Below are 57,671 nucleotides of genomic sequence, written 5' to 3' on the forward strand. Positions count from 1 at the left end.
ATTTAGGTTATAAACTGCTGACCCTGTTGACTTCCAAGACTCTTTTTTCATACCATTATGGTAATACCAATATAAAGGAATTGTCAATCTATAAAAAATGCGAGGGGATCCGTGTATCCCCTCAATAAATTGAGGGGGATTACAGCCCCCTCGCGCTCCCCCATTTTTCTAAATATGAGACTGTTGACATAGTGGTTTCGCCATTCGATTTCGGGAAGCGGATCCGAAGTCCCGTTGAGCGACTTCTCGCTGTTGATATGGAGTGGAGACGGGAAATCGAAGCCCCGCGAACTTTGTCAACACCGCGAACATGGGGATGTATCCGGTAAACCATTAGGCGACAACCCTTTCACAGGCTTCTGACCGATGTTCGAGACAAAAAAACAAAAGCCGCTGACCTCAAACGGTCAACGGCTTTTGATCTGCGGGAGACGATTACATCATCCCGTCCATGCCGCCCATGCCCGAGTTGTTGTTGTTGCCTTTTTCCTCTTCCGGTTTGTCGGCCACAACAGCTTCGGTGGTGAGTACCATCATGGCCACGGAAGCGGCATTTTGCAGCGCGGACCGGGTCACTTTGGCCGGGTCCACAACACCAGCTTTGATCATGTCGACCCACTCGCCGGTCAGGGCGTTGAATCCGATGCCTACGTCTTCTTTTTTCAGGCGCTCCACGATGATGGAACCTTCCAGACCAGCGTTGAAAGCGATTTGACGCACCGGCTCTTCCAGCGCACGTTTGATGATGTTGACGCCGGTTTTTTCGTCGCCGGACGCTTCCACCGCTTCCACAGCGCGGATGGCGTTGACCAACGCGGTACCGCCACCAGCCACGATACCTTCTTCCACCGCGGCGCGAGTAGCGTTGAGCGCGTCTTCGATGCGCAGTTTTTTCTCTTTCATTTCGGTTTCGGTCGCAGCACCCACTTTGATGACCGCTACGCCGCCAGCCAGTTTGGCCAGACGCTCTTGCAGTTTTTCTTTGTCGAATTCAGACGTGGTTTCTTCGATTTGTTGACGGATTTGTTTGATGCGGGATTCGATTTCGGCTTTGTCACCATAACCATCCACAATGATGGTTTCTTCTTTGGAGACGCGGACTTGACGCGCGCGACCCAGATAGCTGATGTTGGCGGTTTTGAGATCCAGACCCAGCTCTTCGGTGATGACTTGACCACCGGTGAGCGTGGCGATGTCTCCCAACATCGCTTTACGGCGATCGCCGAAGCCAGGCGCTTTCACAGCCACAGCGGTGAAGGTGCCGCGCAATTTGTTGACTACCAGGGTCGCCAAGGCTTCACCTTCCACATCTTCGGCGATGATGAGGAGCTGCTTGCCTTGTTGCACCACTTTTTCAAGCAGCGGCAGAATGTCTTGGATGTTGGAGATTTTTTTGTCGGTAATCAGGATGTACGGCTCTTCCAGCACGGCTTCCATCTTGTCCGTGTCTGTAATCATGTACGGAGAGATGTAGCCGCGGTCGAATTGCATCCCTTCCACCACTTCCAGTTCAGTGGTGAAGCCTTTGGATTCTTCGACCGTGATCACGCCGTCTTTGCCCACTTTTTCCATCGCTTCTGCGATCAGTTGGCCCACTTCTTCATCGTTCGCGGAGATCGCGGCCACTTGCGCGATGGAGTCTCTGCCTTCGATCGGTTTCGCGATCTTTTTGATTTCTTCCACAGCAGCGGCCACAGCTTTTTCGATCCCTTTGCGCAGGATCATCGGGTTGGCGCCAGCCGCCACGTTTTTCAGACCTTCACGGATGATGGCTTGGGCCAACACGGTAGCGGTGGTCGTACCGTCACCAGCCACATCGTTGGTTTTGGTCGCCACTTCTTTTACCAGTTGGGCGCCCATATTTTCAAACGGATCTTCCAGCTCAATTTCTTTCGCGATGGTCACACCATCGTTGGTGATGAGCGGAGAACCGAATTTTTTCTCCAGTACCACGTTACGTCCTTTCGGACCCAAGGTCACTTTCACAGCGTTCGCCAGCGCGTCCACACCGCGCAACATCGCACGACGCGCATCTTCACTGAATTTGATTTCTTTCGCCATGATTCGCTTCCCCCTCCTATATGTAGGGTGGTTTTATTTCAGAAGGATGTGTTCAAGCCGGATTACTCTTCCACAATCGCCAGGATATCGTTTTCGCGCAGGATGAGATATTCTTTATCTCCCACTTTCACTTCGGTGCCCGCGTATTTGGAGAAGATGACGCGGTCGCCTTCTTTTACTTCCAGCGCGATTCTTTCGCCGTTTTCATAACGACCGGTACCCACAGCGATAACCTTACCTTCTTGCGGCTTTTCTTTCGCCGTTTCCGGCAAAACGATGCCGCTGGCCGTTTTTTCTTCTTTTTCGATCGCTTCGATCACCACGCGATCGCCCAAGGGTTTGATCATGGGAAACACCCTCCTTCACGAGCGCATTTTGTCGGGGTTTGTTAGCACTCAACCAAACTGAGTGCTAACACCAATTATAATGATATGCATATGGAACTTGTTTTGCAAGACCTCAATTGTAAAAAAATTGATGTTGGACGGGAGTGGAAGCTGCTGTGAATATCCCGATTCCGAGCACAAAAAAACGGGGTGCCGGCGTGTACTTTTGCCACGCACCCGCTGTGAGCAGACCTGGTCCATTTCTTCATACAAGAAGCGTGAAAAGTCGTCTCCCGCCCCCCACCATATCCCCGCGTGATCGGGCGGGCCGCAATCAATCGGTCGTACATTGATGGTTATGCCGACGACTCGCTGTCATCATTCTTTTCCGTTTCCATTTCCGCCTCCCGCTGCATCCGACGGTACATCCATATGCAGATGACCACACTGATCTCATACAGCACAATCATCGGCAAGGCAATTAAAATGTTGGTGACAATATCGGGCGGCGAAATCAAAGTGGAGAACACCACCAGCACCAAATAGGCAAACCGGCGGGCCTTCTGCAAAAATGCAGGTGTGATGATGGAGAGCCGCGTCAAAAACATGACCAAAATCGGCAGCTCAAAGAAAAACGCGATCGGAAAGATGATGTTGAACATAAATCGGAAATAATCATACAACCCGTATGTCTCCTGGGCCCCCAACTCTCGCGTCAAATTGGCTGAGAACCCGATCACATATGGAAAAATCACCTTGTAGGCAAAAATCAGCCCGCCGAAAAACAAAAGGATCGCAAGTGGAATATAGCTGAGTGTCACTTGGCGTTCGCGCGGACGCAAACCAGGTTCGACAAATCTCCAAATGTGATACAGCGCAACGGGCACCGTAAAGATCACCGCGATGAGAAACGCCGATCCCATGTAGATGCGGAACGCCTCACCAGGTGAAAAGATATGAAATGAGATGTTGGCGGGCACATCCTTTTTCACCCACTCGATAATCGACCCCGCGTATAGAAACCCCACAACAAGAAAGATGAAAAAGAATATCAACACCCATATGATCCGTTTGCGCAATTCGGCCAAGTGCTCCGTCAACGGCTGAGTCTGATCATCCATCGTTGGTCAAACCTTCCCTCACTGTTTTCAACCGTATGTCCACCCTGTTCTCCCACATCACAGGTGGTCTACGGATGGGGTTTCGCGATTTTCTTCTGGCGGAAACTTTTTCAGGAAATAGATCAAAGTCTGTAATTCCGTGGTCAAATCGATGTGGTGGATCCGTACATTGGGTGGCGCGGTCAGCCGAGCAGGCGTAAAGTTCAAGATCCCCCGAATGCCCGCAGCTACGATGCGGTCTGTGACTTGCTGGGCGACATTGGCCGGCACCGTCAGGATCGCTACCTCAACGTTGTGCAGTTCCTTCACTTCCGCAAAACGATCGATCGAAAAAATCGGGATGCCGTCAATCTCTTTCCCCACTTTGTTGGAATCGATATCAAATCCCGCTACGATCTTGGTATTGTGACTGCGGTAGAAATTGTACCGCAACAACGCCGTGCCCAGATTACCGACACCGATCAGGACCACGTTGGTCACTTCGTCCTGCTTGAGGAAATCCCGCAAAAACTGAAGCAGATAATTGACGTTGTACCCGTATCCCTTCTTCCCCAACTCTCCCAAATACGAAAAATCACGTCGAATGGTTGCCGGGTCGATCTGCAAGGCTTCGCTCAGCTGGGCAGAAGAAACGCGTTGCTTCCCGATGGCGTGCAACTTCTCCAAATACCGATAATACAAGGGTAACCGCTTCGCGGTGACTTGGGGAATCTTCTGATCAGCCATTTTTGCCTCCATACCCGAACGGTCTGTTGAGACCGTGTGTTTTCTTATTTGCCGATCGTGCAAATTTCACAAAGTGTTGCTATCAACATCATACAACGGAGCCATTTCGCCTGCAAGGTCAACACGCATGTAGGCCGCCGTGCCCCAATGTGATGATATCCTCCCGCGTGATTTTCTCACCTGCCAGGATACGTGGCAAAAAGACGTCAAACGAAGTGAACGGATCGTGCAACACGCATCCGGGAAGCCCCATCAGCGGAATCCCTCGGTAGTAAGCGATCAACAACATCGACCCAGGCAACATCGGGGTGCCGTAACTGACAATGTCGGCTCCCAGATCCGCGATGGCACCCGGTGTGCGATCGTCCGGGTCTACCGACATACCGCCGGTGACGAGAATTAAGTCAGCCCCCTGATCGACAAATGCCTTAATTTGTTGGGCGATCATCTCCTTGTTGTCATCGGCAAACGTCTGACCGATCACTTTGGAACCGTACCGTTCCACCTTTTCCCTTACGACCGGCCCGAAGCGATCCTGAATCCGACCGTGATACACCTCGCTTCCGGTCGTCACCACACCGACCCGGTGCGGACGGAAGGGCAACACCTCCAGCACGGGGTGTTCCTGCCGACCGGCAATCGTCTCCACTTGCTTGATTCGGCTTTCCGGCACCACCAACGGGATCACGCGGGCTGCGGCCACCTGTTGTCCCTTCCGGACCGGCGTGTGCGTTTTCAACGTGGACAGAACCACGTGTTCTACACGGTTGATCGCTGTCAACGTCGGGACATCCACCCGAAGCAATCCGTCAACCCGCGAAACGATGTCTACTTTCCCCTCCTTCGGACAAGTCAGCTCCAGCACCTCATTCGAGCGCATCGCAGCACGAGCGATCCGATGCGCCGCATCATCTTCGTGCAGTTCCCCTTCGGCCAGTTCCAATACGTATACGTGCTCTTTACCGATGTTCAGCAATTTTTCGATATCCTCTTCACGAATGGTATGTCCTTTGCGAAACAGCGGTCCCTTGAACTTACCGGGAACGACCGCCGTCAGATCATGTGCCAACACCAACCCGACCGCTTCTTGGGTCCGTACTTCTTTTAGCTTGCTCTTCATCTTCCTTCCCCTCCTGTCTATTTTAACGGTAGATCTCTCCGGGAAGTCACAGATCAGTTACATCGGCACAATACCATACCCGCTCCGCCGTGATGATGACATGCATCCGTTGATCGTGCGCTTCGGGGAACACCGTTTCCACCATTTGAAACGGATAAGCCACACCAATCCGGATCATGCCAGCTCCCGCACCTAAGAAGAACCGGTCATAATAGCCGCCCCCATAACCGAGGCGGTATCCCTGTTCATCAAATCCGACCCCCGGCACCACGGCCAAGTCCACAGCGGCGGGGATCACGCGACTGTCGGGCTTCGCTGGCGGTTCCAAGATCCCGTATGCCCCCTCGATCAACGGTGTATCAGGTTGGATCGCATACAATTCCATCGTTTTCGCTTTTGTGTCCGCTTTAGGCACCACCACGCGCTTGCCCGCTTGCCATGCAACCCGGATCGCATCCCACGTATCCACCTCTTTCCGAAAGGGGAGGTAAAAAAAGACGGTACTGGCACGTCGAAACGATTCTAGGTCCACCAAGGTTTCCGTGATGGCCCGCGACCACCGCCGCGCTTTCTCTGCGTCCAACTCCTGCCGTAATTCGAGCAATCGCGTTCGCAACCGTTTCTTTTCTTCTTTTTGATCCACGGCGTAGTGCCCCCTGTCTTTCCAACAGCATTCTTCTTGATCCATTTTTCATTATTGTATCGAAAAGAGACGTATCATGCCCTCAAAACAAAAATAGCCATTCCATTGTTCTCTGTTGGAACGACTCTTTCGATCTTCACCCTATGTGGTTGATGACGGACCAAAACAGTTCCTGAAATCAGGAGATCACTCAAGTTTGTCTGGTGAATACTATCCACATTACTTTCCCTGCTCGTTCCACATCCGCCCTTCGCCGGATTTCTTGCATGATGAGAGGTATGATTGTGCTTCGCTTTTTCACAAAAAACCTCTCAGACAGATAAGGTATGAATCTGCCTAAGAGGGTAACAAAATATCACTATGGCGCTCAGCCTCTCGACGCCAAACTACCCGATGAAGCCGACGCCCGAGCACGCACCGCACTCAGCGCCGTTTGCGACTCCTTCACCGACTCATCAGAAGCGATGCCGTGATACACCGGATCAAGACCTTGCTCCTCTTCCTCGGCGGACACCCGGATCCCCATCAGTTTATTGACTAACAAGCCCACAGCAATGGCGGATACAAACCCCCACACCGAAGCCGCTGCTGCTCCCGCCAGTTGCGCGGTTAACAGGTGGGTCTGACCGGTGGTCAGGAGCCCTTCCTTCAGGTCAAACAAGCCAACGGCGATGGTACCAAACACTCCGTTAAATCCATGAACGGCCACGGCACCCACGGGATCGTCCACCTTCAACTTATCCACCCATTCGGTGGCCAACAACACGAGCACACCGGCCATCAACCCGATCACGATGGCAGCCGTCGCGGAGACGAATGCACATCCCGCCGTAATCGCCACCAAACCGGACAGGAACCCGTTGATGGCCATTCCCGGATCGGCCGTCTTCAGGCGTATGACGCTAAACAAGGTTGCCGACGCCCCTCCGGCGGCCGCAGCGAGGAACGTATTCAGCGCAATGTCCGCCAGCCGTCCATCCATCGCGTTCAAGGTGCTGCCCGCATTAAACCCGAACCACCCGAACCACAGAATAAACCCTCCGGCAGCCGCCAACGGGATGTTGCTTGGGGAGAACCCACCTTTCTGGTCATAACGGTTGGCCCGCTGCCCCAAGATCATGGCCAACGCAAGGGCGGCAAACCCTCCCATCGCATGAATAGCCGCTGATCCGGCAAAATCTTTCATCCCCATTTTGGCCAGCCACCCGTCGGCCGACCAAATCCAGTGACCGGATATGGGATACATCAAACCACAAACGGCAACTACGATCACTATGTATGAGGAAAATTTGACCCGCTCCGCCACAGCACCGGATATGATGGATGCAACGGCGATGGCAAATCCGATTTGGAACAACACGTAGGCTTCCATCGGCAGTCCTTGGGGACCGGTCGCACGACCGAAACCGACGACACCGAAGGCATCTTTTCCGAACATCAGATGAATTCCGATCACATAAAAGGCCAGTGCGCCAAACGTCAGATCTACAATGATCTTCATCGTGGCGTTGACTGCGTTTTTATTGCGAACAAACCCTGCTTCCAGTAAACTGAAGCCGCCCTCCATGAAAATCACCATGGCGGCCGAAATAATCACCCATACCGTATTCAGTCCCGCAGTCATACTCACTTTCATTTCCCCCGAGTCACATATTTGTTTAATTGAAGTATAAATCATCATGTCACTTTTATCAACCATATCTGTAAGATTAATTTACATATTGTTATATGGAATAATGACACGCGTCTTTGACTTCCCCTGATCTTGGACGGACATCTGTTCCCACACCTGACGGATTGCCCTTTGACCATCGCTCGGCTACACTGGTGATACGCGGGAAAGGTTGGGATTCAGTCATGGTGTTATTGCAAGCCAAAGGTATCGAAAAATCGTTCGGCGCCACGACCGTTCTCAGATGTGCTGACCTGATGATTCGCGAAAAAGAACGGATCGGCTTGATCGGTGTCAATGGCGCCGGCAAATCGACGCTGGTCAAGATCCTCATCGGCCAAATCCCGCCGGACTCCGGCGAATTACACCTGGCCAAAAATGCCCGGATCGGGTATCTCGCCCAAGACGCGGGACTTGTAAGCGAACGGACCATGTGGGATGAAATGCTCTCCGTGTTTGAACACGTAAGAGATATGGAGAGGGAATTACGCCGGATGGAGAAAGAGATGGGAAGTGCCGAGGTGTTGTCCAACCCGGCGCGGTACCAACAGATCATGGACCAATACGCCGCCCTGCAGAGCCGCTTCGAAGAAGCGGGGGGTTACGGCTATGAAGCGCGGATTCGTGGCGCACTTCACGGTTTGGGATTGGCTGATTTGCCCTGGATGGAAACGCGTTGCTCCGCTTTGAGCGGCGGCCAGAAAACAAGGTTGGCACTGGCCAAACTGCTTTTGGAAGAACCGGATCTACTCATCCTGGATGAGCCGACCAACTATCTCGACATGAACGCCCTGGCTTGGTTGGAGCAAACGCTGGCCAATTATCCCGGTGCCCTGTTGGTGATTTCCCACGACCGGTATTTTCTCGACCGGTTCGCCCAGACCATTTACGAGATTGAACAAGGCCGGACCATGAAATATGTGGGCAATTATACCGATTATGTCCGGCAGAAAGAAGCGATGTTGGCTCAGTTGGAAAAGGCCTACGAACAGCAACAAGAAGAGATCCGAAAGATGGAGGAGTTCATCCGGCGTAACATCGCCCGCGCTTCCACGAGTAAACGGGCGCAAAGCCGACAGAAGGCATTGGAGAAAATGGAGCGGATCGAGAAACCGTTCCGGTCGGATGCTGCAGCCGCGATCCGGTTTGAAGCATCCGTCACCAGCGGTCGACAAGTGTTGCAGGTGGAAAACCTGTGCATCGGCTATGACTCAGCGACGCCGTTGGCCCGAAATCTCACCTTTCAGCTGGAGCGAGGCGAACGCGTAGCATTGATTGGTCCGAACGGGACGGGGAAAACCACCCTGCTCAAAACTATCGCGGGCATGATTGCACCACTGGACGGAAATATACGCATGGGTACCAGCATCATAATGGACTTTTACGACCAGGAGCAAGAAGAGCTCGATCTGGCATCCACCGTACTGGATGAACTGTGGAATGCCCACCCCGAGCTGAACCTGACCCAGATACGCACAGCGTTGGGACAATTCCTCTTTCAGGGCGATGACGTGTACAAACAGGTCAAAGAGTTGAGCGGCGGGGAAAAGGCTCGGTTGTCCCTGGCCAAACGAATGCTCAACCGCGCCAACTTTCTTCTGATGGACGAACCGACCAACCATTTGGACATGCGGAGCAAAGAGCGGTTAGAAGAGGCGTTGTCAGGATATACCGGGACTTTGCTGTTCGTCTCCCATGACCGGTACTTTATCAACCGGCTGGCTACCCGCATTTTGGAACTATCACCGGACGGTGTGCGATCCTATCCCGGTAACTATGACGATTATCTGGCGAAACGGATCGAAGAGACGGCTGAATCGGTGCAAAACGATGCCAAACCGGCGGAAGCGCATCGGGAAGAAAACCGCAAAAAACGACAAGAGGAACGCCGTCGTCAACAGATGATTGCCCGATTGGAGCAAGAAATAGAGGAACTGGAACAACAACGTGCTAAGATTCACGAACAACTGTGTCAACCCGATGTCTATACCGATCCGGAAGAGAGCCGGCGCTTACAGGAAGAGTTGGAACGGGTAGAAACGGCATTGAATGAGAAAACGGAAGAATGGGCAGATTTGGCGGAGTGAAAAATGCGGCAGGTTGCCGATCCGTTGTTAGCGGATGGCAACCTTTTTTCTTGATCCGGTGATCGCACCTTCACTTTCAGTGATCATGTTTTGTGATCGATCCAATCAATATCATTCATTTCAAAAATATAAAGAATATATTATCATCTATATCAGGTTCGTTTCTCCTCAACCGATCAGCAGTTATGGAGATCTTGAAAATACATGATCGTTCTTCTCCTTATACACTGAGACAGGTAGGAGGATCATCAAAAAATGCAGCTCCATTCACCCATGCGACATGAACAATCCGAAGCCCAAGCGTCCTATTCATATCGCTGGCTGATTTTGGCGGTGGCCACTTGGGCACAAGCGACGGCCACCTTGGTAACCTACGGAGTGGGTCCCCTTGCGGCGATTTGGCAAAAACAATGGGGATTGACCGCTGCACAAGCCGGACTGTTGGTATCTGCCGTTCAAGTCGGACCACTGCTCTCGATGCTCTTGATTGGCCACGCATTGGACCGTTATGGGGAACGGTGGCTGGTCAGCCTGGGGGCTTGTATGTTGGGGATGACGTTTTTCCTTGTCTCCTATACGACTGACTACCTCCTACTGTTGTTGTTGCTTGGCATCGTCGGGATCTGGTACGGTACGGCCCAACCCGGGGGAAGCAAGGTGATTCTGCGTTGGTTTCCGAAAAAGGAAAGAGGACTGGCGATGGGCATACGACAAGCAGGCATCCCGATCGGGGGAGCCATCGGCGGCACATTGCTGCCATACCTATCCCTCCACTTCGGTTGGCCTTCCGCCGTGTATGCTCAATCCGTCCTTGCTGTGGCCGGCGGCCTGCTGTTTCTGGCGTTGTATCGGGAACCGCAGGTTCTTCCTGACCTTCAACAGCAAACAAACAGCTGTTTCTCGCAAAAGATAAAGGAAATCACCCGCAATCGAAAAGCGGTGCCCATTTTATGCACCGGTGTGATCATGGTGACACTTCAGATGGTGCTGGTGGGTCATTTGATGCTCTTTTTTGGCAATGAAAAGAAAACAGGACTGGTGATTGCGGGACAGCTGTTGTCCACTGCGTTGATCTCTGGTATGGTGGGGAGAATTGTCCTCGCTCACATCAGCGACCGGTGGTGGGGAGGAAACAGGGAATCTGCGCTTCATCTGTCGATATGGGCATCCGTGTTCGGCGTAACCGCACTGATTTTTCTCCCCGACGTCCCGCCCGTCTGGTTGCTCTTTGTACTGTCTGTGTGGCTAGGCTTTTTCGGCATCGGCTGGTTCAGTTCCTTTCTTTTGGCCGTCGCGGAACAGGCCCCTCCGCAATCGGAAGGACTGATGGTAAGCTACGCATTGACGCTGAACCAGATTGCCATCATCCTGGCGCCGGCAGTTTTCGGGTGGATCGCCGATCTGCGCTCCTATTCCTTTGCCTGGTCACTGTTGGCCCTGTTGTTGATCGGAAACGGACTGTTGCTTGCGAAAAAGAGAAAGGAGGACATGGGATGAGACTCTTCTGCGAATCCGCTGATGTGAAAGACTATTTGTGTGAGCTGGAAGAAGTGGATTTTTCCCATCCCCTGATCCAGGAAAAAGTGCGGGAGATCCAAGCGGCACACCATTCACCGCTGGAACGCGTGAGAATCGCATATGAGTTTGTGCGAGACAAAATCCATCACTCCTGGGACATCCAGAGTACGAGAGTGACCTGCAAAGCATCGGAAGTCTTGCGATACGGGGAAGGAATTTGTTATGCCAAATCCCATCTACTGGCCGCCCTGCTGAGGGCTCAGGGAATTCTGACGGGATTTTGCTATCAGCGATTGACGTTGGGTGACACTCCAGACACAGGTTATGCAGTTCATGCGTTGAACGCCTTTTACCTGGATACTGTAGGCAAATGGGTACGTCTCGATGCCAGGGGCAACAAACTGGGCGTGCAGGCCGAATTCTCCATCGACGAAGAGAAACTGGCTTTCCCTGTTCGACCGGAAATGGATGAAATCGACTATCCCGTCATCTATGCGAGACCGCAAACATCCTATGTGTTGAAGAAGCACACCAATGCGCTTGAGATGTATCAATACCATCTGCCGACGAGACTTTAGGGCATGCCTGATCCGTATTTCCGCATCGCTTTCCCAGCTCGCTCTACTGTGTTCTGCAAGAAAGGAAATTATGGCAACTCTAAGCGGGAGTACCGGGACGAGGTCAAAGAACGCTTCGCTTAGAGAAAATGGCCCGCGATTTGATCCTTGCACTTTCGTTTCCCCGGTGGGGCTGGATGGCGGACTTTGATCGGGACTAGAAGACGGAGTTACCGGTGTTGGAGTTCAAGGCCCCCGCAGTCTTTTTGGTTGCCTTCTTCTGGGTGGTTATTGTCGCTACCCCTGTTATTGCCTTTGTGTCTTTACAATAAAGAACGGCCAAACCCTAAAGATTCGGCCGTTCTTCTATCTACTATCATCATTTTAGTTGGATGGATTGCGACCGGTGAAACCCCTTATTCACAAAGTAGGCGAAGGTTAGTAGTACCAACCATCCGATCCCGGTATAAATAGCAAAGCTCCACGCCGGATCAAGCAGCATGCTGAACAAAACCAACACTAACACTACCGCACCGCTCCACGCGAGAGAAAAACCTTTCTTCTGGTAACGGGAGTAGGTGAGAAAGATGATGATCCAAGTGAAAATCCCGCCGAAAATCGAAATGCCAAACAGCGTATTGTAAGCTTTTGGATCGGATAGATTGAGTAGAACCGCGATACCCAAACCAAAGGAAGAAACGAGTAAGGCAACAAGCGGAATCCCTTGACGATTCACCTTTCCTAAAACGGCGGGAGCATAGCCGCTTTTGGACAGCGAAAAAATCATGCGAGTGCATGCATACAAATTGGCGTTCATTGTCGAGAGCGCAGCGGTGAGTATGATAAAATTCATCACGCCCGCGGCGTAGGGGATATTTAGTAATTGCAGCACTTTCACAAATGGGCTTTCCTCAATCCGTTCGCCCCCGATTTGATTCCATGGGATGATCAACACCATAACCAACATGGATAAAAGATAAAAAATCACGAGGCGAATCATCATCCACTTCATCGCTTTGGAAAGCGCCTGCTTTGGTTTTTTTGCTTCGCCTGCCGTGATTGCGATAATCTCGGTTCCCATAAAACTAAACATCGCCATGGCACTGCCCATCCACACACCTGACCATCCATGTGGAAGCATGCCGCCATGGTCAAGCAAATTGTGAGTGCTTTGCGGAAGATGTCCAAAAATGAGAGCGGTACCCAGCAGGATAAAACCGACGATGGAGACGACCTTTAAAGTGGAGAACCAGTACTCAAACCAGCCGAAACTCCGCACCGAAATTGCGTTAATTCCAATAATCAACAAGGAGAAGACAAAGATCCAGATCCAAGAAGGGAGGTCTGGAAACCAATATTTCATATAAACTCCAATCGCCGTCGCTTCTCCGCCGATCGTAATCGCGTTGGCCGCCCAATACGTAAAACGCACGACAAAGCCAAACCAGGGTCCCAAATATTTTTCTGCATGGATGCCGAATGAACCCGCTGTCGGATGAGCAACCGACAACTTGGATAAGCAAAATACCATTGCCAGCACAATCATGGAGCTGAGAAGATAACTGAACAAAACTCCCGGTCCGGCATAATGGATCGTCAAACTGGAACCCATAAATAAACCGGTTCCGATCGCACTCCCCAATCCGATCATGATCAACTGCCGTTCAGACAAGTCTCGCTTAAGAACATCTTCTCGTTTCTCAAACTCATCTCTGCTAAAACTCAACTCAACCACCCTCAGCATTATTTGATTGTAATCGGAATATATCGCTCTGCTCTATTTTACGGGAAATGCCCAGGAATTGCATAACAAATTTTTGGTTGAAGAGCATAGGAACAAAAAGGATGCCTTTTCAGGAATCCGGTCAACTCCTCACCCCTGCCATCAGCAAACGCAACAATTGTTCCCTCTCCACCGCCAACCGCTGTGCTTCTTCTACACTTACCGCGTGAAAGGCAATGGTGCCACCGGCAAGCGTTTGGGCCACCAAGGGCAAATCCACGGAGATGACGGTGGCGATCCGGGCATATCCGCCCGTCGTTTGCCGATCTGCCATCAAAATGATCGGTTGACCATCGGCAGGCACCTGTACCGTACCCATCACCGTTGCATCGGAGAGAATATCAGCCCCGTGGCGGTGTGTGATGCGCGGACCCTGCAAGCGATATCCCATCCGATCGGCTTGCGCCGTCACGGTATACCGGTGATGCAAAAATGTGTGGACACCCTCTTGGGTAAATGACTCATGATCCGGTCCCAACACCACTCGTACCGTGGGATTACGAGCGTAGCGGGGGAGGTGTCGCCGCGACAAACAGATTTTCCCCTCTTTCGAAAGGTTCCCTGGTGCCGTTCCAACTACCAACGCATCTCCCTTTTTCAGCGCTCGGCCAGCCAAACCACCGATCCGTCCGCGGAGATACGTCGATTTGCTTCCCATCACCACGGGCACATCGATCCCGCCGGCAATCGCCAGATAGGCACGAACGCCGCACACCGGTCCTTGGAAGCGCAACACCTGTCCTTTTTTCACAGTAAACCCGCACCACATGGGAACAGGCTCTCCGTCCACCGTCGCCCCCAAATCCGCACCGGCAATCGCGATGAGGCAATCCCGGTGAAATCCGAATGCCGCACGTCCCATGGTAATTTCCAGCCCCGCTTCGTTACGGTCGTTTCCTACCAAAACATTGGCCGCCTGCAAAGCGAAGGGGTCCATCGGTCCGGAGACTACCATGCCATACTGTTGATACCCCCAGCGACCGCCGTCCTGAACCGTGGTCAACAGACCCGGCTCCAGCACTTCCAGTGACGGCTTCACAGCTCTCCCACCCTTTTTACTTGAATGCCGTTCGCTTCAAATGCTTGCCGCAACTGGCGAACAAACGCCACCGCCTCCGGCTGATCGCCATGGACGCACACCGTATCCGCCCGGATAGCCAGATCGGAGCCGTCAGCAGCTGTCACTTTCCCTTCGCGAATCATGCGGATCACTCGTGCCACGGCACGGTCCGGATCATGAATAACCGCATCCGGGCGTGTTCGCGGCGTCAGTGTGCCATCGGGCTCATATTGACGATCCGCAAACACTTCTTCGGCCACGCGCAGCCCCAGTTGACTCCCTGCCCGAACCAACTCGCTTCCGGCCAACCCGAACAGGATCAAGCGTTCATCCACCCGGGCCACCGCTTCCGCCACTGCCCGGGCGATTTCGCCGTTGACGGCGGCAACGTTAAACAACGCTCCATGCGGCTTTACGTGTTGGAGCTCTCCCCCGCAAACCCGGACAAAAGCCGATAAGGCCCCCACCTGATACACCACCAAATCGAACACTTCCTCCGGTGTCAGCTCCATCCACCTTCTGCCGAACCATTGCCGATCGGGCAAACCGGGATGCGCCCCAATCGCCACCCCTTTTTCCAGTGCCAACTGCACGGTTCGATGCATCACATGGGGATCACCCGCATGAAAACCGCATGCGATGTTGGCTGACGTAATCCAATCCATTACATCTGTGTCACGCCCAATCCGATAGATCCCGAAACTTTCACCCAGATCACAGTTGAGATCGATCCGGTCAGCCATGCTTCCACCTCTTTCTCCGGAGATCCTTCTTCATGATTCCGATCATGCCTTCTCCGTTAGCCACTCTCTCACATTCCAAACATCTTCACCGTTTTTCACCGAATCCGCGATTTTGAGATACTCCGTCCGATCAATGGGGCGGAATCGCAAACGATCCCCTGCCTTTAGAAGTACCGGCGGATTGCGGGTCGGATCGTAGAGTGGAATTGGTGTTCGTCCGATGAGCCGCCAACCACCTGGTGTGGCAATCGGATAGACACCTGTCTGTTCACCGGCGATTCCCACCGAACCGGCCGGCACTGATGACCTCGGCGTTGCCAGTCGGGGTGCGGCAATCTCTCTGGGCAGTCCGCCGAGATAGGGAAATCCGGGGGAAAACCCCATCATGTAGACCACATATTCCGCCGAGGAGTGAATACGAATGACTTCTTCCGGTGTTTTGCCACACAGTTCGGCCAACGCTTCCAGATCGGGCCCGTATTCGCCACCATAGCAAACAGGCAAGGAAATTATACGGGGCTGTGGCAGTGGTTCTTCATCCAGCTGCTCCGCCAGTCTTTCAAGCGATAGAACCAACTGCCGATATGTAACTTCGGCAGGGCGATACAACACCGTCACAGCCGTATACGATGGGACCCACTCGATCACACCCGGTATGGCTTGCCTCTCCAGCGCTCTGCACCATCGGCGGACCCTGTCATGAACAGATGGTTCAATTCGGTCCCCCAGCCGAATGCACACCGCCTGATCTCCGATCGGTTGAAAGGAAAGCATTCCGATCCTCCTCATGGAACACATATATTCCCACTCGCTACCGTTCCACATTGGTTCCCAAGACATTCCATCGTGTTGAAACGGGTAAACCTTTTTCTTGCTACCGGTAAAATCCCCCTGGGTTGGGGAAGGACCTGACCATAATCGCCCCCTTTTTCTATAGGAATTTTAGCATAATTTTGGAGGGCTCTGCTTCCTTCCATAGCTACACGTCATGTTCCCTGATATTTGTAAAAGATACAAATCAAATCAAAACTAATCAATTGACAACATTATAATAATTCTTTTATATTAGGCTTGAGTAAACGTTTACGTAACGAATTGGACCGAGGATGGGTTGTCGATGAGACCAACGATCAAGGACGTTGCCAAAAAAGCCAATGTATCGGTGGCAACCGTCTCCCGTGTCTTGCACAACCAGCCTGGCTACTCGGAAAAAACTCGGCAAAAAGTACTCAAGGTGATCGAGGAGATGGGGTATCATCCGAATGCCATCGCCAGGGGACTGATCAACAAGCGAACCCAGACAATCGGCGTCCTTTTTCCCAATGTGTCCAGCATGTTCTCTTCCAAAGTGCTGCGCGGGATCGAGCATGCCACCCACCATCGGGATTACAGCGTCGTCGTTTGTAACACGGACAAAGACGGAAGGCGCACGATGAAGTATCTCAATGTGTTGTGGGAAAAGCAGGTGGACGGGATCATCTTCGTCAGTGAAAGGTTGAAGGAGGAATACTATGCCACCTTGACCGCCATGAACATTCCGGTAGTACTACTTTCTACTTTTTCGCCGGAATACCCGTTTCCTTACATAAAGGTGGACGATCAGCAAGCCGCCTATGACGCCACCGAATACCTGATCAAACAGGGGCACCGACGGATCGCATTGATCGGCGGTACCAAATCGGACCCGCTCGCAGGTATCCCCAGAGTTGAGGGATACCGGCAAGCATTACAGAATTATGGTATCCCGTTTCGGGAGGAACTCATCACTTACGGGGATTTCGGGTATCACAGCGGACGCCGCGCCATGGAAAAACTGCTTCGTACTGCCCCCGGCTTTACGGCGGTATTTGCGGCCAGCGATGAAATGGCAGCCGGAGCATTGTCCGCCGCATACCATAATGGAATCAAAGTACCGGACGAACTGTCCGTAATCGGATACGACGACTTGCAGATCGCGGAAATGGCCATCCCTCCTTTGACTACGGTGGGCCAACCTCTTTTCGAGATGGGGAAATGGGCGGCTGAAATGTTGATGAACATGATCAAAACCGGCCAAGCACAAAGTAAAATCGTTCCCCACACCATCGTGGAACGGGAGTCCGTAAGGCCGCCGAAAACGCATTGATTTATCAAAAGTTGATCTCGTGGAAAGAGAGAGTAACTCTTTCCCGCGAGGATTGACACTTGGAACCATAGACTTCACGAAACTTCGTCATTTATTTATCAAATCATCAAATTTTTCAGAGGGAGGGATTGCTTGTGAAGAAAGCGCTTTCAGTTGTGGCAGTAGTGTTGTTGTTGGTATCGTTGACGGTTGGATGCGCTAGTTCGGCAGATGATGGCAAAGTGCGAATCGAATTCTTCCAAAACAAACCCGAAGCAAAAACCACTTTCGAACAGCTTGCAAAAAAGTTTGAGAAAGAGAATCCCGGTATCGACGTAGTCGTGACGACACCGCCCGATGCTGAAACCGTGCTGAAAACTCGGGTGGCGAAAAATGACGTCCCCGATGTAATCGGTATAGGCCTGAACGCCACTTTCGTCGATTTGGCGCAAAACGGGATTTTTGCCGACTTTCTGAACGATCCACAGTTGAAAAATATCCAACCGGCCTATGTAGATATGGTCCGAAAGTTAACCGGACTGAAAGAAGTGTCCGGCATTCCCTACACGGCCAACGCCAACGGTGTGCTTTACAACAAGGCGTTATTCCGGCAACTCGGGCTGACCGTGCCGAAGACCTGGGATGAATTTATCGCCACCGCGGAAAAAATCAAAGCCGCGGGAAAAATCCCGTTTTACCATACTTATAAAGATTCTTGGACAACGTTGATCCCCTTCAACGCACTAGCCTCCAACCTGCCTGGGGATACGTTTTTCCAAGACCTCAAGAAAGGAAAGACCACCTTTCAACAAGCTTTCAAGGAAGTTGCCCAAAAACAGTTGAAGTTGTTGGAATACGGGCACCGGGATAACTTCGGAAAAGGATACAACGACGGTAACGCTGCTTTTGCCAAAGGAGAATCCGTGATGTATCTACAAGGGACATGGGCCATCCCCGAAATCAAAAAAGCTAATCCCAACATCGAAATCGACTCGTTCCCGCTTCCTGTCAGTAATGATGTATCCAAGAACAGACTGGTGTCGGGCGTAGACACCTTGCTTACCATGTCGGCGAACACCCCGCATCCGGAAGAAGCAAAGAAGTGGATCGCATTTCTATTGAAACCGGAAAATGCAAAATTCTACATCGACCAGCAAAAACAGTTCTCCTGTATCAAAGGCGTGGTGCAAAACGATCCCAGCGTGGCCGGTCTGAAAGAAAGCTTCCGAAAGGGAGCGGTCGTCGACTTTGCGGATCACTACATCCCCCCGGCCATGCAAGTGGACAAAATCATCCAAGACTTTCTTCTGCATAAAAACATCTCCGCATACCTGAAAACACTGGACACCGAGTGGGAGAAAGCACAAGCACGACAGTGAAAGAACCATAGAGCGTCTAACTGTACCGAAACTACTGTCGGTCAAGAGCGAAAGCCGTCTCCCGAGATTGAGTACAGGAGCAGGGGCAGGAGACGGCTTTTCACAACATGATGCCAATCATCCCGAATCAATGGGCTTAACTGCACGGAACGGTTTTTTTACATTGGAGGGACCTCACATGAGAAGACGCAGAATGGCCTTTTACATCATGACCGTCCCTGCTTTTCTCCTCTTTTTCGCGTTTCACACATTTCCGGCTCTGCAAGGGATATATTACTCTCTTACGGACTGGAACGGCTACCGACCCACCTATCATTTCATCGGTCTCAAAAATTACTGGCTGTTATTGAATGACGAGGACGTTCTGCATTCCTACCTTTTCACTTTCAAGTATGCGATCGTGGCTACCATTATCGTCAATGTGCTTAGTCTGCTGATCGCTTTGGGACTGAACGCGAAAATTCCGTTTCGCAACTTTTTCCGGGCGGTTTATTTTCTCCCCAATATCCTCAGCATCCTGATTGTTGGTTTCATCTTCAATTACCTTTTCGGTCAAGTAATTCCGGAGCTGGGGCAAAAATGGGGAATAAGCTTTCTCTCCTCCAATATTCTCGGGAACGAAAAATGGGCTTGGGTTGGTATCGTGATCGTGGGGGTATGGCAATCGATCGCGTTCAACACCATTTTGTATCTGGCCGGCCTACAGACGATCCCCGACGAGTTGTATGAGGCAGCGAGCTTGGACGGAGCAGGTAAATGGCGTCAGTTCCGGTTCATCACCTTTCCGCTGATCGCCCCGTTTTTCACCATCAATATGGTACTGGCGATGAAGAACAACCTCAACGTGTTCGATCACGTGATCGCCATGACCGGCGGAGGGCCGGGAAGGGCGACGGAATCGATCGCCGTGTTGATCTACCAGGGGGGATTCACGGGCGGGGAATTCTCATATCAATCGGCCAACGCGGTGATCTTTTTGCTGGTGATCGTGACGCTCACGTTCATTCAGTTAAAATTCCTGCAAAAACGGGAGATGGAGATGTAGCATGAAGAACCGAATCAACTGGACCGCTACTATTCTGATCGCACTCGGATCGTTGTTGATCTTGTTCCCGCTCTATATGGCTGTGGTGGTGGCGTTGAAAAATCCGGTGGAAATGGCCAGATCCATCCTCAGTCCACCCATCCACTGGCACTTGGAAAACTTCACAAGAGCCATCGCCATGACGGATTTCTTTCAGGCATTGGCCAACAGTGCGATGATCACAGTAATCGCCGTCACCTTTACGCTCCTGACCAACTCGATGGTGGCTTATGCGATCGCCCGAAATCTGAACCGGCGCTTTTTCAAATTTCTCTACTACTACTTTATTAGTGCCATGTTCATCCCGTTTCCGCTGATCATGCTACCCATCGTTAAAGAAACATCCGCCTTGGAGATGAATCATCCGTTGGGGCTCTCCCTTTTGTATATCGTTTATGGACTCTCTCTCAACATTTTTATCTACGTCGGATACATCCGCTCCATCCCGCGTGAGCTGGAAGAGGCGGCCATTATGGACGGCGCATCAACCTGGAGCGTGTTTTGGAAGGTAATTTTCCCCCTTTTGGCGCCGATCAATGCGACCGTGGGCATCCTGACCTGTTTGTGGACATGGAACGATTTCATGTTGCCGCTGATCGTGTTGAATGAGCCGGAAATGGCCACATTGCCGTTGAAGCAGTACATTTTCCAAGGCCAGTTTAGCACCGATTATAATACGGCATTCGCTTCCTATCTGCTGGCTCTGTCCCCACTGGTGCTCATCTACCTGTTTGCCCAAAGATGGATTATCAACGGAGTGACCAAAGGAGCATTGAAATGAGAGGTTAGCACTAGAAATGGTCGCGGGTCAATAGCCGTGGTGAGGAGCAGAAACTCCCCTTGCCAAAGGCTCTGGGAGTCCTTGAGAGGCTTTTTTCCAACGAGCGACCAGCAAACATGAGACAAGGCTAAGCTTTGTACATAGATTCTCAAGCCGGTTCATCCGGCTTTTTTCATTGCAGCCGAAACAAAAAAGCTACTCTAGATATAAACTCCCCTTTTCCGATCACGCCGAAAGGAGGGCGGTCGGGATACAAAAGCAATCGATCCGCCTGCATACGTCGACAGCGATCTTTGTTTGCACGGTTGTGATTGCGTCCCTCACCGTCACAGGGATGCTTATCACCGAGGAAATTGCCCACCAAACGCAGAACCACCTTGCCGCTAAAGCGATGAACATCGCGCTGATAGTGGCCCGTTTGGAGATGGTGATCGAAGCGTTGGAAGGAAAACGGGACGAAGCGGGGATCCAACAGAAAAAACCCAGTATAAAGCTAGGTAAACATCCACAATATGGTGTCCAATCCATTACCATTGTAACTCACATAAAGGAAACGAACGCCATCAGGGGAAGCAAAACAAATTGATTGCGAAGGAAGATGAAGCAGAAGGGACTAGGTTTTTTGAAAAGAGGGATCCGGTATTCACGGCAGGTGAAAACCGCCGCAAGCTCATAGCTTGTCGGACAGTTTTCCGTACATCATAGTCCTTACAGTTCCACCGCCAGTTGCTGACCAGTCAAGGTTGTCATCCCCCCAAATAATGACCTGAAAGCCGGTTGATCTACTTCAACCAGCCCCGGCATCAAATTTCCGAACCGTCCGTCCCGCTACGGACGAACTACACCCACGAGACGGTGATGCACGATAGCTTTCAAAATGCTACTTCTCGGCTATTTGTACGGATGTTCGGAAGGTATTTTTCCATATATATCGAATTATTTTAATTAATAATTTATTCATTCACTCCAATACTCAGTCTGTAGTCTAATTTCTACTTCAATAACCAGACCTCTTTTGTAAGCGCTAACAAAAAACAGGGAGGGAAGAAAGATGTGGCATCAAATTTATAACCCGTTGGCTGGAAGTGTTTGGATGTCAACATTAGCAGCAGGTTTACCGATTCTTTACTTTTTTTGGGCGCTCGCATTCCGGCGAACCAAAGGGCATATCGCTGGCCTGATTACCGTTGTCTTGGCTCTTCTCATATCGGTGTTGGTTTACAAAATGCCTGTAAAAATGTCGGTGCTTTCTTTTGTTTATGGTGGAGCGGTTGGATTATTTCCCATCGGATGGATAATTGTTACCGCTGTTTTTTTATATAAAATAACGGTCAAAACAGGGAAATTTGACATTATTCGCGCATCGGTCACCAACCTGACCGATGACCATCGCCTGCAAGCCCTCTTGATCGCCTTTTGTTTTGGCGCTTTTTTGGAAGGTTGCGCTGGGTTTGGCACACCTGTTGTAATTACGGCCGCTCTTTTGGCCGGGTTAGGGTTCCGTCCCTTATATGCCGCTGGAATATGCCTCATAGCCAATACAGCGCCTGTCGCATTCGGAGCCATCGGGATTCCGATTACCGTGGCTGGCACTATCTCCGGTTTGGACCCGTTTAAAATCAGCCAAATGGTCGGGCGCCAATTGCCGCTTTTGTCGATATTTGTTCCGTTCTGGCTCGTGTTCGTCATGTGCGGGTGGAAAAAGACGCGGGAGGTTATGCCGGCCATTTTCGTGACTGGTGGTACATTTGCCATCGTCCAATTTCTCTCTTCCAACTTTCTCGGCCCTGAACTGCCGGATATCCTCTCTTCTTTGATCTGCCTGCTCGTTTTGTCTTTCTTTTTGCGCATATGGAAGCCAAAACAAACATTCCGCTTTGATTCCATAACGAATCAAACAAAAGCCACTGCAACGGAAGTAGCCGCTGCAACGGAAGTATATTCAACCGGACAAATTTTACTCGCTTGGTCCCCTTTTATTTTACTGACCGGATTTATCGTGTTGTGGAGCATTCCCGCGGTGAAGAACTTCCTTAATCAATGGACATTCAAATGGAGCGTACCCGTCCTTCATCAAATGGTGCTAAAAATGCCCCCGATCGTAACCAAACCGACCCCGTATGATGCCGTATTTACCTTTGATTGGTTGGCTGCTGTCGGGACTGCCATCTTAATCGCTTCCTTTTTCAGCATGTTTCTGGTCGGTATGCGGTTTAAGACATGGCTTTATACTTTTGGGGAAACCTTGGTCGAACTGCGTTATCCTCTTCTTACGATTTTCTCTGTGCTGGGATTGGCTTATATCTTTAATTACTCGGGGATGAGCGCTACCCTGGGGCTCGCTCTGGCCAAAACCGGTGTCTTATTTCCCTTTTTCGCACCCGTCCTCGGGTGGCTGGGTGTTTTTCTCAGCGGAAGCGACACCTCTTCCAATGCCTTGTTCGGAAACTTACAAAAGATCACCGCAAATCAGATTGGGATCAATCCGGTACTCACAGTTGCCGCTAACTCCTCCGGCGGTGTGACCGGGAAAATGATCTCCCCCCAGTCAATCGCCGTTGCGACCGCCTCGACCGGTTTGGTCGGAAAAGAGAGCGATTTATTCCGGTTTACGATCAAACACAGCCTCTTTCTCGTGTTGATCATCTGTGCGATCACTCTTCTACAAGCCTATGTTTTGAAATGGATGATCCCTTAAATAGAAAATCAGGCCAATCTATTTGTGGGCAGGCTGTTGACAAAGAAGGTCAACAGCCTTTTTTGTTGAACAAGGGTAAAAACATATTGGAGGAATAATTCAAAAATACAACCCCCAGCTCCTTTTCTAGGAAAAGGGTGGAGGTTTGTTATCAATCTCCCCACTCTTTTGATCGAGTGAGTTTCTTTGCTTCATAAAGAAAAATTAAACGCATTTTCATTTGCAAGGCTTCTTTTATTCATTTCTTTTTGTGTGTTGCGACGATCCCGCTGGGCTACTCCCGATCGATACGCGGCTTCGATCACAGCTTCTCTTACCTTTTCTACCACACGACTGTTAAATACACTTGGAATAATATACTGTTCGCTCAGTTCCTCATCCGAAACGACGGAAGCAATCGCTTGGGCGGCGGCCAATTTCATTTCTTCCGTGATTTTTGAAGCGCGGCAATCGAGCGCTCCGCGAAAAATTCCGGGGAAACACAACACATTATTAATCTGGTTGGGGTAATCAGATCGCCCTGTTGCCATCACGCGAACATACGGTTCTGCTTGATCAGGAGCAATTTCCGGAACCGGATTGGCCATTGCAAAGACAATTGGATCAGGAGCCATATTTTGAATGTCTTCTACTTTCAATACACCGGGCCCGGAAACCCCGATAAAAATATCCGCTCCCTTAATCACTTGAGATAGAGAACCTTCTAACTGATTTGGATTGGTGTTGGCCGCATACCAATTCCAAAAAGGATTTTCGTATGCTCGCTTCGCCACAATGGCCCCTTCCCGATCCACACCGATCACGTCCCGAACACCGGCTGCCAATAACATCTTGGTACAGGCAATCCCCGCCGCACCGATGCCACAAACCACCACTTTGCAATCTGCCAAGTTTTTTCCGACCAATTTTACAGCATTAATTATCCCGGCTAAAGCAACGACCGCCGTTCCGTGTTGATCATCATGAAAAACGGGGATGTCGAGTTCTTGTGCAAGCCGCTCTTCGATTTCAAAACATTTTGGGGAAGAGATGTCCTCCAGATTAATCCCGCCAAACGTCGGGGCAATCGCCTTAACAATCTTGATGATTTCTTCTGCATCCTGCGTTGCCAGACAAATCGGGAATGCGTCCACCCCGGCCAGCTGTTTAAACAGCATCGCCTTACCTTCCATTACCGGCATGGCCGCTTCCGGTCCGATGTTTCCCAATCCCAAAACTGCAGAACCATCGGAGACAACCGCAACCGTATTTCGTTTGATCGTGAGAGAATGAGCCCGCGAAGGTTTTTCTTGAATCGCTTTGCAGACCCGTGCTACTTCAGGGGTATATACACGGGACAAATCATCGCGGTTTTTAATCGGCATTTTAGGCGCCGTCTCAATTTTCCCGCCCAAGTGCATCAAAAAGGTGCGATCCGAGACGTTGACTACGTGAACGCCAGAAATCCCCTTCACCATTGCCACCAATCGCTCACCCAAACCGTAGTCTGTAATATTTACGGTAATATCGCGAATCGTAGACGTTTTTCCCTCTTGAATCACGTCGATGGCAATGATATCCCCGCCTGCATCACTGATGATTGAGGCGATTTTCCCGAACGATACTAATTCCTTATCCAGTTTTAACCGCATAATGATACTCATATTGGCTCCCATGGAAATGCTCATCTTCAACGCCTCTTTTCGCTTTATCACTATGCCCTTGAAAGGGATTGACCCTATGTGAGTCCATTCCACACAGGGCCAAAAAACATGGATTATTTTTAAGACTTCTATACGATGCGATCATATCCCGGCAAGGTGAGAAAATCGATAAAACGGTCGCTTTTGATTAAGTCAATCAACAATTCACGCGCTTCGGCATATTTTGAATCGGCGAAGCGACTTTCGCCGAGGCGTCCCTTGATTTTCGATAGCTCTTCTTCCAAGACTTGTTCAAATAGCGAAAAGGTGATTTTACGCCCGTCCTCGAGTATTCCTTTGGGATGACGAATCCATTGCCAAACCTGGGCCCTCGAAATTTCTGCCGTCGCTGCATCCTCCATCAAGTTGTCAATCGCCACTGCTCCGTTTCCGCGCAGCCACTCTTCAATATATTGCAACCCTACGCGGATATTTGTTCTCAGCCCCGCTTCGGTAATGGTTCCTTCCGGTACGCGCAATAAATCCTCCGCCGTAACCTCAACATCATCCCGCAACCGATCCAATTGGTTGGGAGTTGGCATCTTTTCGTCAAATACGGCTTTGGCCACCGGAACCAACCCAGGATGCGCGACCCATGTCCCGTCATGTCCGTCCAGCACTTCCCGCTCTTTATCCTCTTTTACCTTGCTCAAGGCCTCTCTGTTTGCCTCCGGATCATTTTTGATCGGGATTTGTGCCGCCATCCCACCGATAGCATGGACACCGCGTTTATGGCAGGTTTTGATCGTCAACAAGGTGTAAGCCCTCATCATCGGCACGGTCATGGTCACCTGTTGCCGGTCCGGGAGGATCACATCAGGCTGATTGCGCAACACTTTCAAATAACTGAAAATATAATCCCAGCGGCCGCAGTTTAAGCCGGCAGAGTGATTCCGAAGTTCGTACAGGATTTCTTCCATTTCAAACGCCGCTAGAATTGTTTCGATCAATACTGTCGCTTTGATCGTTCCTTGTGGAATCCCCAAGGCATCTTGGGCATAAACAAATACGTCATTCCACAGTCGCGCTTCCAAGTGACTTTCTAATTTCGGAAGGTAAAAATAAGGCCCCGATCCATTCTCCAGCAAGGTACGGGCATTGTGGAAAAAGTACAAACCGAAATCGAACAGCCCACCCGGAACCGGTTTTCCGTCTACCCTGAAGTGTTTTTCATCCAAATGCCAACCGCGCGGACGAACGACAAGAGTGGCGATTTTCTCATTCAAAGCATACTTTTTCCCTTCCGGGGAAGTAAAATCGATCTCCCGCCTGATCGCTTTTTTTAAGTTTACTTGTCCACCCACCGTATTCTCCCATGTCGGGGAATTGGCATCCTCAAAATCGGCCATAAACACACATGCTCCCGAGTTAAGAGCATTGATCACCATTTTGCGGTTGCCGGCAGGCCCGGTAATTTCCACCCGCCGATCTTGCAAATCTTCAGGAACGGGGGCGATTTTCCAGTCAGCCTGCCGAATGGAAGCCGTTTCGGGCAGGAAATCCGGCAATTTCCCCGAATCGATGGCTTTCTGCCGCTCTACGCGCTTTTGCAATAAAGCGTCACGGGAAGCGGAGAATTTACGGGCCAAGCCCGCAATGAAATCAAGTGCCTCATTCGTCAAAATCTCTTCAAACTCCGGATAAATCGGCGCAGTCACTTCGACTCCCTTTAGATTTATTCTCGTATCCATCTCCATTCCATCTCCTCTCCCATTTCTGTTCAATAAAGAGCATCCAAAGCTTTTTCGGTATCGATTCCTTTAGGCTGCCTCTTCATCTCGGCACAACGGGCTGGGGAAGGGAATATTTTGCCTGGATTACATAGATTTCTCGGATTAAATACCTCCCGTATCGCTGTTTGGACGGCAATCTCCTTCTCAGAAAACAAATACCGCATTTCCTCTCTCTTTTCCAAACCAACACCATGTTCTCCGGTGATACTGCCACCAACCTCGGCACACACTTGCAAAATCTCTGATCCCGCTTGTACGGCTCGTTCTTCTTCCCCGGGGATTCGTGCATCAAACATAATCAGGGGATGCAGGTTTCCATCGCCGGCGTGAAACACATTGGCAATTCGCACTCCTTTTTCGTGGCTGATTTTTTCGATCCGGGACAGAACTTCCGGCAAGCGGCTGCGGGGAATCACGCCATCTTGCACGAGATAATCCGGCGAGATGGTTCCGACCGCGCCAAAAGCGGTTTTGCGGTTATTCCACCAACTTTTTCTTTCTTCCTCCGAGGAGGCAGCTCGCACTTCTCGCACCCCGTGTTTACGGCACACTTCTACAATGCGTTCAATCTGTTCATCCAATCCCTCGGTTATACCGTCCACCTCAATCAATAAAACAGCGCCCAGATCACGCGGATACCCTACCGGGAACGTTCCTTTTTCAACTGCTTCAATCGCCAGATTGTCCATCATCTCCAAAGCCGCCGGTAAAATCCCCGCTGCGATAATGTCGGAAACCGCTTCACTCGCCTCGCTCACTTCATCAAACATTGCGAGAACAGTGCGAACCCCTTCCGGTTTTTTTTCAAGGCGGACCGTGATTTCCGTAACAATGCCCATAGTCCCTTCCGATCCGACCACCAATCCGACCAAATCATAGCCGGGCTCATCCGGAAGTCCACCGAGTTGAACGATTTGCCCGTCGGGTAAAACCATCGTCAAACCGAGTACATGGTTTGTGGTAACACCATATTTGAGACAATGGGCTCCACCGGCATTTTCACCGACATTTCCCCCGATCGTACATGCCTGTTGACTCGACGGATCCGGTGCATAATAGTAACCGCGGTCGGCGACGGCCTCAGTTAAATGCAGATTGATATACCCCGGTTGCACCACAGCCCGCCTATTCAGAAGGTCGACCTGCAAAAGGCGATTCATCCTCGCCAAACTGATGATCACTTCCCCTCCCGTCGGAGTAGCTCCGCCGCTCAAGCCGGTTCCGGCCCCGCGCGGGATAAAAGGAATTCCCCGTTTCGAGAGCAAGCGAACAACCTCAGCTGTCTCTTCTGTACTCCTGGGAAAAACGACCGCACGCGGAACCACCTTTTTCAGCGTATAGGCGTCACATTCATAGGCCAGTAAATCTTCATGGCGGTAAAGGACCGCGTCGTTCCCGACACAGCGCTTGAGAGCAGCAATCAGTTCTTGATTTTGGTCGTCATCTTTTGTGCCATCCGTCTTCGGCTCGCTCTCCTCCCCGCGCCGGTAAGCCTCGTCCAACAATTCAATCGTATGCACGACCCGTTCCCGTCCGCCACGCTGATGAACTCCCATCGCGATCTGCAGCATGCAACCAGGATTTCCCATCACGATCCTATCCACTTCTTGCGGAACGTCATCCATTTTTCGCTTGAGCAGACGGCCCGCCATATCCGGATAAGTCAGGTTATAAATCCCGGCACTCCCGCAGCAGCGATCCGCGTGGGGCATTTCGACCAAAGTAAGCCCGGGGATTTGTTTAAGCAGTTCACGCGGCTGGTTTCTCACTTTTTGTCCGTGAACCAAATGACACGCTTCGTGATAGGTGACTGTTTCTTGAACCCTTCCCGTTGGCGGTTTAAAGCCGATTTCACATAAGAAAGCGGATACGTCTTGAACCTTCCTGACAAATTCCTTTGCCTTATCTTTGTAATCCGGATCGTACCTAAGAAGTTCTTCGTATTCCTTCATCGCTGACCCGCATCCGGCCGCATTAACAATGATTCGATCAACATCCGCTTGCAAAAACGCGTCAATATTTTGTTTGGCTAATTTCTTCGCTGTCTCCCGGTCCCCGGCATGCACTTGCAGGGCACCGCAACAAACCTGTCCCCGCGGCACCACCACCTCAGATCCGTTACGGCTTAGCACCCGCACCGTCGCCTCATTAATCCCGGCGTATAAAACATCCATCACACACCCTGTCAAGATGGCAACACGATAACGCTTTTCCCCAAGCGCGGGGGTTACTTCAGCCAGAGTCTGCCGGGAAAATTTAGCCGGGATCTGCGGCAGGACGGCCTCCATATCCCGAATGTGCGCAGGGAATAGACGAAGAATCCCAATTTTTCGAGCCAAAACCTGAAGACCTGATCGTTGGTAAAATCTCAGCAATCGGCCCAACCAATGCAGGCGTGCGGGATGGGGAAACAAATGCCTTAAAAAGAATCGGTTGATCATTCCCCTAAGTCCTTTGGGAGGCATTACCTGAAAAAGTTGGCCGCGCGCTTCTTCAATCAAGGCTCCGACCTCTACCCCTGATGGACAAGCGGTTTCGCACGCACGGCAATCCAAACACTGAAAAACCGGGTCATATAAACCTTCGTTTAACTTTAGCCGCCCTTCACCCACCGCTTTGATCAAATGAACGCGGCCGCGTGGGGAATGAGCTTCCAATTTCTCTTCCTGATAGGTGGGGCACGCGTCCAAACACATTCCGCAATGAATGCATTTCGACCACTTATCCGGGTCAGGCGGATCGGCAAACGGATATCCCGTTAATGGTTTCGTTTCCTTTATCGTTTCAGGCATATCTTATATCCCTCCTACCCATCGTCCCGGATTAAATCGCCCTTCCGGATCTAATTGCGCTTTGATCTTCCGCATGAGAAACAGTCCGGCTGGTGTTTTTCCCCAAACAGGAATGAGCTCTTTAAAAAAGGAAGGTGCATGTAGGATGACCACATAACCAAGCTGCTCTTCTATTCGTTGCCTGACTTTTTCGATAAGTTCTTTTGCGATTGCCCATTGATCCCGTTTCGGCTGCAATACGGCGAACGTAATTCCCGTGCCCGTTCCCCCGTGAATCATAGCATCAATCCCCATTTCTTCCGCCAGATAGTGAATCATTTGAACAGCAGCGGCCGCTTGATCGGGAAGGGTACTTACCTTGACAGCGATTTTCGCAGCTGAACTTTCCGAATCTTTGGCGTGGGGCATAAGTTCACCAAAGGATCGCCATAACGCTGCAGACCATTCGTTTCGAAGAGTCTCCCGGATCCTTATTCCTTCTTCCTTTGCCCATTTCACAACTTGATCTTGTTCTTTATCCACGGCTTTGGTTTCGTCTTCGAAACCAATCATCAATCCAAACGTCGCATGCTCACCGGGCAAAAGGACTGACAACAACGAGGAATTAACAATCTCTATCGCCGACGGTTCCAATGAAGAATCCAATATGCACCGGCTGAGCCGTAACAGGGCGTTCACATCCGAATGTTCCAAAATGATTACCGTTTCCTCAGGAGGAAGGGGACGCAATTTAAATGTGCACTCCGTAATGACCCCCAAGGTCCCGAACGATCCGACGAACAACTTATTCATATCGTATCCGGCGACATTTTTGACGACTTTGCCGCCGGTACGAATTACCTGGCCATCGGCCAAAATCACCCTGAGACCGATAACCCAATCGCGCGGAGTTCCGTACTTTAACCGTTTTGGTCCTGTCAGGGCCGCAGCCACGATCCCACCTGCCGTTCTCATCTCCGGCCAACCCGGATCAAGCGGCAGCATCTGTCCTTTTTCCTTCAATACCGCTTGTAAATGACTTAGTAGCGTGCCCGCTTGCACCGTAACCGTCAAGTCGCCAACCGAATGTTCTGTAACCTGATTATATTTGGCCAAAGATAAGGTGACCGCCTCTTTTCGGACAGGATTGCCGTATCCTGCGAGTGCCCCCTGGCCTTCGGGCAAAATTGAAACTTGCGATTCTCCGGCCCAGCGGATCACCTTAGCCGCCTCTTGCTCCGATTCGGCAAAGACGACCCAATCACTCGATGAACCGTATTCGGAACCCTTCGCTGGAAATGGTTGCACTTTGTCCGTCCCCAATTGTTCGATTAACCGGCTTATGTCCGTTTTGGTTAAATCACTTTTACTCACGGTAACAGACCTCTCTCCCGTAAATAAACAAGATAATGGCGCGAGTGTGTTATTTTTCACCTTGATACAATTCAATAAAGGATTGTTTCTGTTTATTTAAATGTTGTTCCATTTCTAGCTCCGCCGTTCCGTTTTGGAGTCCTTCTATAATTCTCTGATGTTCACAAACAACTTCTTCGCGTCTTGACGCTCGGTGTAAAACCCGCATGCCAATTCGGCGAATCAGGTCTGACGTTTGTTTAAAAACGGAGATCAACCGCTCGTTATCCGTAAGTTCAAACAGCACTTTGTGAAAATCTTTGTCCAATAACATGAAATCAACATCGCTCATTTGCGACGGATCTGTATTCATTGCTGCCGTGATCGCTTGCAATTGGTCCAAGTTTTTCCGGTTGATCTTTTGCTGAATTTTACGAACGACGCCGATTTCCAACATAAAACGCAATTCAAAAACATCGTGGATATCCTTGATCGTAATCGGCGAGATAAAGGTCCCTTTATAAGGGATGTTATAGACCCATCCTTCCGCTTCAAGCGTTTGAACAGCTTCACGGAAGGGAGTGCGGCTGATACCGAACCTCTCTAACGCCACCCGCTCCGTAATCATCTCATTATCCTTCAATATCCCGCGTATAATCGCTTCTTTTAAAATTGTATACGCTTGCACTTTGAGCGGCTTCGGATTTGATAAAAATAGCTCCACATCGTCCCCCCTTCCAGTAATGCTCTGATCATATATCGTACATCATATATTATACATAATATTGTTACTATTTGTACATGCGAAATTTTCTTTTCATTTACGACTCGGTTCGTTCGAGTATTGGTTGACTGGGAATAGGATGAAAGCAGAAAACGTGAACCAGGGGTGTCTGGTAAAACAACGATTCAACTAAATCACCAAGCTCGCAATAAGAAGAACGGCATGAAAATTAACCGCCCTATTCCCATAGCGCGTGGCGATGCCTCGCCACTTCTTCTGGCGGTCGATGCAACGATCTGCTTGACGAATTGCCTTATGAATTCCGGCTACGTATCTGCCACAGGCAGCCCGATAAGTACGCTGGTAACTATGAAACCAAAAAGTACGCGGAACCTGATCAATAGATATATTCTTATAGAGCAAAGAGTGTTTTGTTGGAATGAGGAGGACGCCAAAAAAGCTGGATATGATAAGAAATAAAAAGAAACCCGTCCAGGGTTCGCAATCTGGGCGAGGTTCTTAATTGGTGCACATTATGGGACATGACAGTCTAGACGACACGATGCATTACATCCGGGCTACTCGGGAAGATCTTCAGGGTGAAGTGGAGAAAATCGCCTGGCGTTGAGTATAAAGGCGGTGTGGGGCACATTTCTTTGTACAAATGGTTTGATTTCCAGCGATTGGGCATAGTATAATAAGTGTGAGGAACAGCGAGCACGCCGTGACGAGGCGTGGCCCATGGAATCACACAAAAGTGACCCGCATGGTTTCCCAGGCCTGGCGGGTCACTGCTTTTTTTGTGACGCGATGACATAGGTGATATATATCACCTGAGCGACCAGCGACAATAGCATGATCGTCTCTTTCAGCAGCATCACCCCCTCTCCGTCGCAAGTAGCGACTGAGAGGGCCACACCCCGCCAGCAGCCTGTCTCCGTTCCTCACACTTTTAATACATATTCAACATTTGGGTCCCGGAAACCTGCTACGTCCTACCACTCCAGGATCTATCTTAATCAAGATAAAGTACATGTTAATCCATTACTGAATAGTTATAATTATGTTATAAGTATGACGTTGGTGGGGGGAGAGTATGTCTACTAAGATCTTTCTAAAAAGATTCCTTCAAGTTGCTTTGATGAGCTTCTTGATCGGTATCATCGCTTACTACATCCAACTCTTTATCAGGAAAACCATCTGGCTCGTTACGATTATTGAAGATTTCTCCTTACGAAACTTGTGGAGAACTGTGTCTCAACACTATATCGAGCTATTGGTGTGGATCCTAGTATTTATCCTCGTATTTCTTCCTTTGTATCTCATTGTCTTCCTGCTCTTGGATCGATTTTATCGTCGAAAACGAGGGGCTCTGCTATATTCTCTAGTCGGAATCGTCTTATGCTTTATTCCAACTGGTATTTGCCTCATGGGTTTTCAGCATCCACCTAACTTCTTTAATCAGTTTAGAGCGTTTACAAAGTTCCGTTATTTCGCAGAAGTATATTCATTTCCAATGAGTGCAGGAATTGCTTTTGGTCTCCTCTGGTGGAAATGGATCAAGAAACGGATGCTTCAGCGATAACTCCATCAGCTTTGTTGGAGCATATGTTCTCGAGACATGGTGCAGGCAACGAGATGGGCATGGAAGAGCGGCAACAGTTCGTGCTGAGTAATGTGAAAGAAGGGTTTACAATGGTTGGCCCCCGAACTGGAAGGAACAATTTGTATGCTTATGATCCATAGCAGAAGTCCATATTCGGTCATTGAGATAGTCTGCTTATAAGGAGCGCGCGGCAACCCCAGCCCTTCAAAGTGGGGATGAAAGCGAAGCCTTCAGCCCTCTTGCAAGTTAGACAGAATTTTGGTACAACTAAGCACATAAGTGTGAAAACACTTAAAACTACTATGCGAGCGAAAACTCGTTAAAACAAAATCACTAGGCTTGGACGAAGCCATCGTGGATGAATGCGGGTTGCCACGCCAAATGAAGCGAGAAGCCCACGGATTTAGCCGTGTGTGGAAAGTCACAAACTCTTATGGGTATATGTTGGTACCCCAGGTAGAACAAATGGCCAAGGATTCATCTCCCTTGGCCATTTTCATAAAGGCTCACAACTTTTAGTCTGTCTGGTCCATCACTTTTCACAAATTAAATGCGCGACAAAGCCATCTTGATATATTCATACAGCTGTTTATCTACTCCACGGTGTCCGCGTTTCTTTATAATAACGCTCAGCTGCTTGGATTATTTCAGGGTCCCCACCCGTCAACATGTTGATGAATTCATTCCATATTAGCCAGCTTTGTGACTTACGTGTGCTTGCACCTGCAGCGGCAATGTTTGTCCAGAATAGACTCAGCCGCGGATACGCGGCTGTTGTTTTTTGATGTGGGTTTGATCCAGTTTTCATCCCCAATGCCCTCTCTTCACAACTTCGTCCGCACATCCCACAGCTCGGGAAAAAACCGGTGATCAAGCGTCTTTTTCAGATAATGGACACCGGAAGAACCACCTGTTCCCGTTTTATGGCCGATGATGCGCTCCACCGTGGTCACATGGCGAAAACGCCATTGCCGTACCCAGTCTTCCAGGTCGACCAGCTTTTCGGCCAATTGGTAGAGATCCCAATAGGATTTCACATCCCGATACACCGCCAGCCAAGCCGCTTCCACACTGGGGTGTGCCTGATAAGGCTGGGTATAATCCCGGTTCAACACATCGGGGTGAATGGCAAAACCCGCTTTGGCCAACGCTTGGATGGAAACGTCATAAAGGCTGGGAGCATGCAAGGCTTCATCCAATAGCCGATACAAATCCGGATCTTTCCGATAGATCTCCAAAATGTGCCGGGTTTTATACCCAAGAGCAAACTCGATCATCCGGTACTGATAAGATTGAAAGCCGGAGGCTTGGCCCAGTTGGTCACGGAATTCAAGATACTCTGCGGGTGTCAGGGTGGAGAGGACATCCCACGACTGAATAATCTGGGACTGGATTTTGGAAACGCGAGCCAACATCTTGAACGCACGGGACAGTTCCCCGTTTTTGATGCATAGGATCGCCGCCTGGATCTCATGCAACATCAATTTCATCCAGAGTTCGCTCACCTGGTGGATCACAATAAACAACATCTCGTCATGATGGCCGGACAAGCGTTTCTGACCGGACAAAATTCGGTCCAACTGCAGGTATTCCCCGTAGGTCATCTGATCGCGAAAATCCGTGTGAATTCCTTTTTCGTTATGCATCGCTTATATCCCCCTTATTCGTACGGACGCAACAGCGCCCGAACCGGGCTGGCATCCGCGTCTTGGAGCGCGAGTGGTACGGCGATCAGTTCGTAGTCACCCGGTCGGACTTGATCCAGCACCACGTTTTCCAAAATGTAAATCCCGCACTTTAACAGTTCGTGATGAGCCGCTAACTCCTTACTGTCCAAGGGGTCCACAGATGGCACATCTACCCCGAGCAACCGCACACCTTTTTCATGCAAATAGTCGGCGGCGTCCGGCCGCATATAGGTGATGGTGGCCGGGAACACCGTCGGGTCGGAAGCGGAACGTGTCCGCAACAGCAACCGCTTTACCCCCTCCAGATCATAGGCGGCCAGCTCTTCAGCTCCGACGCTTGCATGCGGAGATACGTCGATCACACGGGCGGGTCCCACAAACACCTCGATATCCAGCTCCATCACTTTGTGGCCCGTATCATCAAAGTGAAATGGCGCATCTACATGCGTTCCAGTATGAGTACTCATCGTCAGCTTGCCGACATTGACGGAGCCGTGCTCCATGGTCCACGACAACGCAAACGAAAATGGCGTATCGCCGGGCCACACCGCGATGTCATTGCTCAACGGCTGCGAGATATCTAACCATTTCATACCGATTTTCCTCACTCCCGTATCAATTTCTTGCTTCAACGTGTTTGGCATTCGCTAAATGCTGCTCTTTTCCAAGAGTAACCTTTGATCCTTAGGGAAACAGGGGGGAAACGAAAAAGGATCACCTGAATCGTGCCCAAGTACGACTAGGCCACCACATCCCGTGTGTTTTTAAACTGCTTGTATTGCCCCGTCTCCATGATTTCCTTGAGGATTTGGAGACACTTCCATACCTCTTCAAAGGTCGTGTAAAGTGCGACCGGTGCGAGGCGAATGCCATTCGGAGCACGGAAATCCGGGATTACGCCGTTCGCTTTCAATGCTTTGCAGATACGCACCGCCTCGGGGTGCTCCAGATAGACGTGACCGCCGCGCCGGTGATCCTCCAGCGGACTTCCGATCGCAAATCCATATCCGATCAGTTCCCGTTCAATCAGGAAAATCAAATAACGTGTCAGTTGCAGTGATTTGCGACGTACCCGGTCAATGCCCGCTTCCGCAAACATTTCCAACGAACCGATCAAGGGAGCGGCGCTCAAAATGTGCGGTGTTCCCAGCTGGTAAGCGCCGGCGTGCTCGGCCGGGTTCATCGTATGGTCCATGTCGAACTGTTTGTCCTTGCGTGAACCGAACCAACCCGCCAAACCCGGGGTACGGTCAAAATGCCGGCGATGGACATACAGTCCAGCCACTCCTCCCGGGCCGGCATTTAGATACTTGTAGTTGCACCAGACGGCGAAGTCGACACCCCACTCACTCAACGCATGCGGAATGGCACCGATGGAATGGCAGCAGTCAAAGCCGACAAGAATCCCCCGCCGGTGTGCTTCCTCCGTCAACCGTTTCATGTCCAGAATTTGACCACTTCGGTACAACACGCTGGGCAGCACGATCAGCGCAATCTCGTCGGTCATGACGGAAATGATGTCTTCTTCCTCGATGAAACGGCCGTCGCGACTTTTTACCTTGACCAAATGAGTCTCCGGGTCATACCCCTTCCTTTTGATTTGACTTTGCAAAACGTAGATATCAGTAGGGAATGCCAATTCATCCGCCAAAATTTTTGTTTTTTTCCCCTGGGGTTGATAAAAAGTGGCCACCGCTTGATGCAGATTGACCGTAGTAGAAGCGGTTACAATCACTTCTTCGGGAGAAGCTCCGATCAAGGGCGCGGTCATTTCCCCCAAACGTTCCGACAAGTAAAACCACGGATACCGTCCCTGGGTCCAGCCGTCAATCGCTAGTTTCTTCCATGATTCGAGCATCTCCAGCAGTGATTGTTCGGCCCGTTTGGACAGTAAACCCAACGAGTTGCCGTCCAAATAAATCGTCCCTTCCGGGACGTAAAATTCATCTCGAAACAAAGATAGCTCATCCTGTCGGTCCAATCGAAGAGCGTATTCATATGACGGCTCAAAAGAGAAAATACTCATGATATACAGTCCTTTCGGATAATTTATATGGCCAGTATAAGATGAAACCAGCAATGTGTCATGTCCGAGTGGACATTAACAATTCCTGCGGACTATACTCGAGAAAGAACAGAACAGAACATATAACAGTGACGGCCGATAAGCGATAACCCCAAGTACCCGTATTGATTTCGCATTATTGGCAAAATATCCATTCCCGCGAACATGATAGACATTTTGTGAGAAACATTGGTATATTCAATAATGAAATCGATTACCATTTTCAGATCTATGTGATAGTATATTCTTTTCTATTAATCGGATTGTCCGATACAGCAAAGGAGGTTAACAAGGATGAAAAGATTGGTCACCAATTTGACCTTTCAAGTGCTGACTGCCATTACGCTCGGTATCATTTTGGGTACTTTGGCTCCTGAAACAGCCAAAGCCATGAAACCGATTGGAGACGTTTTTATCAATATGGTAAAGATGGTGATCGCCCCGATCGTCTTCCTGACCATCGTTGTCGGGATTGCCAAAATGGGCGATATGAAAAAGGTGGGGAGAGTGGGCGGAAAGGCGCTCCTCTACTTTGAGATTGTAACCACCATCGCTTTGGCCATCGGCCTCATTGTTGCCAATGTGGTGAAACCCGGTGTGGGTGTTCATCTGGACCCAAGTCAAGGGCAGGATCAAGTTTCACAATATGTAAGTGAAGGGAAGAAGATGAATCTGGTTGATTTCCTGGTTCATATCGTTCCCTCCAATGTCGTAGATGCCTTTGCCAAAGGTGACACCCTGCAGGTCGTCTTCTTTTCCATACTGTTCGGATTCGCTTTGGCCGCACTCGGCAATTTCGGGAAACCGCTGATCGATCTGTTAGACCAGATCTCCAAAGTGTTTTTCAAGATTGTCAACATCATCATGCGGGTAGCTCCGCTCGGTGCCTTTGGGGCGATGTCTTACACCATCGGAAAATACGGCCTGTCCTCACTCATTCCGCTGGGCAAACTGATGCTGGCCGTCTACATCACCATGTTCCTGTTCGTCTTCATCGTCTTGAATCTGATTTGCCGGATGTACGGGTTCAGTCTGTGGAACTACCTAAAATTTATCAAAGAAGAATTGCTCATCGTACTTGGGACCTCCTCGTCCGAATCCGTTTTGCCCCGCATGATGAAGCGGATGGAAGAATACGGTTGTTCCAAATCGGTGGTCGGCTTGGTTCTGCCGACGGGCTATGCCTTCAACTTGGACGGTACATCGATTTATTTGACTATGGCCGTCGTATTCTTGGCCCAGGTGAGCGGTGTTGATCTGAGTTTGACACAGGAGCTGACGATTCTCGCTATCCTGATGCTGACTTCAAAAGGAGCGGCGACGGTGACGGGTGGCGGATTTATTGTGCTAGCCTCCACGTTGAGCGCCACACATGCGATTCCCTTGGAGGGATTGGCTCTATTGCTCGGTGTAGACCGCTTCATGTCTGAAGCACGAGCCATTGTGAACATGATCGGAAATGGTATCGCTACGATCGTCGTGGCCAAAAGTGAAAACGAATTCCAGCCTCATCATCCACAATTCGGCAAACAGCATGGTGACACCTCTCCTTCCGACGCGGTAGGAACGGATGTATCATAAAGCGCACAAATGAACCGGCTCCCTACGCGAAGGAGTCGGTTTTCGTTTCTACTACATTCCGAGCGTTTTGGGCTTGAGTATATTTTGATAACTTGCCCACGATTATCGCACACTTTGTTCATCTTTTGTTAAAGCAAATCCAACGAAAAAGGATGGATAAAAAGATGGCAAATATCAACGAAAAGATCACTGTCATTGTCGAAAAAACAGGGAAACGAACCATAACCAAGTCTCCTCTATCTGGAAAATCAAAAGCTGTGGTGATTATCAACAACCAGTTCACTAATGCACCAAATACTACGCAAATTGCGAGTGGGGCTGGTCGAAGCAGCGCTGCAGGAAGTAATGTGGCTATTGCTTCGTCAAACACCCGTCAGCAACAGAGTGTGGGCGCTGGAGGAAAAGCCAAAAACGTTGGAATAAAGGGTAAACGGTATGTGACGCACAAAAAGCATGGAAAGAAGAACAATGCCAAAGAAATCGTCATCGTCATCAATAATCAGGTCGTCAAGCGGAGCAAACGCAAATCCACTTCGTCGGCTACTCAGGTGGCAAGCGGTAGTGGAACCTACAGCACAAGTGGTACCAATTCTGCAATCGAAAGCTCAAATACAAAACAGCAACATGCCGTTGGCGGAGGCCCAGGATCTCGTGCAATAAACAAGTTGATAAAGGGTAAACAAAAAGAAATCGGACTACGCCGACGAAAACCAATTAAGCGATCTTGGCACTCCACACGGTTAAAACACCGCAGGAACTCACTTTAGGCGCCGTTGGCTTCTTGGGTCATTCGCGTCTGCAGTCCGTTTCCCGTCTCGGGCCTCATCCTCCTGCCTATACGATTCTGCGATTCTTACTATATGTACCCACAAAGACGTTACCGGCACACTGGTTTTAACCTATCACTCTCATTGTTTTCCCTAAACGAGTTATAGTTGTTTGATTACATTTTCCTGAACAGGACGGCAATTCATCCAATGGAAAACAAAATGCCATTAAAACCAAATCAATACCAGCTTGTTTTAACTGATCAATTGCCTCCCTGGAAAATAGCGAGGTAGTGTTTTTGAATGGGACGAGGTTGCATTGTTCCACCTTTAATTTCGTAGTAATTCCCTTGAAAGGAAAATTCGTCGTTCTGCCACAGCCCTTAAAATCGGGGCCGCCAATACGTTGCCTTGGTATCCCCAAAAATATTTCGGTCTTTTCAAAATATGCTTATAAAGATGAAATAGATCCTTTTCTTCGATGGTGTACGTGACCTGCATGTTCTTTCCTCCACAATTAATTAAGTAACTTCACTAACCACATTTGTTGTTTCACTAACCCCCAGTCAGAAGGGGAAACAGGAACAGATCATCCAATTTTTTCTAAATAAGAAGGTAGCTTTGAAACACCTCTTCTTCATTGGACCAGCTTGCCATGGTTCTCCTCCCCTCATATAATATTTTCGTTATGACCTCCTTTTTTTCGACGACCTGTGCCTCTGGGAGGTTATGTCCGCTAATTGTATTTAGCGGACATTATGGAGGGTGGATGTAGCGACTGCTATCTCCCTAGAAAATAGAAAAAGAGCTGTTAAATGGCTCTTTTGATTTATTGTCTGCCAAATAGATATCGCTCAAGTAAAATTTGTTTACCTTTTGTTTCGTAAATAAGGGCAAGGTTGTCCACATTAATTTCCCATGTTAAATCAATATAGCTATTTAAATAAGATATCAGTTTAGAAACATTTTTATCTGTTACATCACCATGAGCAAGAGTGATATGTGGCAACCATTTTTGTTCGTCGTAATAATCAACTTCATCTGTAACAAACATAGAAGTTTCTTGCCAGATTTGTTGATGTAATTTGTTTAGTTCATTACTTCGAACGACTGGTACATATACAACTGGTTTTTTACCTGTAAAGAGACCTAAACCTGTTGCATGAATAGTAAACGGTTTTTGTCTTTGGGCCAGCTGAGATAATACTGGGAGCATTTTTTCTAAATCGTAACCTCTAGCCACTTGGTAGGAGAAGTGAGGATAAGGCGTTATATAAATTCCTTCAATATGAAACCTCTTTTTTAATTCGGCCCAAATCCATTCTACTTTTTTATAATGAGACTCATCTAATAGCGAAACAACCGCGTGCATATTTCCATCACCAGCCAATTATAAGTTCCAAATTTAATTCTGGTTTTGGAACTTACAGCCCCTCCTATTTGTTAGCAGGAGGGGCTGTTCCGTCTACGCTGTGTTCTCATATACAGGCATACCCCTTGACGATAACACCGTCTTTTGTTTTATTCCGATGAAGTGACTGTTTCTTGAGTGATCCCATACCCCACCTTCCTAATCAACTCCATGTGCCGTTCAGGGCTCCGCAAAGGTTGAAAACCGTACTGGGCGTAAAGACCGTGTGCGTCTCGGGTGCCCAAGGTGATCCGGGCCAATCGGGCCAACGACGGGTGGGACACCACCGTCTCCACCAACCACTTTCCCAACCCTTGTCCACGGTATTCAGGTAGTACAAATACGTCGCACAAATAAGCGTAACGGGCGAAGTCCGTGACCACACGAGCGAAACCGATTTGACTTTCTCCGTCATACATGCCGAAACAAAGGGAATGCTGGATGGAGGTTACGACCAGGTCCATAGGTATACCACGAGCCCAATACGATTCTTCAGACAAATAACGGTGAATAACATCAACCTGCAATCGAGACGAATCGGTGAAGATCCGATATGGCCCCATCGTTTTTTCAAATATGGCGGGCTTGTTCATGGTTTCACCCCAGAGATGTAGGTGACATGTACCACCTGTACGATCAACGCCAAAAGCATGATCGTTTCTTTCATCCGCATCACCTCCCCTCCGTCGCAGTAGCGACCGAAGGGGACCACGCCCCGCTGTCAACCCTTCCCAACTGTTCCCCACACTCTGGAATACATATACAACGTTTGAGTGCTAGAAACCTGCTACGTCTAGGAGCCCGGGGACGAGCCCCCGGGCTCCGGGGTCCAGTGGAAAGGCGAGTTTCTCGAATAAGACACTACTTTTAAGGTCAGGTGGGGCGGCTGAGGCTCCAACGTAAGGCGGGGTGCACTAAATATCGCGCCGCAACAGCGCTGAAAGAGTTACGTGATGCAAACATCATCCCGGAAACGAAAAAACACCACAAAAACAGTTAATCCTGTCGCAGCCCGTGAAGGAGGGAGACAGATAAATATGCTATATTCTTGTCTATGTTGTGGATTTTTGACATATCCTGAGGAACCAGGAGATACTTATAACATTTGCCCCGTATGTTATTGGGAAGATGATCCAGTTCAGAATGATGATCCTACATTTTCTGGTGGAGCAAATTCGATGAGCTTATTAGAAGCGAGAGACAATTTTAGAAAATATAGTGCTATATCCTTGGAATTTGTAAAGAGAGTAAGAAAACCACTTCCCGAAGAATACCCTGATAACTGTTAACAAATAACTCTTATTTGGTCGATTCACGTGAGCAGGTTCGCTAGTTAGGGGGCGGCTCCCCGGGGCCTGGTCTCAGCAAGCCCCGGGGGCCTATATCGGAGCGAACGGGTGGCCGCGGCGCCGCCGCGGGCGGCCGTCTCCGCGGAGTCCCGGGGAAAGGATTTGCCACCTTTGATCCATAAAAACCCGGACAGGTGTGTACCTGCCGGGTCTTTTTCACCCGTAGGAAGATTTACTAAGGGCCACGGTACCATGAGCGGTTATGGATTTTGTTAAGAATGAACGGGTTTAAAGGAATTGGCGATGTTTAGCAAAACGTCTTTGGTTGGTTTGGGCTCGTTTTTAGAGGGTGAATAACTTAGTCGATAACTGAACCCTTTTTGATACCACGTCAAATCGTAGTATTCATATTCATCATCTGGTATGTCAGTTTCTTCGTAGTCTGCTTTGATTCCATTTTTGAGGGTGGCATTGTTCAAAAACAACTCCTGATCCTCATCTTGATTGATATACAGGGTTAGGTGAGTGTCACCATGTTCATAAAACACGTCCATTTCGTAATGGAATAGGCCCGCTTTTACTACGGCATATTGCTTTGTTGGTTTAAACGGCAGTTTTGCTGGCAGTTGCACAGGATACCCGTATTCCGTTACAGCTTGGGGAATGGGTTGAGGTGGATTGAGCCATCGAGGCAACATGAAACTGGTTAGGAATACCAATATGCTTAACACAAACCTGAGTCCCCTGCTGATCCATCGGTAATATATGGTTTGTTTATATCGCTGTTTCATCTCCTGATTTAATTTCACTTGATAACGATTTTCGAGATAGAGCATGATAAAAAATACGATGACGATGATGCCCACCATCCCCCAAGAGCCCATGGTCCTGATTATGTTAGGTTGAAAAGATAAGGAGAAAAGCAAAGAGATCAGTGGATAATAAGCGAAGTGGATCATCTCAGCCCTTAAAAATCGTGGGTAACTCTCCCCATAAATCTCATGCAATTCTGTATGGATGTGGTTAAGCCACTTGTTCATATGCGGTTGACTCCTTTATCTATCTCTGAGGTCGCTATTCATTTATTCGTGCTCCCGCTTGGAATTTAGGTCCGCTTAGAGCCTTTTTTGTCGAACTGAAATGGAAAAAGATCAATGAAGGGAGGCTCTTCTATGTTCAGGACGAATCCATCCAGAGAGTTTCAACCGGAGACGGTCAACATAGAAGACCTTGTCCGCGTTTGGGTATTGAACAAGTGAAGTTTATGAGGAGTTTTTTTAGGAAGGATGTATAAAATGAGTTTGTCTAGGTTTCACCATCAGAAAAGAGTTCGTCAGCATTTTACCGAGATTCCTGTTTTAATGAGAAGGAAATCAAGGTAATGAGCTATCATATGCAAGGTATGGATATGTATTTTGATTACCCTTTATATTTTCGGATCCCTTTCGGCTCACACGTATTTTGGGCATATAACTTGGAGCACTTAAAATACATAGAAAGCTTGGTTCGGGCGGGGATTAGGGATACTACTCATCATGGTGGTGTGGCCAGCAGGCTTCCTAAGTGGATCAAACCGGCGAAAAATCGTCAGCAATTATTAAAGAAGATACAAATATTGTACGAAAAATATTTATCAGACACTCCCTAGTACCAGCGATGCTGTCACCAGGAGCAAAGTAAGTTGATTTCATTGTGTAGATGGAGAGTGAAACAGATAAGAGGGTATAAATGGAGCCCGGGGCCGAGCACCCGGGCTCCGGGGTCACCGGAGCCGAATGGGTGGCCGCGGCGGTGCCGCGGGCGTCCGTCTCGGCGGAGTCTGTAAAAGGAAAAGAGAAACGAGGTTCTGGATAGGAAGCTGACGGATCAGTCTTTGCCTGAGTGGGCTTTCTTTTTTCAGCAGCTCAGGAATCGTTAAGATGATATGTGTTTCTTCCCTCAGCTAATAGCGCCTTGATCGCCAGACGAGCGTATTTGTCAAACAGCATGGAGTCGATATTATACGCGTTACGCATCACTTCCAAGGCATTATTGACGACGTCATTGTCCGTTTGCCCGGGGAACCGCTCCAACAGGTTCAGCCCGATCGCGTATTTGTTAGACGAAACGTCGAAGTACAGGTCCTTTTTGCGGCAACAGGTCAAGGTAGGTTTTGAAAACCCCCGTAAAAGAAGCCTTGTAGACCGGGCTGGCAACAATGATGGCATCCGCTTTCTCCACCAACTCATTCGCTTGTTGGATGGCGGGGTCAAAATGCGCGGAGATCAGATCCTCCGCCGGAAGATCGGAAACGTTGATCGGCACGCCCTTCTCATTCAACACTTTCCGTACATACTGACAGCCCCATGATTTGCTTCACCCGTTCCATGTCCACATACTCGCGAATCCAACGGGAAAGGCGGGCATAAATCACGTCCCGGTCCGCTCGTAGCCCGAGATACTCTTCGGAACGGGGCGGCAAACCCTTTTTCCCACGCAGACGGTTGATCCAGGCGTGGGTAAATGCCCCGTTATCGAACAACCCGTGCAGATAGGTGCCCCATACGCTTCCGTCGACTGACACCGCACCGTCCAAGCGTCCGTCCGCCCATTGCAACACCGGACTCGCATCCGTTCCCCGCTCGGTTCTGCCCATGTGAATCTCATAGCCGGAGACGGGTACACCCCGAGCCCATTTGATCAGGGTTTCTCCGGATGCCCGAACCGTTCGTTTGTCCGGAATAAAGTGCGTCCGGATGTCCAACATACCCAATCCCGGGTGGACGCCGGGATGTGATTCCACTCCATCGGGGTCGTGTAACGTACGTCCCAGCATTTGATATCCCCCGCAGATGCCGACGATTTCCGCGCACTGGTTTCGCAGGCGTTGGATGTACTCGGCCAACCCCGATGCACGCAACCATGCCAAATCCTCAACGGTGTTTTTGGTACCGGGAAGAATCACCGCGTCGGGATCGCCCATTTCCTTGGCCGATTGGACATAACGGAGACGGACGTCGGGGGCGTCGGCCAACGGAAGAAAGTCCGTGAAATTGGAAATCCGGGGCAGGCGAATCACGGTGATGTCTACAAACTCCCGAGATGCGGGCATTTTCAATCGAAGCGACTCCAGAGTGAGCGAATCTTCCGGGTCAATTCCGGTTTCCAGATAAGGCACCACACCCAGTACGGGAATGCCGGTCCGCCGTTCCAGCCATTCGATGCCGGGATCAAGCAGTTCCCGTTTACCACGAAATTTGTTGATGATGAAGCCTTTCACCCTTGCCCGTTCATCCGGGTCCAGCAGCTCCAATGTGCCCACCAGCGAAGCGAACACGCCGCCCCGTTCGATGTCCCCGACGAGTATGACGGGGGCATCGGCCAGTTCTGCTACCCGCATGTTGGCGATGTCCCGATCTTTCAGGTTGATTTCCGCCGGACTTCCCGCTCCCTCGATCACCAACACCTCGAATGCTTCGGACAGAATCGACAGGGACCAACGAACTGCGGGCAACGCTTTTTCCAGCACGCTGCCGCGATAGGCGCTCGCTTCCATGTCGGCATAATGGCGTCCGTGCACGATCACTTCGGAGATCATATCACCTTTTGGTTTGAGGAGAATGGGATTCATGTGGACGGTCGGTTCGATGCCCGCCGCTTCCGCCTGAACGCACTGGGCACGTCCGATTTCGCCCCCGTCGGCGGTGATAGCAGAGTTGAGCGCCATATTTTGCGATTTGAACGGCGCCACCTGATACCCTTCCTCAAAAAAATAACGGCAAAAAGCCGTGCACAACACGCTCTTGCCTACATCAGAACCCGTTCCCTGCAACATAATCGCCTTGGCCATCCTGATCTCCTCTCCCTCTAAAACTCAATCCCTTTGACAGCAGGAACCCCTTCATCGTAGTAATGCTTGACAGCGTGAATCTCTGATACGAGGTCGGCCCGGCTGATCACTTCCGGGTGCGCATCTCGACCGGTCAAGACCAGATGGACGTGAGACGGGCGATGCTCGATCACTTCCAACACCTCATGAAGCGGCAATACATCCTCGATAGGAAACCTCTGAATGGCCAGTGCATTGTTGATCTCATCAAGAATCACCAAGTCGTACTCGCCGCTCATCACAGTTTGTTTGGCGGTCTGCCAGGCGGTTTCCAAGGCGGCGCGGTGATCTTCCGGCGTACGGGTCCAGGTAAAGCCTACGCCCAATTGATGGATTTGCACTCCCAATCGCTCCAATGCGGTTTGCTCGCCGTAGGTTCGTTGCGGGGATTTGATAAACTGCAACACCGTCGTTTTCATACCCCGGCCCACTGCCCGCAGCACCAATCCCAGAGCGGCTGTAGTTTTTCCTTTGCCTTTACCGGTGTAAACCAGCGTCAAGCCTTTTCGCGTCTTTGGCGCCCATGTTTCCGTCGCTAAGCCCTTATCCAGACGTTGCTCGTTCACTTGTGTCATACTCTGTCCCTCCGTTTGCCGTATTCCCTGCAGATCAACAACCACCGTCGGACCATCTCTGGATGGGAAGCGAAATGGAGATGGACATAGCCGGCCAACACATTCCCCTTGACGTATCCCTCCAATCGAGTGCCGAACCGACCTTCGCAAGCGTATGCGCGGGGGTAGTCCTCTGTCTCGGGTGTCAGGGCGGAATAATGGAATTCATGTCCTCTCGCCTTTTCTCCTTTTTCCAACAAGACGGAATCGGACAACGCCGTCACTTCCCGGTATCCCAATGCCGCCAGCCGGTCCCGCATCGTCACCTTGGCCGGAATCACCCCGACCATGGGATGTTCGCGTCCCGCTCGGTCGATGATCGCTTCGCAGAGATACATGTAACCGCCGCATTCGGCAAACGTGGGCAAACCCTCGGCGATTTTGCGGCGGATAGAATCTTTCACGTCCTCCTCCTGTGCCAGCTCCGACACAAATTCTTCGGGAAACCCACCGCCGATCATTAACCCGTCCGCTTCCTCCGGGACGGGTTCTCCCGCCAACGGGCTGAAAAACCGGAGATCAGCACCGGCCAGCGTCAACAGCTCCAGATTTTCCGGGTAATAAAAATGGAAAGCGGCGTCGCGGGCGACGGCGATCACCGGACGCCGACCCTCAGAGGCGGCGACAGGGACGAAAAGGCGTTCCTCCGGCCATGCCAGTGCTGGCGCCTCATCGGCGACAGAGATCAACGCGTCCAGATCCACTCCTTGTTCGATCACATCGGCCAACTGTTCAAACAAGGGTTGCAGTTCTCCCCGTTCGACGGCGGGGATCAGACCCAGGTGACGCTCAGGTATATTCAGCTCGGCATCACGAGGAAGCCACCCGAAAACGGGAATGCCGCATTCCTGCTCGATGGCCGCCTTTGCCAGCCGATAGTGTCCCTCGCTGCCCGCTTTGTTGACGATGACACCGCGGATGGCCACCTCGGGGTTGAGTTGTTGGAACCCCATCACGATCGCTGCGACGCTTCGTGCCATGCTATGGATGTCGACAACCAAGACAACCGGACTTTGCAGGAGGATGGCGATATCGGCCGTACTGCCGGTGTCGCTCAACGGATCTTTCCCGTCGTAGAGACCCATCACCCCCTCCACGATCGACAAGTCCGCTCCTTCACTCCCGCGTAAAAAAATTTCCCGGACTCGGTTGCGGGGCATCATCCAGACGTCCAGGTTGCGTGATGATCTGCCGGTCACCGCCGTATGGTATGTGGGATCGATGTAGTCCGGCCCCGTTTTAAACCCCTGGACCGTCATGTTTCTTCTGCGAAACGCCGCCATCAATCCCAGTGTAATTGTGGTTTTGCCTACGCCGCTTCCTGTTCCGGCGATGACGATTCTCGGTCGATGTTCTTTCAACGGACGCCCGCCTCCGTTCGCTCATGGGGTACCACGGCAACGGAGATGGTGACATTGCCGCTCTTTTTCTTCTCCATCAGCCACGTTTCTGCCCCGGCTGACAACAGAGCCGCCGGCTCACTCACGCCGTACGCTCCCGTGTACCGGTACACGACTTCCGACGGATGGGGAAGTTCGACCGTATTCAGCTCCTCCGGGGTGTACACGATGAGCGGCCATCCGTATTTCTCCGATAACGACTTCAACCCCGGTTCATCCTTTTTCAGATCGATGGAAGCGAGATTGCGGACGCTGCGAACCGACAGCCTCAGTTCAGCAAGCGTCTCCAACACCACTTGCTCGATTTCTTCCACCGGCGTGCCCCGGTTGCACCCGATGCCCAGCACGATCACTTTGGGCCGGTACAGCACGCCGTTGGACAGGAGCGTCCTCTCTTCATCCTCCGTCAACAACCGATGGGTGACCACCAGCGCGGCGTCAAAGCCCGCCTCGACGGCTCCCGTAGCCGAACGGTACACCCGGATGTGGGATGGCAACGGTTTGTCATACGTCCACCAATTCCGCTCTCCCGATTCCTGCACGATGGCGATCCGTTCCTCGTTCACCACGGCGGCGCTGACGGGGGTCACCTTATCAAAGTTTTCGATTTCCCAACCGAAATCGCGCCCGAACAAATCCACCGCGATCGTTTGCTGAACGTCGGAAGCGGTGGTGATAACGGGACGCGCCCCCAACAGGGAGGCAACGCTCCGGGTCAACGCATTGGCCCCGCCGAGGTGGCCAGACAACACACTGATGGCGTGTTCCGCCCGGTCGTCCACGACGACAACTGCCGGGTCCGTCTTTTTGTCCTTGAGTAAAGGGGCGATCATCCGTACAACTGCACCGAGCGAAATGAAGATGACCAGTCCGTCGTAGCGTTGAAACAGATCGGGCAGAATCAGGCGGACCGAACCGGTAAACAGGTGGATACCCTCGATCGCCTCATCCCCTGTGGCGAATTTCTCCATGTAGTAAAGATCTGCCCCCGGCATCTTGTCTCTCAGTGTGCGCGCCAGCGCCGTTCCGTGCTTGGTGATGGCGACGATCGCCACGCGCTCTGATGTTTGGGCAGGATCACTGCTCATGGCTGTTCACTCCTCTCCGGTAACTGTGTGTAAAAGTTTTGTCGTACAGTTTGGACCGATACGTTCCCTTCTCCTCCAGATCAGGGTCCAGTGCCCATCCAGCCAATATCATTGCGTGACTGCGTATGCCCGCTTCCCGCATGTCCTGATCCAACCGACCCAGCGTAGTGCGCACCACCTTTTGGTCGGGCCACGTCGCCCGCTGGACCACCGCCACCGGTGTCTCCTCTGACCAACCGGCGGTGATCAGCTCTCGGGTCACCTTTTTGGCCAATGTCGCACTCAAAAACAGGGCGATGGTGGTATGATGCCGGGCCAGCTCCGCCAGCCGCTCTTTCTCAGGCACAGGGGTACGCCCTTCCGCCCGGGTGAAGATGACGGTTTGAGTAAGTTCGGGTATAGTCAGCTCCACTCCCAACACGGCAGCTGAGGCGAACACCGAGCTCACCCCTGGTACCACTTCAAACGGGACCCCTTTTTCGCGCAGCAGGGCCATCTGCTCAAACGTCGCCCCGAAAACGGCCGGGTCTCCTGTGTGCAAGCGCACCACGCTCTCGCCCCGTCGGACGTGGCTGATCATGGTTTGGGCGATCTCTTCCAGCGTCATTCCCGCACTGGGGTATATCTGCGCATCGATTTTGGCGCGGGCCACCAGATCTTGGCTCACCAACGAATCGGTGTAGACGACGACGTCTGCCTCTTGCAAAATCCGCAGCCCCTTCACCGTGATCAAGTCAGGATCGCCCGGACCGGCGCCAACGATATACACTTTCGGTTCCAAGCTCATTTTCTCACCACCATCAGTGTCAAGTAGCCGAGACGTGCACCGGCCAATTCCTCCACATGGCGCCAGATCATTTCCTGTTCCGACGTGGCCTTGCTCACCACCATCGCTTTGTCGATCAACTCCAATTCCCGCAACAAATCGATCATCTGGTCGAGCACCTTGGCCACTTTGAGAAACACCACCGCGTCATGCTCCAACAGCGCTTTTTTCATGGCCGCCCGGTCTTCCGTCGCCGGCACGATCGCGATTTGCTCGTCTCCATCTGCCAATGGGATATCGAGGCGGGAAGCGGCTGCGTTGACCGAGGAGACGCCGGGGACGGAGACGATGTTCACCTCCGGGTGGGCATCCCGCATACACCGGCTCATGTGAATAAACGTGCTGTACAACATCGGATCGCCTTCGGTGACAAACGCCACGTCCTTCCCCAGGGAGAGTCGCTCCCACACCGTCGCCACCGTTTTGTCCCACTCCCGGCGCAATACCTCCTGATCCCGCGTCATGGGAAACACCAAACCCAGCATCTCTTTTTCCGCCGGATTGACGTAGGTTTCCGCGATGGTCAGCGCGTAGCTCTTTTCTCCCATTCGCTTTTTGGGATAGGCGATCACGGGAGATTCCCGCATAATGCGGAACGCCTTGACCGTGATCAGTTCCGGATCACCCGGTCCGACGCCCAATCCATACAAAGTTCCGATTTTACTCATCCGATCTCTCCTCCAATCGCTAAGGCACGTCTGCTTCATTCGCCTTTGTCCGGATGAGCCATGTCCCAGTTTCTTTCATCGCCATCCAACAATGATGAAAACGGGGTTGTACCCCTCCAGTCGGGTCAGATTCAAAATCGGCTTGCTGCGGGCGGTTTGCACCATGGTGACCCGTGTCTCGAATCCGGCTTTCGACAGTCCTTCCCGTGTCTGATGCAACGTCTCCAATGTCGCCGCATTGACCACGATCCGTCCTCCCGGTTTCAACCGTTCGCAGCAGACCCGCAGCAATTCCTGCAGTTCGCCGCCGCTGCCGCCGATAAAGACCGCGTCTGGATCGGGGAGCGGATCCAACCCGTCTGGCGCCTTGGCGTGAATAACGGCAAAATCGGTGCGAAATTTTATTTTGTTGGCTTCGATATTGGTTAAATCCGCTTCATTTTTCTCAATGGCAAACACCTGGCCAAAAGGGGCCAGCCGTGCCGCCTCCACCGAAACCGAACCGGAACCGGCCCCGATGTCCCACACTACGCTGTCAGGGGCCAATTGCATTTCGGACAGGCTGAGAACACGCACCTCTTTTTTGGTGATCAGCCCTTTATCCGGTTTGCGCTGGGCAAACTCATGGTCGTCGATGCCCAACCCCCAACGCGGCGGATCGGCGTCTGACTTCCACTTGAGAATGACAATATTGAGAGGAGAGAATGATGCTTCGGCCATCTCCTCCAACTCCCACCAACCGCACCGTTCCTCTTCGCCGCCCAGATTTTCGGCGACGAACGCCCGGTATTCGGACATGCCGAACCGAATGAGATAACGGGCGATGGCGGACGGATCGTTGGTCGCATCGGTCAACAAAGCCACTTTCTCCTTACCGTCGATCCGCTGTGCCAATCCCTCCAACTTGCGCCCATGCACACTTTCGACCGCCGCATCCTGCCAGCTCTCTTTCATGCGGGCGGACGCCAGTTGCAACGAGCTCAAATGTGGGTGAATCTCCACCTGATCCGGGCCTAGTTTGCGTGCGATCAGCCCGGCAATCCCGTAAAACAACGGATCGCCGGACGCCAGCACGACGACCCGTCCGTGATGTCTCGCCCGGTCGATCCGTTCCAACACCACACTGAGACCGTTTTTAATCGGAATCCGCTCAGCGGAACTCTCGGGAAAAAACGCTAAATGCCGCTCTCCTCCGACCAAGGTGTCCGCCTCTTCAATCCACCGGTTGTAGGCGGGAAACAACCCGTTGGCCCCGTCATCCCCCACACCGATGATTTTCACGGGATGCATCATGACCATACCGACCTCCCCAACAATGCGCCCTTCATCGTGACCAGCACCGTTTCCACAGTGATGCCGCCGCCCGCGTGCTCCCACCCCCGCCGACAAACCAATTGGCTCAACCGTTCAAAAAAAGCCGGATACCCCGCCTGTTCCATCAACTGCCCGGCATGCGTCGCCGTATTGGCCTGCCGGACCACCTCCACCACCTCGGGCGGAGCGCCCACCTCCCGGGCAACATCAGCTAAAAAGCCGAAATCGACGGGAGCGCTTTTGGAATGAACCATCATCACTCCCTGGGCCACTTTGGAGAATTTGCCCATCATCCCCACCAGTGTCGCTTTTTCCGCCCCCGCCCGTTTGGCTTGCTGCAAAGCGAATCCGACAAAATCGCCCATCTGGATGAATGCCTCTTCCGGCAGATCGGGAAACAATTTCATGGCGTGTTTCTCACTGCTTCCTCCCGTCGTCAACACGAGATGACGACAACCGCCCGCCAGTGCTACGCGGATCGCCTGGGCCACACTGGCGCGATAGGCTGCTGTCGAAAACGGCACCACGATGCCGCGCGTCCCCAGGATGGAGATGCCACCGACGATCCCAAGCCGCTCGTTCAGCGTCTTTTTGGCGATCTCCTCACCTCCCGGGACGGAGATCACCACGTGGACCCCCCTCTCCATCCTGTAGCGGGTCAATACTTCATCTACCGTTTGGCGCAACATTTTTCGCGGCACGGGATTGATCGCCGCCTCTCCCACCGGGACGGGCAACCCCGGCTTGGTGACGCGGCCCACTCCAGGACCGCCGTCGATGTGCACGCCGGGCTCCTCGCTCCAGGAAACGGTAGCAACGATTTCGGCACCGTGTGTGGCGTCAGGATCATCCCCTGCATCCTTGATCACGCTGCACCGCGCTTCCCCCGCCGTAACCGTCCCTTTTTCCACGATAAAAACGACCGTTTGTCCGATGGGCAATGTGATTGCCACCTGATCGGGAACCCGTCCGGTGATGAGCGCCGTCAGTGCGGCTTTTGCCGCGGCGGTCGCACACGATCCGGTCGTATATCCGTGTCGCATTTCCCGCTGATCGGTCGCTTCCGTCGCCTGTTTCATGACCGCTCCCTCACTTCTGCCGTTCCGCCATCAACGACAACGCGTTGACAATCGCCACGGCCGTCGGACTGCCTCCTTTTCTGCCCCGGTTGGTAATGAACGGTACGTCCAGTTTGGCCAGCTCTTCTTTGGATTCGGCGGCTGACACGAAACCCACGGGGACACCGACGATCAGGCCGGGCTTCGCCTCCCCCGTCCGAACCAGCCGGATTAGCTCCAAGAGGGCTGTCGGGGCATTGCCGATTGCGAAAATGCCGCCTTCCGCTTCACGCACGGCTTTGCGCATCGACACGATCGCCCGCGTCGTCCCTAAGCGTTTCGCTTCTGCTGCCACATCCGGATCAGAGATGTACACCCGTACATCCCCGCCGAACCGCTCAATCCGCGGTTTGCTGATCCCCACCTGCACCATCTGGACGTCCGCCACAACCGGCTTGCCCGCAAGAATCGCCTCGATCCCGGACCGGATGGCATCGGGGTGAAACAGCAAGCTCTGGCCCAACTCAAAATCGGCCGAGGAGTGAATCACCCGCTGGACGACAGGAAATTGCTCATCCGTAAACGGGTGCTCGCCCAATTCCTCGGTGATCATGCGGAAACTGAGCTGTTCAATCTCCTCAGGACGTGTGGTGACCGGTTGAAACTCCCGTGGTGTCACGGTTCTCCTCTCCCTTCCATTGCTGTATGTGCCGGATGATCTTGTCCGGTTCGGCATAAACAGTGCCGTAATCCAAACGGGGACGGGATATGAGTATCACATGCAATCCCATCTCCAACGCCGTCGTCACCTTTTCGTCCACCGCCCCTACTTTTCCACTCTCCTTGGTCACAACCACATCAACACCGAAATGGCGGTACAACGCCCAGTTCAACTCAGGTCCGAACGGTCCCTGCATGGCCACGATCTGTTTTTGCTCGATCCCGAGCGCAGCACATTTCTCCATGTTTTCCTTGCGCGGCAACATCCGTGCCACCAGCTGAACACCGGGTTCATGCAGCAGCCGTTTGGCAAATACGTCCAGCGTTTTGCTTCCGGTCGTCAACATGACGACCCCTTTCAAGCGAGCGGCCTCTTCCGCCGCTGCTTCATACGAATCGACGACCGTCAGGCGCGAATGATCGTCATATACCCACGACGGCCGTTCGTAGCGAACATAGGGCACACCCGCGGTCCGAGCCGCCTCCATCGCGTTGCGGGACGCTTCTTCGGCAAAGGGATGGCTTGCATCCACGACGCCGTACAAACGCTTTTCCCGGATCAGTGCGGCCATCTCCTCCGCCGTCAGTCTCCCTACCCGCACCTGCAAATCAGCACCCCGCAAACTTTTGGCGGCGTTTTCGGTAACCACCGTCGCCAGCAGCGGATGTCCCGCCTCTCGAATGCGAACAGCCAACGCCCGTGCATCACCGGTACCGGCCAAAAACAGGATCATCGTCTTCCCTCCCTTTTCGCGAGTGGATTCCATAAATCATCATTTATGGTACAGGGGGCAATTCAGCGCACTTCGCTGTTTTGCCAGTTGATTCGGATGAGCTCGCTCCCCAAGCTCAACGGTCGCTCGCCGGAAAACGACACCCTTCGCCCTCCACGCATTGGATGAGACTGAAAGACGACTTCACGATGGTTGATCAACAACCGTTTCATGGTGGTGATGGTCATGATGGTGGTGATCGTGATGGTGGTGATGCGGTAGATGGCCAGCGGCCTCGGCAGCAGATGCCAACTTCTCCCAATCCAACCCCCGACCACCGGCGGCTTCCCAAAGCCGGTTCACCATCACGCCGACCAATCCGTCATCCAGCCCGAGATAGTCCGTCATACTGAGTTGAACACCCGCATACCGGTCACGAAGGTCGTCCAAGCGGCCGTTCATCCGTTTGATGAGCACTCCGGTAAACAGCAGATAGGGCAAAATGATGATGTTTTGAGCTCCCAAGCGGACACATCGCTCCACTCCCTCTTCCCATCCGGGATCCGTGACCCCGACAAATGCCGTTTCCACCCACCGTACCGGCAGGCGCTCCCACAACAGCCGCGCGATTTTGAATAAATCGCTGTTGGCCTCCGCGTCGCTTGATCCCCGACCCACGATCAGCACGGCCGTATCGCTTTCGTTACGATCTTCCGGCAGATCGGTGACGGACCTGATACGCCGTTCCAAAATGGACACCACCGATTTATCCACTCCAACCGGCCGCCCGTATGTGAACGTGACATCGGAATACCGGCGGGCAGCTTCCCGGATCGCAAGGGGGATATGTACCTTGGCATGCCCCGCAAATAGGAGCATAATGGGAACCACTGCAATCCGTTTGGAACCTTTTTCCACACAACGGTGGATGCCTTCGGGGATACCCGGCTCAGCCAGTTCCAGAAAACACGTCTCCACGATCGGCAAAGAGAGAAGCCGTCCCACTCGCGACGTAAAGTCCAGCAACTGGGCGTTCCCTTCCGGGTCCCGGCTGCCGTGCCCCACAAACAAACAAGCTTCCATCGGTTTTTCCTCCTCGTTTCAATCCCCGCAGACGGTATCCACCGCTACCGGTTGGGGTTGTTCCCGGTATCGGAACCCGTTTACCTCTTGGACACGCTTGAAAAACTTGTGGAAACGCTCGTTGGGGTGCCCTTTTTCCGCATATTCCCGCACGACGTTTTCCACCGCTGCCAACATCGCTTCCGGCGTGAGTCCTTCCGCCACTCGCTGGGCAGGATGGGCATTGCGGCCGATCTTTTTCCCGCCCAGAAACAAATCGTACGTTCCGCGTCGGTAGACGATCCCGATATCTTCCGTCACCGCACCGTAGCAGGCCATCGCACAGCCGTTGAAGCCGATTTTCAATTCCTTGGGGACGTTCATCCCGCCCAACCGACGGTTCAATTCCTCGGCGTGGGGAATCGACTCTCCTTTGTCGCCATCGCAAAAATCGCATGCTTTTACCTGCACTACATCACCAACGGGCTGGACCGACCATCCCGCATCCTTCAGGCGGCGGACCACCGAGTCGGGATCATCGGTCGGGATGCGCAGGATCATTTGATGGTCGGGTGTATACGTGATCTCCCCTTTGTCTCCCGCCAGCGATGCCAGTGCGGCCATTTGGTTCGACGTCCACTTTTTTTCGGCGACGCCGGAAGAGACGGCCACTTCCAATATCGGGGTGACATTGGGCGCCGTAATGGGAGGGGAGCCGGTGGCAGTAACCTTGCCTGCGGCCTGAAGAAGTGCCAACGCTTCCTCGGCCCATGCAACCGGATTTTTCGCCTCTTTGGTTACGGGCTTGTCCGATTGTTCTGTTTGCGCGTTGAGAGACCATGGCTCGGCTTCCGTCCGCAAGCGCTCATGTGGCTTCAAGGCCTGTTCCTTTTGGGTAAGCGTATATTTGCGCTGGTAACCGCGTGGTGTGATCATCAATCCGTGATGAACAAAGGTGGTGGAATTGCCGATCAACACCGTGGTCAACATGCCGATCTCATGATCCAGCATCTCACCCAGCGTTGTGATCACCACGTGTTGCCGTTCCCGATAGGCGCTTTTCACCAATCCGACAGGTGTGTCCGGTGACCGATACTGGAGCAGGATGCGTTGGGTCTCTACGATCTGGCGAGTACGGCGCCCACTTTTGGGGTTGTACAAAGCGATAACAAAATCGGCTGCCGCAGCCGCTTCGATGCGGCGGGCGATCGTTTCCCAGGGGGTGAGATGGTCACTCAGGCTGATCGTGCAAGCATCGTGCATTACGGGTGATCCCAAAAGTGCCGCGCAGGAGTTGATCGCTGACACACCGGGGATCACCTCCACTTCCACCCCTTCGCACGGATGCCATTCTTTTTCCACCAACACCTCGTACACCAGTCCTGCCATACCGTACACGCCTGCATCGCCGCTGGAAATCACGGCCACCTTTTTTCCGCTCTCAGCCAGCTCGACCGCCGTCTGTGCACGGCTGACCTCTTCCGTCATGCCGGTTTGCACGATCTCCTGATTAACCAATAAATCGCGGATGATATCGACATATGTGTTGTACCCGACGATCACATCGCTGTCACGGATCGCTTCCCGCGCCCGATGCGTCATGTGGTCAAAATGGCCGGGACCGAAGCCTACCACGTACAACTTGCCGCGGTTTTTCCCGTTCATTTCCGCTCCCTCCTATCTAGCCGTGATGGATGGTTGTTCCCTCTCCTGTTTGCCGGAACACGTCGGCACTGTCGATCCCTGACGGTCGTGGAATGGAAGAATCCACACCACCGCTTTTTCCACATGGGACGGCATGACCAGATCGGCTCCAGATTCTGCCGCCAATTCACCCTCATCACCTGATTCATGAGTGATGGGGTAACGGGAAATTTCCCCCATCCGGAAAAACCAGGACCATTCCCACCTCCAATCCCCATCTCAATTCCCTCGCATCCCACCGGTCCATAAGAGTGCCCCAGAAGTCATGCTCCGCCACGGCAAAACATAGACCGCCTACTATACCAAAAAAATAAAAGCACTTCCAAATGGAAGTGCTTAAATCGCGCAGTTGTTATCCCTCAACCCAGCTGAATGCAACGACTCCCGTCTGAGGGATTGAAAAAGGTACACGAATCCCCAGGCGGGCAGCTCCATCCAGCGGACAATCATCCAGCCCGATCTAAACACCTCCCTATCCTCGTAGGTCAACGGTGTTGTTGGAA

48 protein-coding genes, 3 pseudogenes and 1 riboswitch (1 of these 52 running past the window's edge) are annotated in these 57,671 nt (G+C 51.5%); of the genes and pseudogenes, 13 read left to right on the forward strand and 38 right to left on the reverse strand.

Translation table 11 applies throughout. The features are described 5' to 3' along the window. Positions 1 to 435 precede the first annotated feature (435 nt). The 7 genes from groL to NWF35_RS11530 all read right to left on the reverse strand — a co-directional run bounded on the left by groL (position 436) and on the right by NWF35_RS11530 (position 7,621). Positions 436 to 2,061, reverse strand: coding sequence for a chaperonin GroEL (gene groL, locus NWF35_RS11500; protein WP_301239248.1), 1,626 nt, complete (start codon positions 2,059 to 2,061; stop codon positions 436 to 438). A gap of 62 nt (positions 2,062 to 2,123) precedes the next feature. Beyond that, positions 2,124 to 2,408 (reverse strand): co-chaperone GroES, encoded by a 285-nt coding sequence (groES, locus tag NWF35_RS11505; protein WP_301239249.1) that lies wholly within the window; start codon positions 2,406 to 2,408, stop codon positions 2,124 to 2,126. 335 nt (positions 2,409 to 2,743) lie between these two features. Beyond that, positions 2,744 to 3,508 (reverse strand): twin-arginine translocase subunit TatC, encoded by a 765-nt coding sequence (gene tatC, locus NWF35_RS11510; RefSeq protein WP_301239250.1) that lies wholly within the window; start codon positions 3,506 to 3,508, stop codon positions 2,744 to 2,746. Between the two features lie 57 nt (positions 3,509 to 3,565). Beyond that, positions 3,566 to 4,234, reverse strand: coding sequence for a redox-sensing transcriptional repressor Rex (locus NWF35_RS11515; RefSeq protein ID WP_301239251.1), 669 nt, complete (start codon positions 4,232 to 4,234; stop codon positions 3,566 to 3,568). 118 nt (positions 4,235 to 4,352) lie between these two features. Beyond that, complete coding sequence (locus tag NWF35_RS11520; protein ID WP_301239252.1) at positions 4,353 to 5,354, reverse strand: molybdopterin-binding protein; 1,002 nt, start codon at positions 5,352 to 5,354, stop codon at positions 4,353 to 4,355. A gap of 46 nt (positions 5,355 to 5,400) precedes the next feature. Next, complete coding sequence (locus NWF35_RS11525; RefSeq protein WP_301239254.1) at positions 5,401 to 5,997, reverse strand: 5-formyltetrahydrofolate cyclo-ligase; 597 nt, start codon at positions 5,995 to 5,997, stop codon at positions 5,401 to 5,403. A 367-nt stretch (positions 5,998 to 6,364) separates the two neighbouring features. Next, entirely contained in the window at positions 6,365 to 7,621 is a 1,257-nt protein-coding gene (locus NWF35_RS11530) for an ammonium transporter (RefSeq protein WP_301239374.1), read from the reverse strand. 233 nt (positions 7,622 to 7,854) lie between these two features. Between NWF35_RS11530 and NWF35_RS11535 the strand changes: the two genes are divergently transcribed. From NWF35_RS11535 to NWF35_RS11545, 3 genes are all read left to right on the forward strand, one after another. Beyond that, entirely contained in the window at positions 7,855 to 9,756 is a 1,902-nt protein-coding gene (locus NWF35_RS11535; protein ID WP_301239256.1) for an ABC-F family ATP-binding cassette domain-containing protein, read from the forward strand. Between the two features lie 255 nt (positions 9,757 to 10,011). Further along, a complete protein-coding gene (locus tag NWF35_RS11540; protein WP_301239258.1) occupies positions 10,012 to 11,253 on the forward strand; it encodes an MFS transporter in 1,242 nt (413 codons plus the stop codon). Continuing rightward, the gene (locus NWF35_RS11545) at positions 11,250 to 11,852 is read left to right on the forward strand and encodes a transglutaminase-like domain-containing protein (RefSeq protein ID WP_301239260.1); all 603 of its coding nucleotides are present in this window, start codon (positions 11,250 to 11,252) and stop codon (positions 11,850 to 11,852) included. The genes NWF35_RS11540 and NWF35_RS11545 overlap by 4 nt, the downstream gene beginning before the upstream one ends. Before the next feature lie 358 nt (positions 11,853 to 12,210). Here the strand turns inward: NWF35_RS11545 and NWF35_RS11550 are convergent, their stop codons facing one another. The 4 genes from NWF35_RS11550 to pxpB form a co-directional block, all read right to left on the reverse strand. Beyond that, positions 12,211 to 13,557, reverse strand: coding sequence for an amino acid permease (locus NWF35_RS11550; protein WP_301239261.1), 1,347 nt, complete (start codon positions 13,555 to 13,557; stop codon positions 12,211 to 12,213). A 139-nt stretch (positions 13,558 to 13,696) separates the two neighbouring features. Further along, positions 13,697 to 14,653 carry a 5-oxoprolinase subunit C family protein gene (locus NWF35_RS11555; protein WP_301239262.1) on the reverse strand — a complete coding sequence of 319 codons (957 nt, stop codon included), beginning with the start codon at positions 14,651 to 14,653 and terminating at the stop codon, positions 13,697 to 13,699. Beyond that, positions 14,650 to 15,417: a LamB/YcsF family protein gene (locus tag NWF35_RS11560; RefSeq protein ID WP_301239263.1), complete on the reverse strand. Its 768-nt coding sequence runs from the start codon at positions 15,415 to 15,417 to the stop codon at positions 14,650 to 14,652. Before NWF35_RS11560 ends, NWF35_RS11555 begins: the two co-directional genes overlap by 4 nt. A 42-nt stretch (positions 15,418 to 15,459) precedes the next feature. Then, entirely contained in the window at positions 15,460 to 16,191 is a 732-nt protein-coding gene (gene pxpB, locus NWF35_RS11565) for a 5-oxoprolinase subunit PxpB (RefSeq protein ID WP_301239264.1), read from the reverse strand. A 343-nt stretch (positions 16,192 to 16,534) separates the two neighbouring features. Here pxpB and NWF35_RS11570 point away from each other — a divergent pair, with 343 nt between their 5' ends. The 6 genes from NWF35_RS11570 (at position 16,535) to NWF35_RS11595 (ending at position 23,463) form a co-directional block, all read left to right on the forward strand. Beyond that, the gene (locus NWF35_RS11570) at positions 16,535 to 17,542 is read left to right on the forward strand and encodes a LacI family DNA-binding transcriptional regulator (protein ID WP_301239265.1); all 1,008 of its coding nucleotides are present in this window, start codon (positions 16,535 to 16,537) and stop codon (positions 17,540 to 17,542) included. 134 nt (positions 17,543 to 17,676) lie between these two features. After that, positions 17,677 to 18,900: an ABC transporter substrate-binding protein gene (locus NWF35_RS11575; protein ID WP_301239266.1), complete on the forward strand. Its 1,224-nt coding sequence runs from the start codon at positions 17,677 to 17,679 to the stop codon at positions 18,898 to 18,900. Positions 18,901 to 19,078: 178 nt separating this feature from the next. Continuing rightward, complete coding sequence (locus NWF35_RS11580) at positions 19,079 to 19,945, forward strand: carbohydrate ABC transporter permease (protein ID WP_301239267.1); 867 nt, start codon at positions 19,079 to 19,081, stop codon at positions 19,943 to 19,945. A 1-nt stretch (position 19,946) separates the two neighbouring features. Further along, positions 19,947 to 20,765: a carbohydrate ABC transporter permease gene (locus tag NWF35_RS11585; protein ID WP_301239268.1), complete on the forward strand. Its 819-nt coding sequence runs from the start codon at positions 19,947 to 19,949 to the stop codon at positions 20,763 to 20,765. 175 nt (positions 20,766 to 20,940) lie between these two features. Then, a complete protein-coding gene (locus NWF35_RS11590) occupies positions 20,941 to 21,351 on the forward strand; it encodes a hypothetical protein (RefSeq protein WP_301239269.1) in 411 nt (136 codons plus the stop codon). 465 nt (positions 21,352 to 21,816) lie between these two features. Further along, positions 21,817 to 23,463 carry a lactate permease LctP family transporter gene (locus tag NWF35_RS11595; RefSeq protein WP_301239270.1) on the forward strand — a complete coding sequence of 549 codons (1,647 nt, stop codon included), beginning with the start codon at positions 21,817 to 21,819 and terminating at the stop codon, positions 23,461 to 23,463. 191 nt (positions 23,464 to 23,654) lie between these two features. Here NWF35_RS11595 and NWF35_RS11600 read toward each other — a convergent pair whose 3' ends face one another. The 9 genes and pseudogenes from NWF35_RS11600 to kynU form a co-directional block, all read right to left on the reverse strand. Then, positions 23,655 to 25,130 carry an NAD-dependent malic enzyme gene (locus tag NWF35_RS11600; protein ID WP_301239271.1) on the reverse strand — a complete coding sequence of 492 codons (1,476 nt, stop codon included), beginning with the start codon at positions 25,128 to 25,130 and terminating at the stop codon, positions 23,655 to 23,657. A gap of 104 nt (positions 25,131 to 25,234) precedes the next feature. Beyond that, complete coding sequence (gene aceB, locus NWF35_RS11605) at positions 25,235 to 26,836, reverse strand: malate synthase A (RefSeq protein ID WP_301239272.1); 1,602 nt, start codon at positions 26,834 to 26,836, stop codon at positions 25,235 to 25,237. Between the two features lie 29 nt (positions 26,837 to 26,865). Next, positions 26,866 to 28,302, reverse strand: coding sequence for an FAD-linked oxidase C-terminal domain-containing protein (locus NWF35_RS11610; RefSeq protein WP_301239376.1), 1,437 nt, complete (start codon positions 28,300 to 28,302; stop codon positions 26,866 to 26,868). A 51-nt stretch (positions 28,303 to 28,353) separates the two neighbouring features. Further along, positions 28,354 to 29,670: pseudogene (locus tag NWF35_RS11615) on the reverse strand ((Fe-S)-binding protein); the annotation flags it as partial. A 3-nt stretch (positions 29,671 to 29,673) separates the two neighbouring features. Next, positions 29,674 to 31,023 (reverse strand): FAD-binding oxidoreductase, encoded by a 1,350-nt coding sequence (locus NWF35_RS11620; RefSeq protein ID WP_301239273.1) that lies wholly within the window; start codon positions 31,021 to 31,023, stop codon positions 29,674 to 29,676. 49 nt (positions 31,024 to 31,072) lie between these two features. Beyond that, complete coding sequence (locus tag NWF35_RS11625; RefSeq protein ID WP_301239274.1) at positions 31,073 to 31,726, reverse strand: GntR family transcriptional regulator; 654 nt, start codon at positions 31,724 to 31,726, stop codon at positions 31,073 to 31,075. 2,430 nt (positions 31,727 to 34,156) lie between these two features. After that, on the reverse strand, positions 34,157 to 34,978 hold the full coding sequence (gene kynA / locus NWF35_RS11630) for a tryptophan 2,3-dioxygenase (protein ID WP_301239275.1): 822 nt from the start codon (positions 34,976 to 34,978) through the stop codon (positions 34,157 to 34,159). A gap of 14 nt (positions 34,979 to 34,992) precedes the next feature. Further along, positions 34,993 to 35,613 carry an arylformamidase gene (gene kynB, locus NWF35_RS11635; protein WP_301239276.1) on the reverse strand — a complete coding sequence of 207 codons (621 nt, stop codon included), beginning with the start codon at positions 35,611 to 35,613 and terminating at the stop codon, positions 34,993 to 34,995. Positions 35,614 to 35,759: 146 nt separating this feature from the next. Continuing rightward, positions 35,760 to 37,046, reverse strand: a complete 1,287-nt coding sequence (gene kynU / locus NWF35_RS11640) for a kynureninase (protein ID WP_301239277.1) — start codon at positions 37,044 to 37,046, stop codon at positions 35,760 to 35,762. Between the two features lie 333 nt (positions 37,047 to 37,379). Between kynU and NWF35_RS11645 the strand changes: the two genes are divergently transcribed. Together NWF35_RS11645 and NWF35_RS11650 are read left to right on the forward strand one after the other, a co-directional pair. Then, positions 37,380 to 38,666 (forward strand): dicarboxylate/amino acid:cation symporter, encoded by a 1,287-nt coding sequence (locus NWF35_RS11645; protein WP_301239278.1) that lies wholly within the window; start codon positions 37,380 to 37,382, stop codon positions 38,664 to 38,666. A gap of 164 nt (positions 38,667 to 38,830) precedes the next feature. After that, complete coding sequence (locus NWF35_RS11650; RefSeq protein ID WP_363321616.1) at positions 38,831 to 39,433, forward strand: hypothetical protein; 603 nt, start codon at positions 38,831 to 38,833, stop codon at positions 39,431 to 39,433. Between the two features lie 829 nt (positions 39,434 to 40,262). Here NWF35_RS11650 and NWF35_RS11655 read toward each other — a convergent pair. Together NWF35_RS11655 and NWF35_RS11660 are read right to left on the reverse strand one after the other, a co-directional pair. Continuing rightward, positions 40,263 to 40,823 carry a 2'-5' RNA ligase family protein gene (locus NWF35_RS11655; RefSeq protein ID WP_301239279.1) on the reverse strand — a complete coding sequence of 187 codons (561 nt, stop codon included), beginning with the start codon at positions 40,821 to 40,823 and terminating at the stop codon, positions 40,263 to 40,265. 131 nt (positions 40,824 to 40,954) lie between these two features. Further along, a complete protein-coding gene (locus tag NWF35_RS11660) occupies positions 40,955 to 41,437 on the reverse strand; it encodes a GNAT family N-acetyltransferase (RefSeq protein ID WP_301239281.1) in 483 nt (160 codons plus the stop codon). Positions 41,438 to 41,881: 444 nt separating this feature from the next. Between NWF35_RS11660 and NWF35_RS11665 the strand changes: the two genes are divergently transcribed. Continuing rightward, entirely contained in the window at positions 41,882 to 42,133 is a 252-nt protein-coding gene (locus NWF35_RS11665) for a CPCC family cysteine-rich protein (protein ID WP_301239377.1), read from the forward strand. Positions 42,134 to 42,405: 272 nt separating this feature from the next. Here the strand turns inward: NWF35_RS11665 and NWF35_RS11670 are convergent, their stop codons facing one another. Continuing rightward, positions 42,406 to 43,173: a hypothetical protein gene (locus NWF35_RS11670; protein WP_301239282.1), complete on the reverse strand. Its 768-nt coding sequence runs from the start codon at positions 43,171 to 43,173 to the stop codon at positions 42,406 to 42,408. 688 nt (positions 43,174 to 43,861) lie between these two features. On the opposite strand from NWF35_RS11670, the gene NWF35_RS11675 reads away from it, so the two are divergent. Next, positions 43,862 to 43,987 (forward strand): hypothetical protein, encoded by a 126-nt coding sequence (locus NWF35_RS11675; protein ID WP_301239283.1) that lies wholly within the window; start codon positions 43,862 to 43,864, stop codon positions 43,985 to 43,987. Between the two features lie 50 nt (positions 43,988 to 44,037). Here NWF35_RS11675 and NWF35_RS11680 read toward each other — a convergent pair whose 3' ends face one another. From NWF35_RS11680 to NWF35_RS11750, 15 genes and pseudogenes are all read right to left on the reverse strand, one after another. Next, positions 44,038 to 44,277: a hypothetical protein gene (locus NWF35_RS11680; RefSeq protein WP_301239285.1), complete on the reverse strand. Its 240-nt coding sequence runs from the start codon at positions 44,275 to 44,277 to the stop codon at positions 44,038 to 44,040. Further along, positions 44,255 to 44,455, reverse strand: a pseudogene (locus tag NWF35_RS11685) (NAD(P)H-dependent oxidoreductase); the annotation flags it as partial. The pseudogene NWF35_RS11685 and the gene NWF35_RS11680, both read right to left, overlap by 23 nt. After that, the gene (locus NWF35_RS11690; protein WP_301239287.1) at positions 44,445 to 45,962 is read right to left on the reverse strand and encodes a cobyric acid synthase; all 1,518 of its coding nucleotides are present in this window, start codon (positions 45,960 to 45,962) and stop codon (positions 44,445 to 44,447) included. The pseudogene NWF35_RS11685 and the gene NWF35_RS11690, both read right to left, overlap by 11 nt. 17 nt (positions 45,963 to 45,979) lie before the next feature. Further along, positions 45,980 to 46,576 (reverse strand): cob(I)yrinic acid a,c-diamide adenosyltransferase, encoded by a 597-nt coding sequence (cobO, locus tag NWF35_RS11695; RefSeq protein ID WP_301239288.1) that lies wholly within the window; start codon positions 46,574 to 46,576, stop codon positions 45,980 to 45,982. Then, a complete protein-coding gene (locus NWF35_RS11700) occupies positions 46,573 to 47,976 on the reverse strand; it encodes a cobyrinic acid a,c-diamide synthase CobB (RefSeq protein WP_301239290.1) in 1,404 nt (467 codons plus the stop codon). The genes cobO and NWF35_RS11700 overlap by 4 nt, the downstream gene beginning before the upstream one ends. Continuing rightward, the gene (locus NWF35_RS11705) at positions 47,973 to 49,103 is read right to left on the reverse strand and encodes a cobalt-precorrin 5A hydrolase (RefSeq protein ID WP_301239291.1); all 1,131 of its coding nucleotides are present in this window, start codon (positions 49,101 to 49,103) and stop codon (positions 47,973 to 47,975) included. The genes NWF35_RS11700 and NWF35_RS11705 overlap by 4 nt, the downstream gene beginning before the upstream one ends. Next, positions 49,093 to 49,890, reverse strand: coding sequence for a precorrin-4 C(11)-methyltransferase (gene cobM, locus NWF35_RS11710; protein ID WP_301239292.1), 798 nt, complete (start codon positions 49,888 to 49,890; stop codon positions 49,093 to 49,095). The genes NWF35_RS11705 and cobM overlap by 11 nt, the downstream gene beginning before the upstream one ends. After that, positions 49,887 to 50,597, reverse strand: coding sequence for a precorrin-2 C(20)-methyltransferase (cobI, locus tag NWF35_RS11715; protein WP_301239293.1), 711 nt, complete (start codon positions 50,595 to 50,597; stop codon positions 49,887 to 49,889). Before cobI ends, cobM begins: the two co-directional genes overlap by 4 nt. Positions 50,598 to 50,672: 75 nt before the next feature. Then, positions 50,673 to 51,887, reverse strand: a complete 1,215-nt coding sequence (gene cbiE, locus NWF35_RS11720; RefSeq protein WP_435873884.1) for a precorrin-6y C5,15-methyltransferase (decarboxylating) subunit CbiE — start codon at positions 51,885 to 51,887, stop codon at positions 50,673 to 50,675. After that, positions 51,853 to 52,990 (reverse strand): annotated as a pseudogene (locus NWF35_RS11725) (cobalt-precorrin-5B (C(1))-methyltransferase). The gene cbiE and the pseudogene NWF35_RS11725 overlap by 35 nt, the downstream one beginning before the upstream one ends. Before the next feature lie 10 nt (positions 52,991 to 53,000). Continuing rightward, positions 53,001 to 53,648, reverse strand: coding sequence for a precorrin-8X methylmutase (locus NWF35_RS11730; protein ID WP_301239297.1), 648 nt, complete (start codon positions 53,646 to 53,648; stop codon positions 53,001 to 53,003). After that, complete coding sequence (gene cobK / locus NWF35_RS11735) at positions 53,608 to 54,423, reverse strand: precorrin-6A reductase (protein ID WP_301239298.1); 816 nt, start codon at positions 54,421 to 54,423, stop codon at positions 53,608 to 53,610. Before cobK ends, NWF35_RS11730 begins: the two co-directional genes overlap by 41 nt. A 183-nt stretch (positions 54,424 to 54,606) precedes the next feature. Further along, positions 54,607 to 55,485, reverse strand: coding sequence for a sirohydrochlorin chelatase (locus tag NWF35_RS11740; protein WP_301239299.1), 879 nt, complete (start codon positions 55,483 to 55,485; stop codon positions 54,607 to 54,609). A gap of 18 nt (positions 55,486 to 55,503) precedes the next feature. Further along, positions 55,504 to 57,129, reverse strand: coding sequence for a precorrin-3B C(17)-methyltransferase (gene cobJ / locus NWF35_RS11745; RefSeq protein ID WP_301239301.1), 1,626 nt, complete (start codon positions 57,127 to 57,129; stop codon positions 55,504 to 55,506). A gap of 12 nt (positions 57,130 to 57,141) precedes the next feature. Continuing rightward, positions 57,142 to 57,294: a hypothetical protein gene (locus NWF35_RS11750; protein ID WP_301239303.1), complete on the reverse strand. Its 153-nt coding sequence runs from the start codon at positions 57,292 to 57,294 to the stop codon at positions 57,142 to 57,144. A gap of 362 nt (positions 57,295 to 57,656) precedes the next feature. After that, a riboswitch (cobalamin riboswitch) is annotated at positions 57,657 to 57,671 on the reverse strand; it runs 177 nt beyond the window's last position.

Source organism: Polycladomyces subterraneus, from assembly GCF_030433435.1.
GTDB lineage: Bacteria > Bacillota > Bacilli > Thermoactinomycetales > JIR-001 > Polycladomyces > Polycladomyces subterraneus.

What these genes read in the sequence shown, in the direction of transcription:
- groL (WP_301239248.1), bottom strand. Translation starts at nt 2,061, where the DNA reads ATGGCGAAAGAAATCAAATTCAGTGAAGATGCGCGTCGTGCGATGTTG.
- groES (WP_301239249.1), bottom strand. Translation starts at nt 2,408, where the DNA reads ATGATCAAACCCTTGGGCGATCGCGTGGTGATCGAAGCGATCGAAAAA.
- tatC (WP_301239250.1), bottom strand. Translation starts at nt 3,508, where the DNA reads ATGGATGATCAGACTCAGCCGTTGACGGAGCACTTGGCCGAATTGCGC.
- NWF35_RS11515 (WP_301239251.1), bottom strand. Translation starts at nt 4,234, where the DNA reads ATGGCTGATCAGAAGATTCCCCAAGTCACCGCGAAGCGGTTACCCTTG.
- NWF35_RS11520 (WP_301239252.1), bottom strand. Translation starts at nt 5,354, where the DNA reads ATGAAGAGCAAGCTAAAAGAAGTACGGACCCAAGAAGCGGTCGGGTTG.
- NWF35_RS11530 (WP_301239374.1), bottom strand. Translation starts at nt 7,621, where the DNA reads ATGACTGCGGGACTGAATACGGTATGGGTGATTATTTCGGCCGCCATG.
- NWF35_RS11535 (WP_301239256.1), top strand. Translation starts at nt 7,855, where the DNA reads ATGGTGTTATTGCAAGCCAAAGGTATCGAAAAATCGTTCGGCGCCACG.
- NWF35_RS11540 (WP_301239258.1), top strand. Translation starts at nt 10,012, where the DNA reads ATGCAGCTCCATTCACCCATGCGACATGAACAATCCGAAGCCCAAGCG.
- NWF35_RS11545 (WP_301239260.1), top strand. Translation starts at nt 11,250, where the DNA reads ATGAGACTCTTCTGCGAATCCGCTGATGTGAAAGACTATTTGTGTGAG.
- NWF35_RS11560 (WP_301239263.1), bottom strand. Translation starts at nt 15,417, where the DNA reads ATGGCTGACCGGATCGATCTCAACTGTGATCTGGGTGAAAGTTTCGGG.
- pxpB (WP_301239264.1), bottom strand. Translation starts at nt 16,191, where the DNA reads ATGCTTTCCTTTCAACCGATCGGAGATCAGGCGGTGTGCATTCGGCTG.
- NWF35_RS11570 (WP_301239265.1), top strand. Translation starts at nt 16,535, where the DNA reads ATGAGACCAACGATCAAGGACGTTGCCAAAAAAGCCAATGTATCGGTG.
- NWF35_RS11580 (WP_301239267.1), top strand. Translation starts at nt 19,079, where the DNA reads ATGAGAAGACGCAGAATGGCCTTTTACATCATGACCGTCCCTGCTTTT.
- NWF35_RS11585 (WP_301239268.1), top strand. Translation starts at nt 19,947, where the DNA reads ATGAAGAACCGAATCAACTGGACCGCTACTATTCTGATCGCACTCGGA.
- NWF35_RS11595 (WP_301239270.1), top strand. Translation starts at nt 21,817, where the DNA reads ATGTGGCATCAAATTTATAACCCGTTGGCTGGAAGTGTTTGGATGTCA.
- NWF35_RS11600 (WP_301239271.1), bottom strand. Translation starts at nt 25,130, where the DNA reads ATGAGCATTTCCATGGGAGCCAATATGAGTATCATTATGCGGTTAAAA.
- aceB (WP_301239272.1), bottom strand. Translation starts at nt 26,836, where the DNA reads ATGGATACGAGAATAAATCTAAAGGGAGTCGAAGTGACTGCGCCGATT.
- kynA (WP_301239275.1), bottom strand. Translation starts at nt 34,978, where the DNA reads ATGCATAACGAAAAAGGAATTCACACGGATTTTCGCGATCAGATGACC.
- kynB (WP_301239276.1), bottom strand. Translation starts at nt 35,613, where the DNA reads ATGAAATGGTTAGATATCTCGCAGCCGTTGAGCAATGACATCGCGGTG.
- kynU (WP_301239277.1), bottom strand. Translation starts at nt 37,046, where the DNA reads ATGAGTATTTTCTCTTTTGAGCCGTCATATGAATACGCTCTTCGATTG.
- NWF35_RS11645 (WP_301239278.1), top strand. Translation starts at nt 37,380, where the DNA reads ATGAAAAGATTGGTCACCAATTTGACCTTTCAAGTGCTGACTGCCATT.
- NWF35_RS11650 (WP_363321616.1), top strand. Translation starts at nt 38,831, where the DNA reads ATGGCAAATATCAACGAAAAGATCACTGTCATTGTCGAAAAAACAGGG.
- NWF35_RS11660 (WP_301239281.1), bottom strand. Translation starts at nt 41,437, where the DNA reads ATGAACAAGCCCGCCATATTTGAAAAAACGATGGGGCCATATCGGATC.
- NWF35_RS11665 (WP_301239377.1), top strand. Translation starts at nt 41,882, where the DNA reads ATGCTATATTCTTGTCTATGTTGTGGATTTTTGACATATCCTGAGGAA.
- NWF35_RS11670 (WP_301239282.1), bottom strand. Translation starts at nt 43,173, where the DNA reads ATGAACAAGTGGCTTAACCACATCCATACAGAATTGCATGAGATTTAT.
- NWF35_RS11675 (WP_301239283.1), top strand. Translation starts at nt 43,862, where the DNA reads ATGGAGCCCGGGGCCGAGCACCCGGGCTCCGGGGTCACCGGAGCCGAA.
- NWF35_RS11690 (WP_301239287.1), bottom strand. Translation starts at nt 45,962, where the DNA reads ATGGCCAAGGCGATTATGTTGCAGGGAACGGGTTCTGATGTAGGCAAG.
- cobO (WP_301239288.1), bottom strand. Translation starts at nt 46,576, where the DNA reads ATGACACAAGTGAACGAGCAACGTCTGGATAAGGGCTTAGCGACGGAA.
- NWF35_RS11705 (WP_301239291.1), bottom strand. Translation starts at nt 49,103, where the DNA reads ATGAGCAGTGATCCTGCCCAAACATCAGAGCGCGTGGCGATCGTCGCC.
- cobM (WP_301239292.1), bottom strand. Translation starts at nt 49,890, where the DNA reads ATGAGCTTGGAACCGAAAGTGTATATCGTTGGCGCCGGTCCGGGCGAT.
- cobI (WP_301239293.1), bottom strand. Translation starts at nt 50,597, where the DNA reads ATGAGTAAAATCGGAACTTTGTATGGATTGGGCGTCGGACCGGGTGAT.
- cbiE (WP_435873884.1), bottom strand. Translation starts at nt 51,887, where the DNA reads ATGCATCCCGTGAAAATCATCGGTGTGGGGGATGACGGGGCCAACGGG.
- cobK (WP_301239298.1), bottom strand. Translation starts at nt 54,423, where the DNA reads ATGATCCTGTTTTTGGCCGGTACCGGTGATGCACGGGCGTTGGCTGTT.
- NWF35_RS11740 (WP_301239299.1), bottom strand. Translation starts at nt 55,485, where the DNA reads ATGGAAGCTTGTTTGTTTGTGGGGCACGGCAGCCGGGACCCGGAAGGG.
- cobJ (WP_301239301.1), bottom strand. Translation starts at nt 57,129, where the DNA reads ATGAACGGGAAAAACCGCGGCAAGTTGTACGTGGTAGGCTTCGGTCCC.